Source organism: Caballeronia temeraria (assembly GCF_001544795.2).
Lineage (GTDB): Bacteria > Pseudomonadota > Gammaproteobacteria > Burkholderiales > Burkholderiaceae > Caballeronia > Caballeronia temeraria.
Window position 1 is genome coordinate 1 of the sequence record NZ_FCOI02000010.1, and the last position, 55,608, is coordinate 55,608.

At 64.1% G+C, this 55,608-nt stretch carries 54 protein-coding genes and 1 pseudogene (1 of these 55 only partly in view); 24 read left to right on the forward strand and 31 right to left on the reverse strand.

Features of this window, described 5'->3' with window-relative positions:
- Nucleotides 1–243: 243 nt before the first annotated feature.
- The 6 genes from pcaF to AWB76_RS16130 all read left to right on the forward strand — a co-directional run bounded on the left by pcaF (nt 244) and on the right by AWB76_RS16130 (nt 10,522).
- Nucleotides 244–1,446 carry a 3-oxoadipyl-CoA thiolase gene (pcaF, locus tag AWB76_RS16105; RefSeq protein WP_061161144.1) on the forward strand — a complete coding sequence of 401 codons (1,203 nt, stop codon included), beginning with the start codon at nt 244–246 and terminating at the stop codon, nt 1,444–1,446.
- Between the two features lie 12 nt (nt 1,447–1,458).
- Nucleotides 1,459–2,973, forward strand: coding sequence for a 3-hydroxyacyl-CoA dehydrogenase (locus AWB76_RS16110; RefSeq protein ID WP_061161145.1), 1,515 nt, complete (start codon nt 1,459–1,461; stop codon nt 2,971–2,973).
- A gap of 33 nt (nt 2,974–3,006) precedes the next feature.
- Nucleotides 3,007–4,347: a phenylacetate--CoA ligase PaaK gene (paaK, locus tag AWB76_RS16115; RefSeq protein ID WP_061161146.1), complete on the forward strand. Its 1,341-nt coding sequence runs from the start codon at nt 3,007–3,009 to the stop codon at nt 4,345–4,347.
- Between the two features lie 254 nt (nt 4,348–4,601).
- Nucleotides 4,602–7,790 carry an efflux RND transporter permease subunit gene (locus tag AWB76_RS16120; RefSeq protein WP_061161147.1) on the forward strand — a complete coding sequence of 1,063 codons (3,189 nt, stop codon included), beginning with the start codon at nt 4,602–4,604 and terminating at the stop codon, nt 7,788–7,790.
- Between the two features lie 27 nt (nt 7,791–7,817).
- Complete coding sequence (locus AWB76_RS16125; RefSeq protein WP_061161148.1) at nt 7,818–9,026, forward strand: efflux RND transporter periplasmic adaptor subunit; 1,209 nt, start codon at nt 7,818–7,820, stop codon at nt 9,024–9,026.
- Complete coding sequence (locus AWB76_RS16130) at nt 9,026–10,522, forward strand: efflux transporter outer membrane subunit (RefSeq protein WP_061161149.1); 1,497 nt, start codon at nt 9,026–9,028, stop codon at nt 10,520–10,522. The genes AWB76_RS16125 and AWB76_RS16130 overlap by 1 nt, the downstream gene beginning before the upstream one ends.
- Before the next feature lie 75 nt (nt 10,523–10,597).
- Here the strand turns inward: AWB76_RS16130 and AWB76_RS16135 are convergent, their stop codons facing one another.
- Together AWB76_RS16135 and AWB76_RS16140 are read right to left on the reverse strand one after the other, a co-directional pair.
- Nucleotides 10,598–11,221, reverse strand: a complete 624-nt coding sequence (locus AWB76_RS16135) for a hypothetical protein (RefSeq protein WP_061161150.1) — start codon at nt 11,219–11,221, stop codon at nt 10,598–10,600.
- Between the two features lie 20 nt (nt 11,222–11,241).
- Entirely contained in the window at nt 11,242–12,636 is a 1,395-nt protein-coding gene (locus AWB76_RS16140; protein ID WP_061161311.1) for a selenium-binding family protein, read from the reverse strand.
- A gap of 198 nt (nt 12,637–12,834) precedes the next feature.
- Between AWB76_RS16140 and AWB76_RS41625 the strand changes: the two genes are divergently transcribed.
- Nucleotides 12,835–12,990 carry a hypothetical protein gene (locus AWB76_RS41625; RefSeq protein WP_167357765.1) on the forward strand — a complete coding sequence of 52 codons (156 nt, stop codon included), beginning with the start codon at nt 12,835–12,837 and terminating at the stop codon, nt 12,988–12,990.
- 100 nt (nt 12,991–13,090) lie between these two features.
- Here the strand turns inward: AWB76_RS41625 and AWB76_RS16145 are convergent.
- Both AWB76_RS16145 and AWB76_RS16150 read right to left on the reverse strand, forming a co-directional pair.
- Nucleotides 13,091–13,410: pseudogene (locus tag AWB76_RS16145) on the reverse strand (hypothetical protein).
- A gap of 86 nt (nt 13,411–13,496) precedes the next feature.
- Nucleotides 13,497–13,967, reverse strand: a complete 471-nt coding sequence (locus AWB76_RS16150; RefSeq protein ID WP_061161151.1) for an Lrp/AsnC family transcriptional regulator — start codon at nt 13,965–13,967, stop codon at nt 13,497–13,499.
- 112 nt (nt 13,968–14,079) lie between these two features.
- On the opposite strand from AWB76_RS16150, the gene AWB76_RS16155 reads away from it, so the two are divergent.
- Entirely contained in the window at nt 14,080–15,012 is a 933-nt protein-coding gene (locus tag AWB76_RS16155; protein ID WP_061161152.1) for a DMT family transporter, read from the forward strand.
- A 13-nt stretch (nt 15,013–15,025) separates the two neighbouring features.
- On the opposite strand, the gene AWB76_RS16160 is transcribed toward AWB76_RS16155, so the two are convergent.
- A complete protein-coding gene (locus AWB76_RS16160) occupies nt 15,026–15,313 on the reverse strand; it encodes a helix-turn-helix domain-containing protein (protein WP_061161153.1) in 288 nt (95 codons plus the stop codon).
- A gap of 320 nt (nt 15,314–15,633) precedes the next feature.
- Between AWB76_RS16160 and AWB76_RS16165 the strand changes: the two genes are divergently transcribed.
- Entirely contained in the window at nt 15,634–16,545 is a 912-nt protein-coding gene (locus tag AWB76_RS16165) for a recombination-associated protein RdgC (protein ID WP_061161154.1), read from the forward strand.
- A 9-nt stretch (nt 16,546–16,554) separates the two neighbouring features.
- On the opposite strand, the gene AWB76_RS16170 is transcribed toward AWB76_RS16165, so the two are convergent.
- From AWB76_RS16170 to AWB76_RS40960, 5 genes are all read right to left on the reverse strand, one after another.
- The gene (locus AWB76_RS16170) at nt 16,555–17,619 is read right to left on the reverse strand and encodes a GGDEF domain-containing protein (protein WP_061161312.1); all 1,065 of its coding nucleotides are present in this window, start codon (nt 17,617–17,619) and stop codon (nt 16,555–16,557) included.
- Between the two features lie 40 nt (nt 17,620–17,659).
- A complete protein-coding gene (locus AWB76_RS16175) occupies nt 17,660–18,406 on the reverse strand; it encodes a hypothetical protein (protein ID WP_061161155.1) in 747 nt (248 codons plus the stop codon).
- Between the two features lie 483 nt (nt 18,407–18,889).
- Nucleotides 18,890–19,759 carry a DMT family transporter gene (locus tag AWB76_RS16180; protein ID WP_061161156.1) on the reverse strand — a complete coding sequence of 290 codons (870 nt, stop codon included), beginning with the start codon at nt 19,757–19,759 and terminating at the stop codon, nt 18,890–18,892.
- Between the two features lie 40 nt (nt 19,760–19,799).
- Nucleotides 19,800–20,717, reverse strand: a complete 918-nt coding sequence (locus AWB76_RS16185; RefSeq protein WP_061161157.1) for a YihY/virulence factor BrkB family protein — start codon at nt 20,715–20,717, stop codon at nt 19,800–19,802.
- An 87-nt stretch (nt 20,718–20,804) separates the two neighbouring features.
- Nucleotides 20,805–20,975 carry a hypothetical protein gene (locus AWB76_RS40960; protein ID WP_157696154.1) on the reverse strand — a complete coding sequence of 57 codons (171 nt, stop codon included), beginning with the start codon at nt 20,973–20,975 and terminating at the stop codon, nt 20,805–20,807.
- Nucleotides 20,976–21,138: 163 nt separating this feature from the next.
- Here AWB76_RS40960 and AWB76_RS16190 point away from each other — a divergent pair, with 163 nt between their 5' ends.
- Nucleotides 21,139–22,620, forward strand: coding sequence for an NCS1 family nucleobase:cation symporter-1 (locus tag AWB76_RS16190; RefSeq protein ID WP_061161313.1), 1,482 nt, complete (start codon nt 21,139–21,141; stop codon nt 22,618–22,620).
- Between the two features lie 4 nt (nt 22,621–22,624).
- Here AWB76_RS16190 and AWB76_RS16195 read toward each other — a convergent pair whose 3' ends face one another.
- The gene (locus tag AWB76_RS16195) at nt 22,625–22,945 is read right to left on the reverse strand and encodes a hypothetical protein (protein ID WP_061161158.1); all 321 of its coding nucleotides are present in this window, start codon (nt 22,943–22,945) and stop codon (nt 22,625–22,627) included.
- A gap of 113 nt (nt 22,946–23,058) precedes the next feature.
- On the opposite strand from AWB76_RS16195, the gene AWB76_RS16200 reads away from it, so the two are divergent.
- From AWB76_RS16200 to tehA, 3 genes are all read left to right on the forward strand, one after another.
- Complete coding sequence (locus tag AWB76_RS16200) at nt 23,059–24,030, forward strand: alpha/beta fold hydrolase (protein WP_061161159.1); 972 nt, start codon at nt 23,059–23,061, stop codon at nt 24,028–24,030.
- A gap of 158 nt (nt 24,031–24,188) precedes the next feature.
- Nucleotides 24,189–24,458: a hypothetical protein gene (locus AWB76_RS16205; protein ID WP_061161160.1), complete on the forward strand. Its 270-nt coding sequence runs from the start codon at nt 24,189–24,191 to the stop codon at nt 24,456–24,458.
- Between the two features lie 108 nt (nt 24,459–24,566).
- Nucleotides 24,567–25,601, forward strand: coding sequence for a dicarboxylate transporter/tellurite-resistance protein TehA (gene tehA, locus AWB76_RS16210; RefSeq protein ID WP_061161161.1), 1,035 nt, complete (start codon nt 24,567–24,569; stop codon nt 25,599–25,601).
- Nucleotides 25,602–25,605: 4 nt separating this feature from the next.
- Here tehA and AWB76_RS16215 read toward each other — a convergent pair whose 3' ends face one another.
- From AWB76_RS16215 to AWB76_RS16245, 7 genes are all read right to left on the reverse strand, one after another.
- Nucleotides 25,606–26,391, reverse strand: coding sequence for a 3',5'-cyclic-nucleotide phosphodiesterase (locus AWB76_RS16215; RefSeq protein ID WP_061161162.1), 786 nt, complete (start codon nt 26,389–26,391; stop codon nt 25,606–25,608).
- Nucleotides 26,392–26,395: 4 nt separating this feature from the next.
- Nucleotides 26,396–28,615, reverse strand: coding sequence for a CHASE2 domain-containing protein (locus AWB76_RS16220; RefSeq protein WP_061161163.1), 2,220 nt, complete (start codon nt 28,613–28,615; stop codon nt 26,396–26,398).
- Nucleotides 28,612–28,944: a cyclic nucleotide-binding domain-containing protein gene (locus AWB76_RS16225; RefSeq protein ID WP_157696155.1), complete on the reverse strand. Its 333-nt coding sequence runs from the start codon at nt 28,942–28,944 to the stop codon at nt 28,612–28,614. Before AWB76_RS16225 ends, AWB76_RS16220 begins: the two co-directional genes overlap by 4 nt.
- An 11-nt stretch (nt 28,945–28,955) precedes the next feature.
- Complete coding sequence (locus AWB76_RS16230) at nt 28,956–29,603, reverse strand: FecR family protein (RefSeq protein ID WP_061161165.1); 648 nt, start codon at nt 29,601–29,603, stop codon at nt 28,956–28,958.
- Nucleotides 29,604–29,611: 8 nt separating this feature from the next.
- Nucleotides 29,612–31,384, reverse strand: a complete 1,773-nt coding sequence (locus AWB76_RS16235; protein ID WP_244173382.1) for a ShlB/FhaC/HecB family hemolysin secretion/activation protein — start codon at nt 31,382–31,384, stop codon at nt 29,612–29,614.
- Complete coding sequence (locus AWB76_RS16240; RefSeq protein ID WP_244173383.1) at nt 31,357–33,657, reverse strand: two-partner secretion domain-containing protein; 2,301 nt, start codon at nt 33,655–33,657, stop codon at nt 31,357–31,359. Before AWB76_RS16240 ends, AWB76_RS16235 begins: the two co-directional genes overlap by 28 nt.
- A gap of 154 nt (nt 33,658–33,811) precedes the next feature.
- Nucleotides 33,812–34,729, reverse strand: coding sequence for a LysR family transcriptional regulator (locus AWB76_RS16245; protein ID WP_061161167.1), 918 nt, complete (start codon nt 34,727–34,729; stop codon nt 33,812–33,814).
- Nucleotides 34,730–34,984: 255 nt separating this feature from the next.
- On the opposite strand from AWB76_RS16245, the gene AWB76_RS16250 reads away from it, so the two are divergent.
- From AWB76_RS16250 to AWB76_RS16260, 3 genes are all read left to right on the forward strand, one after another.
- Nucleotides 34,985–35,323, forward strand: a complete 339-nt coding sequence (locus AWB76_RS16250) for a hypothetical protein (RefSeq protein WP_061161168.1) — start codon at nt 34,985–34,987, stop codon at nt 35,321–35,323.
- A gap of 30 nt (nt 35,324–35,353) precedes the next feature.
- Entirely contained in the window at nt 35,354–35,608 is a 255-nt protein-coding gene (locus AWB76_RS16255) for a hypothetical protein (RefSeq protein ID WP_244173384.1), read from the forward strand.
- A 76-nt stretch (nt 35,609–35,684) separates the two neighbouring features.
- Entirely contained in the window at nt 35,685–36,218 is a 534-nt protein-coding gene (locus AWB76_RS16260; RefSeq protein WP_208606577.1) for a cupin, read from the forward strand.
- Nucleotides 36,219–36,223: 5 nt separating this feature from the next.
- Here AWB76_RS16260 and AWB76_RS16265 read toward each other — a convergent pair whose 3' ends face one another.
- Complete coding sequence (locus tag AWB76_RS16265; RefSeq protein ID WP_061161171.1) at nt 36,224–37,174, reverse strand: DMT family transporter; 951 nt, start codon at nt 37,172–37,174, stop codon at nt 36,224–36,226.
- A gap of 364 nt (nt 37,175–37,538) precedes the next feature.
- Here AWB76_RS16265 and AWB76_RS41830 point away from each other — a divergent pair, with 364 nt between their 5' ends.
- Complete coding sequence (locus AWB76_RS41830) at nt 37,539–38,003, forward strand: ElaB/YgaM/YqjD family protein (protein ID WP_061161172.1); 465 nt, start codon at nt 37,539–37,541, stop codon at nt 38,001–38,003.
- Between the two features lie 89 nt (nt 38,004–38,092).
- Complete coding sequence (locus AWB76_RS16275; RefSeq protein WP_061161173.1) at nt 38,093–38,548, forward strand: response regulator; 456 nt, start codon at nt 38,093–38,095, stop codon at nt 38,546–38,548.
- Between the two features lie 39 nt (nt 38,549–38,587).
- On the opposite strand, the gene AWB76_RS16280 is transcribed toward AWB76_RS16275, so the two are convergent.
- The 3 genes from AWB76_RS16280 to AWB76_RS16290 all read right to left on the reverse strand — a co-directional run bounded on the left by AWB76_RS16280 (nt 38,588) and on the right by AWB76_RS16290 (nt 40,150).
- The gene (locus AWB76_RS16280; RefSeq protein ID WP_061161174.1) at nt 38,588–38,863 is read right to left on the reverse strand and encodes a DUF1488 family protein; all 276 of its coding nucleotides are present in this window, start codon (nt 38,861–38,863) and stop codon (nt 38,588–38,590) included.
- Between the two features lie 215 nt (nt 38,864–39,078).
- Nucleotides 39,079–39,303, reverse strand: a complete 225-nt coding sequence (locus tag AWB76_RS16285) for an FmdB family zinc ribbon protein (RefSeq protein ID WP_061161175.1) — start codon at nt 39,301–39,303, stop codon at nt 39,079–39,081.
- Between the two features lie 148 nt (nt 39,304–39,451).
- Nucleotides 39,452–40,150: a carbonic anhydrase gene (locus AWB76_RS16290; protein WP_061161315.1), complete on the reverse strand. Its 699-nt coding sequence runs from the start codon at nt 40,148–40,150 to the stop codon at nt 39,452–39,454.
- A 267-nt stretch (nt 40,151–40,417) separates the two neighbouring features.
- On the opposite strand from AWB76_RS16290, the gene AWB76_RS16295 reads away from it, so the two are divergent.
- Both AWB76_RS16295 and AWB76_RS16300 read left to right on the forward strand, forming a co-directional pair.
- Entirely contained in the window at nt 40,418–40,735 is a 318-nt protein-coding gene (locus AWB76_RS16295; RefSeq protein WP_061161176.1) for a TFIIB-type zinc ribbon-containing protein, read from the forward strand.
- A 56-nt stretch (nt 40,736–40,791) separates the two neighbouring features.
- Nucleotides 40,792–41,298 (forward strand): CBS domain-containing protein, encoded by a 507-nt coding sequence (locus AWB76_RS16300; protein WP_061161177.1) that lies wholly within the window; start codon nt 40,792–40,794, stop codon nt 41,296–41,298.
- Nucleotides 41,299–41,316: 18 nt separating this feature from the next.
- On the opposite strand, the gene AWB76_RS16305 is transcribed toward AWB76_RS16300, so the two are convergent.
- The 4 genes from AWB76_RS16305 to AWB76_RS16320 form a co-directional block, all read right to left on the reverse strand.
- Nucleotides 41,317–42,702: a glycosyltransferase family 9 protein gene (locus AWB76_RS16305; RefSeq protein WP_061161178.1), complete on the reverse strand. Its 1,386-nt coding sequence runs from the start codon at nt 42,700–42,702 to the stop codon at nt 41,317–41,319.
- Between the two features lie 266 nt (nt 42,703–42,968).
- Nucleotides 42,969–44,270 (reverse strand): RNA polymerase sigma factor, encoded by a 1,302-nt coding sequence (locus AWB76_RS16310; protein ID WP_061161179.1) that lies wholly within the window; start codon nt 44,268–44,270, stop codon nt 42,969–42,971.
- A complete protein-coding gene (locus tag AWB76_RS16315) occupies nt 44,267–44,665 on the reverse strand; it encodes a VOC family protein (RefSeq protein ID WP_061161180.1) in 399 nt (132 codons plus the stop codon). Before AWB76_RS16315 ends, AWB76_RS16310 begins: the two co-directional genes overlap by 4 nt.
- A 73-nt stretch (nt 44,666–44,738) precedes the next feature.
- Nucleotides 44,739–45,092: a YciI family protein gene (locus tag AWB76_RS16320; protein ID WP_061161181.1), complete on the reverse strand. Its 354-nt coding sequence runs from the start codon at nt 45,090–45,092 to the stop codon at nt 44,739–44,741.
- Nucleotides 45,093–45,371: 279 nt separating this feature from the next.
- On the opposite strand from AWB76_RS16320, the gene AWB76_RS16325 reads away from it, so the two are divergent.
- Nucleotides 45,372–45,770, forward strand: a complete 399-nt coding sequence (locus AWB76_RS16325) for a DUF2917 domain-containing protein (protein WP_061161182.1) — start codon at nt 45,372–45,374, stop codon at nt 45,768–45,770.
- A 12-nt stretch (nt 45,771–45,782) separates the two neighbouring features.
- Here AWB76_RS16325 and AWB76_RS16330 read toward each other — a convergent pair whose 3' ends face one another.
- Together AWB76_RS16330 and AWB76_RS16335 are read right to left on the reverse strand one after the other, a co-directional pair.
- The gene (locus tag AWB76_RS16330) at nt 45,783–47,441 is read right to left on the reverse strand and encodes a tannase/feruloyl esterase family alpha/beta hydrolase (RefSeq protein WP_096031310.1); all 1,659 of its coding nucleotides are present in this window, start codon (nt 47,439–47,441) and stop codon (nt 45,783–45,785) included.
- Between the two features lie 114 nt (nt 47,442–47,555).
- The gene (locus tag AWB76_RS16335; RefSeq protein ID WP_061161184.1) at nt 47,556–48,416 is read right to left on the reverse strand and encodes a LysR family transcriptional regulator; all 861 of its coding nucleotides are present in this window, start codon (nt 48,414–48,416) and stop codon (nt 47,556–47,558) included.
- Nucleotides 48,417–48,570: 154 nt separating this feature from the next.
- Here AWB76_RS16335 and AWB76_RS16340 point away from each other — a divergent pair, with 154 nt between their 5' ends.
- A complete protein-coding gene (locus tag AWB76_RS16340; RefSeq protein WP_061161185.1) occupies nt 48,571–49,962 on the forward strand; it encodes a DHA2 family efflux MFS transporter permease subunit in 1,392 nt (463 codons plus the stop codon).
- A 40-nt stretch (nt 49,963–50,002) separates the two neighbouring features.
- Complete coding sequence (locus tag AWB76_RS16345) at nt 50,003–50,998, forward strand: aldo/keto reductase (protein ID WP_061161186.1); 996 nt, start codon at nt 50,003–50,005, stop codon at nt 50,996–50,998.
- A gap of 4 nt (nt 50,999–51,002) precedes the next feature.
- On the opposite strand, the gene rarD is transcribed toward AWB76_RS16345, so the two are convergent.
- Nucleotides 51,003–51,878, reverse strand: coding sequence for an EamA family transporter RarD (gene rarD, locus AWB76_RS16350; protein ID WP_061161316.1), 876 nt, complete (start codon nt 51,876–51,878; stop codon nt 51,003–51,005).
- Nucleotides 51,879–52,135: 257 nt separating this feature from the next.
- Between rarD and AWB76_RS16355 the strand changes: the two genes are divergently transcribed.
- On the forward strand, nt 52,136–53,191 hold the full coding sequence (locus tag AWB76_RS16355) for an AI-2E family transporter (protein WP_061161187.1): 1,056 nt from the start codon (nt 52,136–52,138) through the stop codon (nt 53,189–53,191).
- Between the two features lie 52 nt (nt 53,192–53,243).
- Here AWB76_RS16355 and AWB76_RS16360 read toward each other — a convergent pair whose 3' ends face one another.
- Both AWB76_RS16360 and AWB76_RS16365 read right to left on the reverse strand, forming a co-directional pair.
- Complete coding sequence (locus AWB76_RS16360) at nt 53,244–54,797, reverse strand: SpoVR family protein (RefSeq protein WP_374729931.1); 1,554 nt, start codon at nt 54,795–54,797, stop codon at nt 53,244–53,246.
- A 107-nt stretch (nt 54,798–54,904) separates the two neighbouring features.
- Nucleotides 54,905–55,608 carry the 3' portion of a YeaH/YhbH family protein gene (locus AWB76_RS16365; protein WP_061161189.1) on the reverse strand. It continues 562 nt past the right edge of the window, so the window shows 704 of its 1,266 coding nt (coding positions 563–1,266); the start codon falls outside the window, past its right edge; its stop codon occupies nt 54,905–54,907.

Consider the following 55,608-nt stretch of genomic DNA (forward strand, 5'->3'; position numbering starts at 1 on the left):
GAAGGTTTCGTGCTGACTTGCCAGTGTCATCCGGTGAGCGAGCGGGTGGTGGTGAGTTTCGACGAGCGTTAAAGCACGGCGCAGCGCCGTCCTCAAAATCACGAAAGACGCGCATCGCAATGATGTGCGTGAAGCCGAAGCAATTCCAAAACGATACCAACGCGATTCCATTGCGAAGTCGTTAGCAATCCAAACATTGCGCGTCTTCGTTGTGATCGATCATTATCCATATCGAGACTTGTCATGACTGAAGCCTTTATCTGCGATGCGATTCGTACGCCCATCGGCCGTTACGGCGGCGTTTTCAAGGACGTCCGTGCCGACGACCTCGGCGCCGTGCCGATCACTGCGCTCATGAAGCGCAATGCATCGGTGGACTGGGCGCAGGTCGACGACGTGATCTACGGCTGCGCGAATCAGGCAGGCGAGGACAATCGCAACGTGGCGCGCATGTCGAGCCTGCTGGCGGGCTTGCCCATCGACGTGCCCGGCTCGACGATCAACCGCCTGTGTGGATCGGGCATGGATGCGGTCGGCAGCGCCGCGCGCGCGATCAAAGCGGGCGATGGCTCGTTGTATCTCGCCGGTGGCGTCGAGAGCATGACGCGCGCGCCGTTCGTGATGGGCAAGGCATCGAGCGCGTTTTCTCGTTCCGCCGATATCTTCGATACGACCATCGGCTGGCGTTTCATCAATCGTGCGATGCGCGAGCGTTACGGTGTCGATTCGATGCCCGAGACCGCGGAGAACGTCGCCGTCGATTTCGGCATCTCGCGCGATGCACAAGACCGCTTCGCGCTGCGTAGCCAGCAGCGTGCGGCGCGTGCGCAGGCCGACGGCACGCTCGCACACGAAATCGTCGCGGTGAACGTGCCGCAAAAGAAGGGCGAATCGATCGCGATCGAGCATGACGAACATCCGCGCGAGACTTCGCTCGAAACGCTCGCGAAGCTGAAGGGCGTCGTGCGCCCGGACGGCAGTGTGACCGCAGGCAATGCATCGGGTGTGAACGATGGCGCATGCGCGCTCATCATCGCGAACGAGGACGCTGCGAAGCGCAACGGACTCACGCCTCGCGCGCGCATCATCGGCATGGCGACCGCGGGTGTCGAGCCGCGCATCATGGGCATCGGTCCCGCGCCCGCGACGAAGAAGCTCCTCGCACGCACGGGACTCACGCTGGAGCAGTTCGACGTCATCGAACTCAACGAAGCCTTCGCATCGCAAGGCATTGCGGTGCTTCGTCAACTCGGTCTCGCCGAAGACGATCCGCGCGTGAACCCGAATGGCGGCGCCATTGCGCTCGGTCATCCGCTCGGCGCATCCGGCGCGCGTCTCGTCACGACCGCCATTTACGAACTCGAGCGTCGCAATGGCCGCTATGCACTGTGCACGATGTGCATCGGTGTGGGACAAGGCATCGCGATTGCGATCGAACGCGTCTGAGAGGCTTGCGACATGACACAGGCCATTCAGACATCGGCGATCGTCGGCGTGATAGGCGCGGGCGCGATGGGCGCGGGCATTGCGCAAGTCGCCGCGCTCGCGGGACATACCGTTCTGCTTTACGACCTCGACGCGAAAGCGCTCGACAAGGCGCGCAGCGGGATTGCAGCGAACGTGCAGCGCCTGATCGAGAAAAAGAAACTCGATGAGTCCGCAGGGCAGCGAGCCATCGACCGCGTGCGCATTATCACGAGTCTCGCTGACATGCGCACGGCGTCGCTCGTTGTCGAAGCCATCGCCGAGCGCCTCGACGTCAAGCGCGCGCTTTTCAGCGAGCTCGAAGGTATCGTGAGTTCGGAGTGCATACTCGCGACCAACACGTCGTCCATTTCGATTACGGCAATCGCGGCACCGATGAAGTATCCGTCGCGCGTGGTCGGCATGCACTTCTTCAATCCGGCACCGCTGATGGTGCTTGTCGAAGTTGTGCGTGGACTCGCGACATCCGATGCCGTTGCGCGAGCGGTGTATGACACATCCGCTGCATGGGGCAAAAAGCCGGTCCATGCGAAGTCGACGCCGGGCTTTATCGTCAATCGCGTCGCGCGCCCTTTCTATGCCGAAGGCTTGCGCTTGCTGAACGAGCAGGGCGCCGATGCGGCTTCCATCGACATAGTCATGCGCGATTCTGGCGGTTTCAGAATGGGCCCGTTCGAGCTCATGGATCTGATCGGCCACGACGTGAATTTTGCGGTGACGCAATCGGTTTTCAACGCGTACTTCAACGATCCGCGCTTCACGCCTTCGCTGATTCAGCAGGAACTGGTCAACGCGGGCTTCCTCGGTCGCAAGACGGGTCGTGGCTTCTATGACTATGCAGCCGATGCCGAGAAGCCCGCTGCGCGCATCGAAACGAATATGCGCACGCCCTCGAAGATCGTCCTCGGTCAAAGGGTGCCGTTATATGAGGCTCTGCAGGCGCGTATCGCTGAAGTGGGCAACAGCCGCAACGAGATGCCCGGTCTCATCGCGCAGATCGACGATGCATATCTCTTTCTCACCGATGGCCGCACCGCAACCGAACGCGCGCATGCGCTCGGCATCGATAACATCGTGCTCGTCGATCTTGCACTCGACTACGCGAACGCGCGAAGCGTTGCACTCACGCGTGCGCGTCAATGCACCGTCGATGCTTACGCGGCCGCAGCGGGCGCACTGACGCAAGCCGCCTATGCAGTGGTGCCATTGAACGATATCGCCGGCATGGCCGTGATGCGCACTGTCGCGATGCTCGTCAACGAAGCGGCGGACGCTGTGAATCAAGGCGTTTGCACGAGCGCCGATCTCGACCTCGCAATGGAGAAGGGCGTGAACTATCCGCTCGGCCCGCTCGCGTGGGGCGAACGCCTCGGCATCGAGCGCATTCATGATGTTCTGATTCATCTCGCAGCGCACTACGGCGAAGACCGTTATCGCGCATCGCCGCTTATCCCGGCTCTTCGTTATTCGGGCCAGCGCTTTCACTGAAACGAATTCGCGTCATTCATTCATCGAGCAATCATGCAGGAGACAACCGTGGTCCGATCCATTGCACAGCAAAGCGAACTGGAACCGATCGAGCGCGCGAGCCGGGACGAGCTTCAGGCGCTGCAACTCGAACGCCTGAAGTGGACATTGCGCCACGCTTATGAAAACGTGGCGCACTATCGCGGCGCATTCGATGCAGCGGGCGTGCATCCCGACGACTTGCGCGAGCTGTCCGATCTCGCGCGTTTTCCGACCACCACCAAAACGGATCTACGCGACAACTATCCCTTCGGGCTATTTGCCGTGCCGCGCGATCAGGTCGTGCGTGTGCATGCATCGAGCGGCACGACGGGCAAGCCGACAGTAGTCGGCTACACCGCGAAGGACATCGATACATGGGCCAACGTCACCGCGCGTTCGATTCGTGCCGCGGGCGGCCGCAAGGGCGACACACTGCACAACGCATTCGGTTATGGCCTTTTCACAGGCGGTCTGGGCATTCACTACGGCGCGGAACGTCTGGGCTGTATGGTCGTGCCGATGTCGGGCGGTCAGACGGAGAAGCAAGTGCAACTGATCCGCGACTTCGAGCCGAAGATCATTCTCGTGACGCCGTCGTACATGCTGAATCTGCTCGATGAAATGACGCGCCAGGGCATGGACCCGGCAAACACATCGCTCAAGATCGGCATCTTCGGGGCCGAGCCCTGGAGCCAGGGATTGCGCAGCGAGATCGAAACGCGCGCGGGCATTCAGGCGCTCGATATCTACGGGCTTTCGGAAATCATGGGCCCGGGCGTGGCATGTGAATGCATCGAAACGAAAGACGGTCCGACGATCTGGGAAGATCATTTCTATCCGGAGATCATCGATCCGGTGACGGGCGAAGTCCTTCCTGAGGGCAGCACGGGTGAACTCGTGTTCACGTCGCTCACGAAGGAAGCGATGCCGATGATCCGCTATCGCACGCGCGATCTCACGTCGCTGCTGCCGCCGAGCGCGCGCTCGATGCGCCGTCTCGCGAAGATCACCGGCCGCTCGGACGACATGCTCATCATTCGCGGCGTGAACGTCTTCCCGAGCCAGATCGAGGAATTGATTCTCGCGATTCCGCGTCTGAGCGGCCAGTATCAGTTGTGCGTGTCGCGCGAAGGTCACATGGATTCGCTGTCGGTTTCCGTCGAAGCGCGCGCCGAAGTGTGCTCGACGTTGAACGAAGGCGACCGCGCCGGGCTCTCGCGCGAGCTTCAGCATCGCGTGAAGACGATGGTCGGTGTATCGACGCAAGTGCGCGTGCTCGACTCCGGTGAACTGCCGACGACCGCCACCGGCAAGGCAAAGCGCGTGCTCGACTTGCGTCCCGCAACGGTATAACTTTCCGCTTCGTCAAGCGCCCCGTGTTCTGCGGGGCGCAATTCACTTCCCACCAATTGGGGTGCGCGTTCCATTCCCGGTGCGGTCGTTAAATTCTTCTGTAGAAATCCTTCCGCATAAACCCTCGCAAGCGTTTGCGCAAATTGTTTTGTAAGCTTTAGTTGTGTCATCGTATCGAACGCATTTGTGCAGCAGTCGGTGAGTATTGGCAAAGCATTCGATAACGAACAACGAACGGGGCAGGCGGAACTTAGATGTGGATTGTCAGACTCGCGCTCAAGCGCCCGTACACATTCATCGTCCTGTCGCTGCTCTTGCTGATCATCGGTCCGCTCGTCATTCTGCGCACGCCGACCGATATCTTTCCCAACATCGATATTCCGGTTGTCAGCGTCATCTGGTCATACACGGGTTTGCCACCCGATCAAATGGAGCGACGCATCACGCTCAACTATGAGCGCGGCTTATCGGTGGCGGTGAATGATATCGAGCATATCGAGTCAGAATCGCTGCCGGGCATAGCAGTGATCCGCATCTACTTTCAGCCGGGCGCGAATGTCGACGAAGCCATCGCCGAGATCACCGCGCTCTCGCAAACGCAATTGCGTTCATTGCCGCCAGGCATCACGCCGCCGAACATCTTGCGCTTCAATGCATCAACAGTGCCGATTCTGCGGCTCGCGTTGTCATCGGCGGAACTTACTGAGCAGCAGCTGTACGACTTCGGCAATAGCTTTTTGAAGACGCAGCTCGCGACCGTGCAGGGCGCTTCCGTGCCATTGCCTTATGGCGGCAAGCAACGTCAGATCATGGTCGATATCGACTCGCGCAAATTGCAGGCGAAGAACCTCGCGCCCACCGATGTCGTCAATGCAATCAGCGCACAGAATCTTATTCTGCCGACTGGCACGACCAAGATCGGCTCGACGGAATATTCGGTCGGGCTGAACGCAAGCCCGTCTTCGATCGAAGGCCTCAACGACATACCGATACGCACCGGTCCCGCCGGCACCATCTATATCAAGGATGTCGCGCATGTGCGCGATGGCTTTCAGCCGCAGACGAATATCGTGCGCGTGGACGGCACGCGCGCTTCCTTACTTACGATCAACAAGAGCGGCAATGCATCGACGCTCGATATCGTCGCGCGCGTGAAGAACCTCTTGCCGACGTTGCGCGGCATGGTGCCCGAGTCGCTGAAGATCGAGCCCGTGGCGGATCAATCGTTGTTCGTGCGTGCATCGGTATCAGGCGTGTTGCGCGAAGCGGTGATCGCAGCGGGCCTGACTGCGCTGATGGTCCTGCTGTTTCTGGGAAGCTGGCGTGCGACGCTCATCATCGCGATCTCGATACCGCTCTCGATGTTGACGTCGATCGTCGCGCTCTCCGCGATCGGACAGACGATCAATATCATGACGCTCGGCGGTCTTGCGCTCGCGGTCGGTATTCTCGTCGACGACGCGACAGTCGCGATCGAAAACATCAGCCAGAATCTGGAGCAGGGGAAGCAACTGGAGCAGGCCATTCTGGATGGCGCACAGCAGATTGCGGTGCCGACGCTCGTGTCGACGCTCTCGATCTGTATCGTGTTTATCCCGATGTTCCTGCTCAAAGGCGTCGCGCATTACCTCTTCGTGCCGATGGCCGAAGCCGTCGTGTTCGCCATGCTCGCGTCGTACTTCTTCTCGCGCACGCTGATCCCCACGCTTGCGAAGTATCTGTTGCGTCATCACGAACACATGGGCGGCGATGTCGAATCGATGCAAGGCTCGCGCAATCCGTTCGTGCGTATTCACCTCGCGTTCGAGCGTCATTTCGAATCCGTGCGTCATCGCTATCGACGCTTTCTCGAAGCGCAGCTCGAGCATCCGGGACGCTTCGCTGCACTGTTTCTGCTGTGCTGTTTGTTGTCGCTCGGTCTTGCACCGTTTCTCGGACGCGACTTCTTTCCGTCGATCGATTCGGGCGTGATCGCGCTGCATATGCGCGCGAAAACCGGCACACGTATCGAGGAAACAGCGGCGCTCACGGATCGCGTCGATGCACGCATCAGGCAATTGATTCCGCGCAGCGAGATTCGCTCGATCATCGACAACATGGGGCTGCCTGTATCGGGCATCAATCTCTCGTATAGCAACACGGGCACGGTGAGTTCCGCCGATGCCGATGTGCTCATCAGCCTGAACGAAGATCACGCGCCGACCGAAGGTTATATCCACGAATTGCGAAGGCGCTTGCCGCAGGAGTTTCCCGGTGTGACGTTCTCGTTTCTGCCCGCGGATATCGTGAGTCAGATCCTCAATTTCGGCGTGCCCGCGCCAATCGATATCGCCATTACCGGACGCGATGTGCGCGGCAATCGTGCGCTCGCGAATCGCATGCTGGAGAAGATCCGCCGCGTGCCGGGTCTCGTCGATGCGCGCATTCAGCAGCCCTCCGACCTGCCTTCGATCAACGTCGAAGTCGATCGCACGAAAGCGCTGCAAGCAGGTTTCACGCAGCGCGATGTCGCGAACAACCTGCTCATCACGCTATCGGGCAGTCAGCAGACGACGCCCACGTTCTGGCTCAATCCCGTGAACGGTGTGAGCTACAACGTCATCACGACCGCACCGCAGTACGACATGAACTCGCTGCAATCCGTGGCGAACATTCCGGTGACATCGGCGAGCGGCAAGACGAACATTCTCGGCGCGCTCGCGTCGTTGTCGCGCAGCGCGCGCGATGCAGTCGTCTATCACTACAACGCGCAGACCACCATCAATCTCTATGCGGCCACGGAACGCCGCGATCTCGGTGCGGTGTCGGACGACGTGCAGCGCATCATCGACGAAGCGCGTGGCGAACTGCCCAAAGGCTCGTCGATCGATATGCGCGGCCAGGTCGAAACGATGAACGGATCGTTCTCCGGTCTCGCGTTCGACCTCATTCTCGCGGTCGTGCTCGTGTACCTGTTGATCGTCGTGAATTTTCAGTCGTGGATCGATCCGTTCATCATCATCACTGCATTGCCGGGCGCGCTCGCGGGCATCGTGTGGATGTTGTTCCTGACGCATACCACTCTGTCGATTCCCGCATTGACAGGCGCGATCATGTGTATCGGCATCGCGACGGCGAACAGCATTCTCGTAGTGAGCTTCGCGCGGACGGCGCTCGCCGAGCATGGCGATGCGGTACGCTCCGCGCTCGAAGCGGGCTATACGCGTTTCAGGCCAGTGTTGATGACCGCGCTCGCGATGATGATCGGCATGGTGCCGATGGCGATCGGTCTCGGCGAAGGCGGCGAGCAGAACGCGCCGCTCGGACGCGCGGTAATCGGCGGCTTGATGGTCGGCACCATCGCGACGTTGTTCTTCGTGCCGGTCGTGTTCTCGATCATCTATCGACGTATGGAAGCACGCGGCAAAGGTCCGAGCGCGGCCGCCACGGAAGCGGCGCAATAAAACAATCGAACAGCAGGCGGAGCAAGAATGGAAGAGCAGTTGTCGCAACGATCGGGCAACAAGCGGCGAGGGCGCTTATGGCTCGTGATCGCGCTCGTGGTCGTGATCGCGCTCATCGCGCAAGGGATAGGGTCGCGACATGCGGCGCACGCGGAACTCGAGCGGGATGCGAACGAGCATGGCCTACAGACCGTCGAGGTCATCAAGCCGGCGCGCATGAAGGCCTCGCAGGACCTCGTGCTCGCGGGCGATATCCGCGCGTTCTCCGATGCGCAGATCTTCGCGCGTACCAATGGCTATCTGAAGCGCTGGACCGTGGATATCGGCACGAAGGTGAAGAAAGGCCAGTTGCTCGCGGAGATCGATGCACCCGAGATCAACGATCAGCTTCGTCAGGCGCGCGCGGATGCGCAAACGGCGCGCGCGAACTATCTGCTTGCAAAGACGACGTCGGATCGATGGGCGCAGATGCTGAAGAACAATTCGGTGTCGCGTCAGGAAACCGATGAAAAGAACGGCGACATGCTCGCGAAGGAAGCGGCGCTCAATGCAGCGCAGGCGAACGTATCGCGGCTCGAACAACTCGTGTCGTTCCAGAAGATCTATGCACCGTTCGATGGCGTCGTCACCGCGCGCAACACCGATGTCGGCCAGCTGATCGATGCGGGCAGCGGCGCGGCGGGCCGTGAGCTTTTTCATATCCAGGATGCGTCGACATTGCGCGTGTTCGTCGATGTGCCGCAAGCGTATGCGCGGATGATCACGGTCGGCTTGCCCGCGGAGTTGCTGCTCAACGAGGAGCGTAATCGCGCGTTCGAAGGCGTCACGGTGCGCACGGCGGGCGCGGTCGATCCCGTTGCACGCACGATGCGCGTCGAAGTCGATGTGCAGAATCCAGCGGGAGAATTGCTTGCGGGCGCGTATGCGCAAGTGCGCTTTCGTCTCACGAGCGCGAATCCTTCGTACACGCTGCCGGGCAACGCACTGCTGTTCCGTCCCGACGGCGTGCATGCCGCGAGCGTCGATGCGAACAATCGCGTGAAGCTCTTGCCTATCACGATCGGGACGGACTATGGCACGCGTGTGTCCATCGTGTCCGGATTGAAGGGCGACGAACGCGTGATCGTCAATCCGCCCGATTCGATCATCGATGGCGCGGCGGTGCGTATCGGCCGTGCAGGCGCGAGCGAAGGGGCGAGCGGCGGGGCGGCGAAGTCCGAAGGAAGCGAGTCGTGATGCGCGCCTCGGTTATATCGGCCGGACTACTAACGATATCCGCATTGGGCGGTTGCACCGTCGGACCCGATTACGTCCGGCCCGAAATCCCGGTGCCCGTGGCGTATAAATCGCAGATGCCGCCCGATGCGCCCGCGTCGGCATCGCAAGACTGGAAGCCCGCGCAGCCTGCCGACGCGAAGCCGCGCGCGCCGTGGTGGGAAGTCTATGGCGATCCGCAACTGAACGCGCTCGAAGAACGCGTCGCCACCGCGAATCAGACGGTGGCCGCTGCCGCCGCGCGTTTTCGTGGCGCGCGTGCGGCGGCCGCGCAGGCGCGTTCCGCGTACTTCCCGACCGTCACCGCGAACGCGGCGTTCAATCAGTCGCGCGTGTCGTCGAACGTGCTGTACAAATCGAGCGCGGGCGTGACCGTGCCCGACTATCTGATCGATGCGCAAATCTCGTGGGAGCCTGATCTGTGGGGCCGCATCTCGCGCGCCGTGGAAGGCGGTCGCGCGGAAGCGCAGGCGAGCGCAGCGGATTTGCAAAGCGCAATCCTTTCGATGCAGACCGAACTCGCGACGAACTACTTCGATCTGCGCGGCACCGTGGAGGAAGAACGGCTGTTGCAGGCGACGCTGCAAGCCTATGAAAAAGCGCTCGCGCTTACGCGCGATCGTTTTGCGGGCGGCGTCGCGGCGGAATCGGACGTCGCGCAGGCGGAAGAGCAGTTGCGCGCGACGCAGGCGCAATTGATCGATCTCGAGACCACGCGCGCGAGCCTCGTCAATGCGATCGCGATTCTCGTCGGCGAGAATCCGTCGAGTTTCACGCTCGATGTCGCGCCGCTCAACGAAGCGCACTCGCCGCAGCCGTCCGCGGCGCTCGCGGCGTTGCCGCTCAACGTACCGTCCGCGTTGCTCGAACGTCGGCCGGATATCGCGGCGGCCGAGCGGCGCGTCGCCGAGGCGAATGCGCGAGTCGGTGTGGCGACGGCGGCGTTTTTCCCGAACCTGTTGCTCGCCGCGACGGGTGGTCTCGAAGCAACGCACTTCTCGTCGTGGCTCGAAGCGCCGAGCCGTTTCTGGTCGCTCGGGCCGCAGCTCGCATTGACGGTGCTGGATTTCGGCGGTCGCGCGGCGGCTCGCGATGCCGCGCGCGCTGCCTACGATGAAAACGTCGCCGACTATCGGCAGACGGTGCTGACCGCGTTCGGGCAAGTGGAAGACAACCTCAACGCGCTGGACGTGCTGCGCCGCGAAAGCGAAGCACAGCGCGATGCCGTCGATGCCGCCCAGCGCGCGCTCGGCAAGGTGAGCAATCGCTACGAGAACGGGGCGATCACATATCTGAGCGTCGTGGTGACGCAGGCGATCGTGCTGTCTGATCAGCGCACGGCGGTACGCATCGAGCGGCGGCGCATGGCGGCGAGCGTCGCGCTCGTGAAAGCGCTGGGCGGAGGTTGGACCACGGCCCAGTTGCCGAGCACGGAGGAAGTCTCGCGGCGAGATTGAATTTTGCGCGATGCATGCAAAATGCCATCGGGTATCACGCATGCAAAATGCAATGTCCACCGAGCCGCATCGACATCAGACGAACAGATACACGCCGCAGGCGATCAGCGCCGCGCTCCAGAGCCAGTCGACGTTGATCCAGCCGCTGCGCAGAAAGCCGAGGCCGCCGCGCTCCTGCAGCGACATCGCGAACATGGAAATTGCCGCGATCACGGCGAGCATCGCCCCGGTGTGGACGATCAGCGCGAGCGCGCTGGCTTCGAACGCCTGGTTTGCGACCGCGCCCGTGCACAACGGCAACAGCGCCGGCACGAGCATCAATCCCGCGCCGTGCGCGCTCGACATCACGAAAGACCACAGCGCGAGACCCGCAAGGCCGGTGCGCATGCCGACGGTCGGGCGTCCCCGATGCCCGCGCCACACGCTCCACACGCCCCAGCCGATCAGCAGCGCCCCGCAAGCCCGCGCGAGCATGTCATGGCCGATCGCCGCGCCGAGCGTCAGCGCGCCCGCGAGCACGAGCGCGACCGATGCCGCGTGCCCCAGCGCGATCGGCACGAGCGACACGAGCGCGACGCGGCGGCTTCGCGCATAAAGGCCGAGCGCGACCGCGAAGAGCCATCCCATCGCGGGATTGAGGCCGTGAAACGCGCCGAGGCCCGCGGCGGTGAAGAGGAGCGCGGGCGATGCGGCGTCCATGCGAAGCGGCTCGCGGCGATTCAGGGATAGCAGTACGAATCCGACGAGCAATCGCCGCCTTGCAGCCGGATCTGATGTGGCCGATGCCCCTTGGGCCAGTCGATAAAAAACTTGTCGTCGACGGTGAGGCCGCCGTTCGGATCGGCGTCGAGCTTCACCATCCAGCCGTCGATGCCTTCGGGATAGAACTGCGCATCGACCGCGCCGTACAGCGAATTCGTGAAGTAGACGCGGCGTCCGTCGCGGCTCACTTCGACCATCTGCGGGCCGCCGTTCAGCGCGCCGTTCGAGGATCCCGGATGCGTCGCGCGCGCGACCACGCCGCCGATGCGCACCTTGCCCGTCAGCTTCGGCGCGAAGGGATCGGAGACGTCGTATTGCAGCATGTCGCCGGTGCCCCAGCACGACACGTAGAGAAAGCGGTCGTCCATCGACAGATCGATATCCGAGACGAGCGGCGGCACCGCATTGAAGCCCTTCAATAACGGCGGCAGCGCGTCGGCATCGGCGGGTTCGGCGGGAATGTCGATGATCTTTTTCACCGCCCATTTGTCCTTGTCGCGATACCAGGTCCAGATCGACGACGACAGATCCTTCAGACTGATCACGCAATTCACGAAGCCATACGCCTTGGTCGGATCGTGCGCGGGACGCAGTTCGAAGACGAGCTGATATTCGTCGCCGAAATCGATCTCCTGAATGTGCTTGCGCTTCGTGAAGTCCCAGAAATGCAGCTTGCGCCCGTACTTCGCGCCGAGCAGCAGATCGGGCACGAGGCCGCTCTCGAAGGTATCGGGCGTGCCCCATTCGCTCGTGACCATCGTGTCGTAACCGAGATGCCACCAGCCGTCATACGCGAGTTGTTGCGGTCCGCGATCCACTTCCCATCGGCCGAGCGGATCGAAGCTCTGCTGATCGAGCAGCAGCACGCCGCCGGGCGCTTTGCCTTCGGCGTTGCCGAGCGCGGTGATATAGATGCCGCCCGGTCCGCAGTGCACCGTGTGCGGACGCGTATAGCCGGTTTTTTCCGCGAGTTCTTCCGGCTCGATCGTCTTTACGATGACAGGCTTCTTCGGATCGGGCTTCGTGTCGATGATATGAATGCGCGACGAGCGCAGCCCCGGCACGACGAGATAACGCCGCTCCATATGCGGATGCGGCGCGTTCGGGCACAGGCACGACGAGCAGGCGTTCCAGCCGAAGTGATGCAGCTCGTCGCCGGTGTCGGGCATCGCGATTTCGCCGACGATCTCCGTATAGTCCGGCGAATCCGGATCGACATCGACTACGGCGATCTTGTCGGGCGACTTGCGCTCGGGATCGAAGGTCGCGACATACGCCAGCGTTTCGCGCGGCGCTTTCGCGGCAAGCCGCGGGGAAGGATAGAAGCTCGGATCGGGTTTCCATGTCGCCATCTGCATCTCCCAGTTGTCTCGGTCATGCAAAGCACGCGTGCTCAAGCACTATAGGACATGGGGACACGTCACGCTTTCGATGCCGGCGATTTCCTTAGATGCTTTCGTGCGAAGCATGTAAGCACGGCGCATGATTCGCCGCAGTCAAACTGCGCCTAAAATACAGGCATCGCCCCTTGACCGAAACAGGAGGTAGCGATGGCCGAGCCGATGATCAGCCTGATGGCGGGACTCGTCCTGGTGCTATGCGTCGCGGTGGTTCTCGTGATGCATCACCGGCATCCGCATATCCATACTCCGAAAGCGCGCTGGCTGGATACGCATCCACCGCGCGACTGGCGGCACAGGCATTGAACGTGCAGTGGACTTGACGTGAAATGAAGTGAACGGATAGCGCGCCGGCATCGACCGGCGCTTTTCTTTGCGCAGGCCGCGCGCGAAGGGCATAAGGGCGCTAGCGTCTTGGCCCTTTCATCGCTTCGGCTTCCATTGCGGCGTGCCATTCCTCGCTGTTCTCGATCGGGTCCATGCCTTCGTCGATGACGCCGACGCGCGCTCCGCCGCCGAGCGCGTTTCCTCGTCGGTTTCGTCGTCGACGGGGCTGTCCTCGTCGGCGGGCGGCTCCAGCATGTCCTGCAGCATCGCCTCGAGTTCCGGCGTGTCCCACGGTTCGTCGCGCTGCTTTTTCCTCTTGATGTAATGCCGCACTTCGGCATCTTGCTCGGGTGTCAGCGGAAGGCCGCGGAAGGTGCGGTTGGCGTCGAAGTCACTCATGTTCGCTCCTCGCGCGCATAGCGATAATGCGTTTTCAGGCGACTCAAGTGTAACGCCGTTCGTCTGCGGGTTGAAACGCGCAATGTTCAGCCGAGCGGCGGAAGACGTCGTTCTATCGGCGTGGCCTTGATGATGGCCGTGCTCGTCGCGGCGCGTTCCGTGACGCGCGAGAGAATGTCGTCGAGATGCTCGATCGAGCGCAGGTACAGACGGCACACGAAGCAATCGTCGCCTGTCACCTTGTCGCATTCGACGAACTCGGGGATGCGCCGGATCGCGTCCTCGACGAGATGCAATTGCCCCGGCAGCGGCTGCACGCGCACGATCGCCTGCAGCGTATAACCGAGCGCACGCGGATCGATATCGACGGTAAAGCCGCGAATCACGCCTTGCGTTTCGAGCCGCCGCATGCGCTCGGCCGTGCTAGGCGCGGATAACCCGACGCGCTTCGCCAACTCGCTCACCGCGATGCGTCCATCGCTTGCGAGCACGGCGATGAGTTCGCGATCGATCGCGTCGATGACCGGCTGCGTCGGGCTGCCAAGGTTCTTTCCCATGTTGGCCTTCGATTCAAAGGTCGAAAATTGCGTGTGCCTAATTTTAGGCATGGTTTCGAGCGAAGCGCATCGATAAACTCGAAGTCATCGAAACTTGCATGACAGGCACGACATGAATACGGAAAGAATCGATGCGGGACCTGGCGGTGCATCGCATGCGAACGAACTGCGGCGCGGCGCAATCGAGATGTCGCTCGCCATGTTGATGTCGGGCACGATCGGCTGGCTCGTCGTGTCGTCGGGGCAGACGCCCTGGAACGTGGTGTTTTTTCGCTGCGTGTTCGGAGGCGCGACGCTCGTCGCCGTGTGCGTCGCCCTCGGCTTTCTGAAGAAGCGCTATTTTTCATGGCGCATGATCGGGCTTGTGGCGCTCGGCAGTATCGCGATCGTCGGCAACTGGCTGTTGCTCTTCGCCGCATATTCGCGCGCGTCCATCTCGATGGCGACGACCGTCTACAACACGCAGCCGTTCATGCTCGTCGCGTTGGGCGCGCTGGTGTTGCGCGAGCGCGTGTCGGCATCGTCGATCGCGTGGCTCGCCGTCGCGTTCATCGGTCTCGTGATGGTCGTGCGCGTCGAACCGGCCGTGCTCGCGATGCCGGGGCAGTATCTCGAAGGCATCGCGTATGCGCTCGGCGCGGCCTTTCTGTACGCGATATCGTCGATCATCACGAAGCGTCTGAAGGGCACGCCGCCGCATCTGATCGCGATGCTGCACGTGCTGTTCGGCATCGCGATGCTGGCGCCGTTCGCGCGCTTCGCGGACGCGCCTGCTGAGATCGGAGGCTGGGCCGATCTCATCGTGCTGGGCATCGTCAATACGGGGCTGATGTACGTGCTGCTCTACGGCGCGATCCAGAAGCTGCCGACGGCAACGACGGGCGCGCTGTCGTTCATCTATCCGGTCGTGGCGATCGTCGTCGACTGGCTTGCGTTCGGGCAACGGCTCGCGTGGCTGCAAGTGGCCGGCGCGGCGCTGATTCTGCTCGCGGCGGCAGGGGTGAATTTGCGGTGGCGGATCGTGCCGGAAAGAGCGGTCCGTTAGAACCGCCCGACGTTCAAGCCGCGCGCGGCAGATCGCGCAGTGCTTCGGGATGCGCGACAGCCACGCGCAAGAGCGTTTGCGCCGCACCCGTGGGATTGCGGCGGCCTTGTTCCCAGTCCTGGAATGTGCGGATGGAGACGCCGAGCAATGCCGCGAATTCCGACTGAGACACGCCGACCTTCGCACGCGCCAATGCGGCGACGGTCGGTTCGACGCGGGTTGTTCGCGCCGCGCGTCCCTTCTTCAGGTCGCGCACCGATTGAAGCAGGTCAGCCTGAAATTTTTCGAGTTCCCTATCCATGTTGAATCGCCTCACGAAGCTGATTGAGGAAAGCCGTTGGCAGATTGTCGAATTTGGCTTTCGAGTACGCGATCAGCAGCCGAATCACGTCGCCCGCGAGCGGGTTGTTTGCTAGCCATACGGTGAACGCCTCACGTTCGGCGTCTTGCCAGATTTCAGCGGCATAGCGCTGAAAACGGCGGCTTCGATGATCGAGTACATGGCGTGATTATACGGCATTGCCGTATAGCGACACACGAATGTATTGCGGGGCGATGCGGCGCGCCGAGCCATGTCGTATAGAATGGCGCCCCTTTCCGACTACATCGAAATCCCGCGCCATGTGGTTCAAGAATCTTCAGCTTCACCGTCTCCCCGCACACTGGTCCGTCACGCCGCAGCAGATGCAGCAATGGCTTGCGCCCCTCGCGTTCAGCGCGGCGTCGAGCATCGAGAATGAGCGGCGCGGCTGGGTCTCGCCGCGCGGCGACGATCAGCTCGTCTACACGGCGAACCGTCAGATGCTCATCGTCTATCGCGCGGAGAAAAAGCTGCTGCCCGCGTCGGTCGTCACGCAGTTCGTGAAGGAACGCGCCGCCGAGCTCGAAGAGCAGCAGGGCTTCAAACCCGGCCGCAAGCAGATGAAAGAGCTCAAGGAACAAGTCACCGACGAACTCCTGCCGCGCGCCTTCAGCATCCGCCGCGATACGCGCGTGTGGATCGATCCGGTGAACGGCTGGCTCGCGATCGATTCGTCGTCGGCGACGCTGTGCGACGACATCATCGGCTTGCTGGTGAAGTCCGTCACCGATCTGCCGCTCGCGAGCGTGCGCACCGCGAGTTCGCCCGTGTCCGCGATGACCGAATGGCTGCTTTCAGGCGATGCGCCCGCCGGCTTCACGCTCGATCGCGACACCGAACTGCGCTCGACGGGCGAAGGCAACGCGACCGTGCACTACGTCGGCCACGCGCTCGAAACGGAAGACATGCGCCGCCATATCGAGGCGGGCAAGCAGTGCATGCGTCTCGCGATGACCTGGGACGACCGCGTGTCGTACGTGCTGACGCCGTCGCTCACGCTCAAGCGCGTGAGCGCGCTCGACGTCATCAAGGAAGCCGCCGATCCCACCGCCGCGAACGACGACGAGCGCTTCGAATCCGACTTCATCCTGATGACGGGCGAACTCGCGCGCATGCTGTCGGCGCTGACGGAAGCCCTGGGCGGCGAAGAAGACCTGCGCGCCGCAGCGTAAGCAGGAGCGTCAGGCGCCCGGCGCCGACGCGAACGCATAGCCGTTCTTGCCGTTGCGCTTGACGGTGTACATCGTTTCGTCGGCGGCGGCGACGAGACGCCAGTAATCGTCGACACGATCCGGAAAGCTCGCGATGCCGATGCTCGCGCGCACGATCGAAAGCCCCATCTGCGCATCGGTTTCGGCGACGCACGCGATGATTCGTTGCGCGATCACGGCGAGTTCGCCATCGCTCGAAAACTCGCGCACGAGCAGCGCGAACTCGTCGCCGCCGATACGCGCGACCAGATCGCCGCCACGCACCGCCTGCCGAAAACGCCGCGATACCGCGATCAGAAATTCATCGCCGATACGGTGGCCGTGCGTGTCGTTCACGCGCTTAAAGCCATCCAGATCGATATACAGCACCGCGATGCGCGCCGACCCGCGCGCGCCGCTCGCGAGCGCGTTCGCCGCTTCCTCCAGCGCCGCAAAGAGCTTGCGGCGGTTGGGGAGACCTGTCATCGGATCGTGCAGCGATGCCTGCTCGAATTCGTTCGAAATGCCGAGCAGTTGCCGGTTGCGCTTTGCGTACATGCCGAGCGCCGTGATGAGCACGCCGAACACGATCGCCGACAGCGCAATCAGCGTATGCGACACGCTCAGAATGCGCGCGCGCACATCCGCGCTCGTGCGATCCCGCTCGGCACGCCACCAGGCATAGGTCGAATCGAGCGCGGAGCTGGCCTCGCCGAGCGCGGCGGTGGGCGAAAGCACGGCGGAGGGCAGGGACGGCGCGGACATCGGACTCGACGACACCAGCGCATGCAGCGCCGCCAGCCGCCCGGCCAGTTCGATGCGCGCCTCGCGATAGGCTGATTGATGCTGCGTATCGCCGGCCGGCGTGTTCTGCAGCGAGAGCGCGCCCGCGCGGGCCGTATCGGCGCGCTCGACCGCTTCGAGCACGAGCCCGACGTATTCCTGCTGCAGTTGCGCGGAAAAGATCGCGCGGACCTGCAACGCGAGGAACAGCAGCCCGATCAGCAGGCACAGCAACGCGGCGCCCGCGAGCGGCGCGGGACCGGGAACGGGCAAACGCCGCAGCGCACGCCACACGCGGTCCGCCGGCGCCTCCTCAGGGACGGGAATACTCCTCTCGCTGACGGGTCGGAACATTGTGTCGGTAGCTCACTCGATGAAAGAACGCACCCACGCGCGCAAAAAGCCCGCCCTCGGGCTTTGGACGCGCTGCCGTCTGTGCCGGATGCCTGCGCGCCTGCGCGTATTGATCGGCGCGATAGCCTCGGTCGCCGGCGGCTCGCTGCGTCGCCGGCGGATTGCCGCGGCGCTGCATCTGTGGTTGCGCAGCCGCTGTCGTGAGCGCGGCGGCGGCCGCTGCATCGGAGCCGTCCGTGTTGGTAACGGCGAGCGTGGGTTGATCGGTGGCATCGGCGACGGGCGTATTGTCCGCGAGCGACGTCGTGTCGATGGCCGCGGGCGCATCGTTCGATGCGTAGGGCATCGCGTTGCCGGGCGCCGCGGTCAGCGCCGTTTCGACGGCACCCGCCGATTGCGTCTGCGCGGCGATCGCGGGCTGATCGATGCCGAGCGTGCGGCGCGCGCTCGCCATCGCTTCGGCATAGACGCGCTGGTCGTGGTTGAACCACATGCCGTATGCGACGGTGCCAAGCACGCCGATGCCGAGCGCGCTCGCCGACGCCATCCACAGCGCGAGACGCCCGAAGCGTAGCGGGGCGCGCATGGGGCGGTGCTCGTCGTCGAAATCGATGGGAGGCTCGGGCAAGTAAGTGACGGTGGGATCATTCGCGGGACTCGGGTGTTCCGCGATGCTCTCTTCGGGTAGCTTTGCGTGCTGCGGCATGACAGCGCTCTCCAGAACGTATTCGTCAGACAGCGGACCGGCGCGTACGCCCGGCCCGTGCTACACCGCGCGCGTCCCATCATATGAACGAAATCAACGCGATGCGGCTTCGTCGGACGTAACAGCCGGGTGCCGGTTCAGCATGCGCTGCCGGCCCATTTTTGCCAAACAATGTAACTCGCACCACATTCCGCCACAATCAGGGGCGGCGATGAGGCGCTGAAACGATGCTGCGGATCGTTGCGTCCGGTGCGCGCTGCCGCAGGCTTCGGCCTCGCCCGGCGTGCCGTCGTATGGCGATCCCGCCACGTCGCACGTCGCGAAGGCAAGCAAGTTCGGCCCTTACACCAGCATTTATCGTTCCAACCCCGATTTGAGGTGCCGCGCATACATCATTCTTCAGAGGAAGTTCCCGCGCGTATGTGAGATGGCGCACATACGAAGACGGCGGGACTTTGCGTGTGGTCCGCCAGCCACACTGCGTCATCGGCGCTTCGACAGGACGACGAGCGCGATGCCGCCAAGTATCGCGACCGAACTGGCTGCGAGCCGCGCCGTGAGCGTCTCGCCGAGCAGCAGCACGCCGCCCGCCGCCGTGATGACGGGCACGCTCAGTTGCACGGTGGCGGCCGTCGCGGGCTTCAGCCCTTTCAGCGCCGCGTACCAGATGACATAGCCGAGCCCCGAAGTCAGCGCGCCCGACGCACCCGCGTAAGCGACGCCCTGCACGTCGAAGTTCGCGCCCGTGAACGCGAGCACGGACACCGCGACCGCGAAAGGCAGCGCACGCAGAAAATTGCCCGCGGTCGCGGCGACGGCATCGGACTGGCCGCGCCCGCGCAGCGAGTAGATGCCCCAGCCGACGCCCGCGCCGATCATCAGCACCGACGACGCCGGATCGGGCGCGGCGAGCCCCGGCAGCACGAGCCACACGAGCCCGGCGAGCGCGAGCAGCAGACCGAGCCATTGCCGCGCGGCGAGGCGTTCGCCGGTCGCGATGCCGTAGCCGATCATCGTCGCCTGCACCGCGCCGAAGAGCAGCAGCGCGCCGGTGCCGGCCGCGAGCCGCACATAGGCATAGGAGAACGCCGCCGCGTACACGATCAACGCGAGCGCCGACGCCCAGCTGCCGGCCTGACGCCCGTCATCGCGATTCAGGCCGCCGCGCGCGAGCAGGATGATCCACAGCACGAGCGCCGCCGACGCGATGCGCACGAGCGTGAAGCTCGCCGCGTCGATGCGCGTGCCTTTGAGCGCGAGCCGGCACAGGAGCGAATTGCCGGCGAAGGCGAGCATCGCGATAACGGTGAGCATGGCGATGCGCGCGCCGTGCGAGAGCGTGGGTGCGGACATCGGATGGGGGCGGGATCAGGGCGCCTCACTGTAGCGCACTTCACTCCGTGGTGAAGGGCTGCGGCTCTGCATCGGCATCGGCATCGGTGCCGAAGCGCTCGAACTCGGAGATGACCTGCGCGCCGAAGAGCAGCAGCGTCGCGAGCGCTTCGAGGCTGAACAGCACGATGATCGATGTCGTCAGCGATCCGTAGACGACGCTCACCTGCGAAAGCGTCGCGAAGTACCACACCAATACGTGCCGCGTGATCTCCCAGAGCACGGCGGCCGTCACGCTGCCGAGCAGCGCGAGCCGCAGCGAAGGCCGGCCGACGGGCATCACGAGATAAATCGACGTGAGCACGAAGATCTCGCCCGCGACGCCGAGCAGATAGAGCAGAAGCCGCGACACGCCTCTGAGCGACACTTCGACGCCGAGCAGATCGATGCTGTTGCTGCCCATCGCCTGCAGGCCGTTCGACACGAGCGTGACGATCAGCATGCCGACGCCGAGAAAGAGGATGTAGCAGTACGGCAGCAGCGCCGAGAGCAGAAAGTGGCGCCGCCTGACCGCGACGCGATGCACAAAGATCACCGACATCGCGTTCTCCAGCACGGTGAAGGCGAGCGAGCTGAAGAAGATCATCGTGACGAGCAGAAGCCAGCCGAGCACCGCGCGATGCGCGAGAAAATTCGCGAGCTCGCCGACGACCGCGCGCGCCTGGCCCGGCACGAGCCATTCGAGCAAATGCGTGAGCGTGTCGAGCAATGCCTGCTGTCCGACGAATTTCGACAGCACGATCACGATCAGAATCAACAGCGGAACGATCGACAGCAACGCGTAATACGCGACCGCGCCCGCGAGCAGCAGGCCCTGGTTCGCGCGAAAGGCCTTGATCGTGCGCATCGCGAAGCCGAGCGGATGGCGCGCGACGCTTCTTACCTGCGGGCCCAGCACGGGGCCCAGAATCTTCGACATGGGACCTCCGCGGCTCGAGCGCTGCCCATCCGTTACGGACTCAAGCGCATGAGCAAGTTCCGCACCCGTGTCGAAAGCGGGAACGCGTCAGCCCGGCCGGCGTGCCTCGACGCGGGCGGCGGCCTGCTGCGCGGCTTCCTCGAAAGCGAGATCGAGAAAGACATCGACTTCGCACGCGGGCAGCTCGGACGCGTCGACATTGCGTAGCCGGCAGAAGAGTGCGAGCGCCTCCGCTGCAGCGGCGAAGGCGTGGTTCATATCGCGGGAGTGAAGGCGTTTTTTTCTCATGCCTTGCATAACGGCAAGCGCACGATTGGACTTTAATAAGCGGTAACGCATCGCGTATGCGGTTTCACCTTCGCTTTTTGATGGATTAATCTAGGTTCATAACACGGGCCCGCCGAAGGCACTGGAGGACATGATGGCCGCATCCCACGCAACCTCCGCCGCCGACGCTGCCGCGCTCGGCGCCGATGCCGAAATCGTCAACGCCGACGAACGTCTCTACAACCACGATCTCGCGCCCGTGCCGCGCGCAAAGCGCACCTGGACCGGTTACAGCATCTTCGCGATGTGGATGTCGGACGTGCACAGCGTCGGCGGCTATACCTTCGCGGCGAGCCTCTTTCTGCTCGGCATCTCGGGCTGGCAGGTGCTGCTCGCGCTGACCATCGGCATTCTGATCGTGTATGTGCTGATGAACTGGGTCGGCAAGCCGAGCCTGAGACACGGCATTCCGTTTCCGGTAATGGCGCGCGTCTCGATGGGCGTGATGGGCGCCAATCTCGCCGCGCTGATTCGCGGCGTGGTCGGCATCGTGTGGTACGGCGTGCAGACGTATTTCGCGTCGAAGGCCGTCGCGACGCTGCTTCTGCTGTTCGTGCCCGCCATCGCCGCGTGGCGCGACACGAGCTTTCTCCGGCTCGACATGCTTGGCTGGGTCAGCTTCCTCTTCATGTGGCTGTTGCAGCTCATCATCTTTCAGCGCGGCATGGAGATCATCCGCAAGTTCATCGATTTTTGCGGGCCGGCCGTGTATGTCGTGATGTTCGTGCTGATGGGCTGGATTCTGTATCGCGCGGGCCTCGGCAGCCTGAATCTCACGATTTCGGGCAAGGTGCTCAACGGCGACGAGCAACTCCACGCGATGGTCAACGCGGTCCTGCTCGTCGTGAGCTACTTCGCCGCGCTGCTGCTGAACTTCGGCGACTTCTCGCGCTTCGCGAAGAGCGAGCGGCAGATGAAGATCGGCAATTTCCTCGGGCTGCCGTTCAATTTCGTGGCCTTCGCGATCATCACGGTGATCGTCACGGCCGGCAGCGAGAAAGTCTTCGGCACGATGATCATGGACCCGGTCGAGATCGTCTCGCGCATCGAGAATAAGGTGTGGGTGGCGATCGGCAGCATCACGTTCATCGTCGCGACGATGGGCATCAATATCGTCGCGAACTTCGTGTCGCCGGCGTACGACATCGCCAATCTCTTTCCGAAGCACGTGGACTTCAAGAAGGGCGGCCTGATCGCGTCGATACTCGCGGTGGCCGTGTGCCCGTGGATTTTCGTCGACAGCCCGAAGGCGATCACGATCTTCGTGTCGGTGTTCGGGGCCGTGCTCGCGCCGATGTACGGCGTGATGATGTCCGACTACTACCTCGTGAAGCGCCAGCAGGTGAGAACCGCCGAACTGTATTCGATGCAGCCCGGCGGGCGCTTCTACTACGACGGCGGCTGGAACAAGGTCGGGCTCGCGGCGCTGATCGTGTCGGGCGTGATCTCGGTCGGCTGGGAACTGTCGACGCAATTCTTCAAGCTGCTGCCTCCGAATAATCTCGGCTGGCTGATCGGTGCGGCGGTGGGCGCGCTGCTCTACGTTTTGTTCATGCGCATGGCGAACCGCAAATGACGCTTTATTTGAGCCACTTGCGCACGTCCTGCTCCCATTCGGGCTGGCCGCAGTTCGGCGGATTTTCCGGGCCGAGCACGGTGATGTAGCCCTTGTCCTTCATGCACGCCTCGTAGGCGCGCACCTGCGTGCAACGGCCCGGGCCGGCTTTTTTCGCGGCGGCCTTGCACGCGGACATCGAGTTGTCCATGCCGCTGAAATCGGCGTCGCCGTCGTTGTTCCAGGAGGGCGGGTTCGCGCTCGCCGAAAACTCGACGGGCGTGCTGCATGCGACCAGCGCAAAGGCAGCAGCGGGAAGAAGGCACGAGCGGAAGATTCGATTCATCTGCTTTGACTCCTTATTCTTAAGCTCTTGTTGAACGCGCATGATCCGCCGCCTATTATTCCTCCGCTATCGATGACGCGTCGCGCTTTTTCTTCTCACAGCCCGGAGTCTCGATGATCGCGTCTCTTGTCCGCGCCGTCTCGTCGTGCGTTGCGTTGGCCGCGTTGTCGATTGCATCGATCGCATTCGCCGGCGATGTGTCCTTCGGCCAGAGCCAGCTCTGCGGCTTGCAGACCGCGCGGCCGGACAGCAATGCCGCTGTGCAAGTGAAAACCCTGCAAGGAAGGAACGGGCCGATCGGCTACGCGCGCTTCGGGCATGGCCCGCCGCTTCTGCTCATCACGGGTTATCGCGCGACGCTCGGCGAATGGAACGCGTACTTTCTCGGCGAGCTCGCGAAGCATCATGAGGTCATCGTGTTCGACAATCGCGGCATCGGGCGTTCGACGCCTGTCGCCGGGCATTACGGTCCCGATTACGGCATGCGCGACATGGCCGCCGACGCCGCCGATGTCCTCGCGGGCCTCAAGCTCGCGCGCGCGGACGTTATCGGCTGGTCGATGGGCGGCATGATCGCGCAGCAACTCGCGCTCGATGCACCCGGTCACGTCGAATCGCTGACGCTGATCGCGACCGCGCCGCCGGGACCGGAAGCGGTGCCGCTCACGCCGGCAGTGCAGCAAGTGTTGTCGAGCTCGGGCGCGGATGCGTTCCCGAAAATCATGAGCGCGCTCTTTCCCGCCGATGCCGTCGCGGATGCGTCGAAGTGCTTCATCGGCGACATGTTCGCGCCGCGGGGCTACAAGGGCCGGCCCGTTCCCGATGCCGTCGCGCAGCAGCAGAACAACGCGATGACGCAATGGTTCGCGAATACTCCGGCCGCCGATGCAATGCGCCGCTCGCCGGTGCGCACGCTGATCATCGCGGGCGCGAACGACGACATCCTCGCCGACACCAACGCGCGCCATCTCGAACAGATGATCCCGCGCGCGACACTCGACGTGGTCGCACACGCCGGACACGCGCTGATGTTCCAGTATCCGATCGAACTCGCACGGCATATCGATGCGTTCGTCGCGAAGTGAACGACGCCTCACGCCTCGCGGAAACGTTTGCCGATCCGTAGCGCACGAAGCGCGGGCATTTCGACTTGTCAGGGTATTCGCACGGCCTTCATACTGTCGCGCAAGCCTGAGGCGCAATCACTCGCGTCGATAAAAAAATGAGAGCCGGGGAAATCATCATGAAGTCACGCTTCACTGCTGTTCATCTGCGTCCCGTCGAACTCGCCGATCCGCATCTCGCGCATCTGTACATGGAATGCGTCGATGCCGAGGCGCGTCTGTCGGGCGCCAGCAAACTCGCGGCGGTCGCCGTGTACGAAGCCCGCGAAAAAACACTCGACGATCTGTGGTCGCGTCTCGACGCGCTCGATCCGCGACTGTGCCGCGACCTGAAACACGCGGTGCGCGACTGGCACGACATCGCGGTGAAACTGCGCGGCGGCGACTGATTCATCGATGTTGAGACGCGCGAGCAGCGTAACGAGACGCTGCGACATTCGCGCGGAAGGCCTTCGTCGCTAAGCTTTCTCCAACGACGTCATACATGGAGAAGGGCAATGAACAACACGAATGGTACGAACAATCGCTCGCCGATGCCGGTCGCGTTCTTCGGCATCGCCGTCGGTTCGATGGCGCTTGCGGGCGCGTGGCGCGCGGCGGCTCGCGCATGGCCGATTCCCGAAGCCGTGCCCGCGTTCCTGACGGCGGCGGCGCTCGTCGTCTGGTTCGTGCTTCTCGTCGCGTACGGGCGCAAGTGGCTCGTCGAACGCGATGCGGCCATCGCGGAGATGCGTCATCCGGTGCAGTCATCGTTCGCGGCGCTCGTGCCGGTATCGTCGATGCTCGCCGCGCAAGCCGTGCAAGCCTGGTCGCGGCCTTTTGCGATCGCGCTGTTCGCGATCGGCGTCGCGAGTTCGCTCGCGCTCGGCGCATATCTGCAAGGGCGTTTCTGGCAAGGCGGCCGCAAGCCCGAAATGACCACGCCCGCCATCTATCTGCCGACGGTCGCGCCGAGCTTCGTCGCGGCAACGGCGGCGGCCGGTCTCGGCTTGACGCAAGTCGGCATCTTGCTGTTCGGCGCGGGCGTGTTCTCGTGGCTCGCGCTCGAATCGATCGTGCTGCATCGGGCCGCCGTGCACGAACCGCTGCCCGAAGCATTGCGCCCGACGCTCGGCATTCAGCTTGCGCCGCCGGTCGTCGGAGGCGTGTCGTATCTCGCGCTGACGCACGGCGTGCCGGACACGTTCGCTTACATGATGCTCGGTTACGGCCTCTATCAGGCGCTGATGCTGGCGCGTCTCGTGCCGTGGATTCGTCAACGCGCGTTCACGCCTTCGTACTGGGCGTTCAGCTTCGGCGCAGCCGCCTTGCCGACGATGGCGATCCGCATGGTCGAACGCGGCGCGGCAGGACCGATGACGTGGATCGCGCCGGTCGCGTTCATCGTCGCGAACGTGGTGATCGGGCTCATGATCGCGGGAACGGTGCGGGCGATCGTGCGCGGCAACCTGCTGCCGGCCGCGGTTGCATCGACGGCATCGAACGTGACGCCGATCAGCGTCGATCGGCGTGCGGCGGCGGGCGCGCGCTGAAGCCTCACAACGTCAACACTTCTCCGGCCCGCAACGCACGCAGCGCAACATCCGGCAACGCGGCGCGCAGTTCCTCCAGGATCTGCGCGCCGTGCGGCGGTTTGAGATGCGAAATCAGCAGTTCCGCGTTCATCGGCAAACCTTTTAGATCATCCGCGATGAGCTTCGGGCAATAGTGATGCGCCGCACGCGCCAAGGCGATCTGCGCATCCGGATACGCCGTCTCGACGATCACATGGCGCAGTCCGGGCAGCACGCACAGCGCGGCCCAGAACTCGGGGTTGGTCGTCGTATCGCCGCTGAATGCGAGGCACGCTGCATCGCTCGATACGACGAATCCCGTCGATGGCACCGTATGCCGCGCGGGCAATGCCGTCACGCTGCGCCCGTTCAGCACGCAACGCTCGCCGACTTCCAGCGCTTCGAAGCGCACGCCCGGTGCGTCGACGGAAGGAATGCGCGTGAAGTCCGGCCAGATCAGATTGTTGAAGATATGCGCCTGGAGAATGTCGAGCGTGGCGCGGCTCGCGTGGACGGTCAGCGGCGCGTCGCGCGCATCGCTCGTGGCGTCGATCATGAGCGGCAGATACGCGATGTGATCCAGATGCGAATGCGTGAGAAACACATGATCGACGCGCGCGAGTTCATCGTCGGAGAGCACGGCTGTGCCCGTGCCCGCATCGATCATGATGTCGTCATCGACGAGCAGCGCCGTCGTGCCGCCGGGATCGCCCGCATCGTCGCCGGCGCTGCTGATCGCCCCGCTACAGCCGAGTACCCGAACTTTCATGAATTTATTTCTCGTCGAATTCGCTTACGCAATCCCAGTCGGCGGGCAACGCGACGCCGCGCAGCGCATCGATACGTTTGCGATACATCGCGTACACCTGCCGTTCAGGATACTGCGCGGCGAGCGTCGCGAGTAGCGTTTCCGCTTCGTCCCACTCGCGCGCGCGATAGTGCGCGAGCGCCGCGTGCCAGCGCGCGAGCGCATCGCCGTGTTCGTGCGCCGGCTGCGGCTCGAAGACCGCGATCGGCGCGACGCGTCCTTTCACGCGCACGCGATCGATCTCGCGGAACACGATATCCGTCACCTGCTCGCGCGTCGCCTCGCCGACGATGATGTCGATATCGAAGCGCCGCGTCAGTCCTTCGAGCCGCGCCGCGACGTTCACCGCATCGCCCATCACGGTGTAGGCCTTGCGCACGTGCGAACCCATGTCGCCGACGGTCATCGGCCCCGTATTGATGCCGATGCCGATCCACAAGGTCGGCCAGCCGCGCGCCGTGAGCGTGCGATTCAGCTCGATGAGCGCCGCGCGCATGCCGAGCGCCGCCGCGACCGCATTGCGCGCGTGGTCCGCATCGTCGACGGGCGCGCCCCAGAAGCCCATGATCGCGTCGCCGATGTACTTGTCGAGCGTGCCGCGATGCGCGCGGATCACTTCGGTCATCGTGCCGAGATATTCGTTCATCAGGCGCGCGAGCGCTTCCGGCTCCAGCGTCTCCGCGATGGCGGTGAAGCCAAGCACATCGCAGAACAGCACGGTCAGCTCCGCGCGCCGGCCCGCCATGCTGTAGTCCTCGGGATGGCGGCTCATTTCCTCGACGAGTTCGGGCGGCACGTATTGCCCGAAGAGCGCGGCGAAATGGCGTTTCGCGCGCGCCTCGACGAAATAGCCGTACGACATGTTGAGCACGTAGAGCGCGAGCACGGCGAGCAGCAGCGTCGCGACCGGAAACGACCAGCGAAGCCGCGCGAACGCGAAGAGATCGGCCGCGACGATGAGCGCGAACAGCATCGCGCTCAAGAGCGTCGCGCGCGCGGGAAGGCGCCACGGCCACAGAAAGATCATCGCGAGGCCGGCGAGCGCGAGCATCGACGTCTGCCATGCCGAGGCGAACGGCGGCTCGAAGCGGATCGTGCCGTCAAGCATGCCGGCGATCAGATTCGCGTTCACTTCGACGCCCGGATAGACTTCGCCGACAGGCGTCGTGCGCTGATCCATCAAACCCGGCGCCGTGGTGCCGATGAGCGCGATCTTGCCCGCGAGCGCGTTTTGCGGAATGCGCTTCGCGAGCACATCGGCGACGGAGTAGTACGGGAAGCTGCCGGTGCCGCCGCGATAGGGCACGAGCGCCGCGCCGTTCGCATCGACGGGAATCGTGCGCGTGCCGCGCGGCGTCGTCAGCGCGAGTCCCGTGAGCGGGCCGGCGGCATCGTCGAAAAGCGGCGTCACCGATGCATCGCCGAACAGCGCGCGGACCACTTCGAGCGAGAGCGCGCCGTACACGCCGTCGCGATACGCGGTGATGAGCGGCACGCGGCGCACGGAGCCGTCGAAATCGATCACCGGATTGAAGTAGCCCGCGCGCCTGGCGGCTTGTTGCAGCGCGGGCAGATTGCCGCCGTAGCTCGTCCAGTCGAAAAGCGTGAGCGGATGCGTGCCGAACGCGCGCTCGCTCATCAAGGGCGATGGAATCGCGCCGCTCGACGCATCCTGATTCGAGAAGTAAAAGCCGAGCACGACAGGATGGCCCGCGAGCGCATCGGCGAAACGCTGGTCGTAGTCGAGGCGCGGCGCGAGCGCGTCGAGCGCTTGCCGGTAAGCGGCATCGTTCGCGAGCGCGCCGCGCGCGAGTTCGTCGAGAACCGGCAAGCCGGAGCTGGCATCGGGTTCCGCGAACACCATGTCGAAACCCAGCACGGCAATGTGCTCGCGCGAGAACAGCGTATCGACGAGCGCCGCCATGCGCGCGCGATCCCACGGCCAGCGGCCCAGCTCGGCGAGGCTTTTCTCGTCGATGTCGAGAATCGCGATGCGCGCGTCCGTCGTGCGCGGCATGAAGAGCCGCACTTTCGCGTCGTGGATCATCGCGTCGAGGGAATCGATGAAGCGGATGTCGTAGCGCGACAGCGCGTGCCCCGCGAGCGCGACGACGATCGCCAGTCCGAGCGCCCAGCGCGCGCCCGAGCGTCTGAGCGTGAACGCGAGCGGCGCGCGCGTGCTCATAGCGCGGCCCGGATCTGCTCGTTCGCGACGACGAGCCCCGCCGCCAGCACGCGCGCGACGAACTTGTGCAGGCGCGCGGCGAGCGCGGGATCGTCGTTTTCCAGACGCTGCAATGGGGCGAGCGCGAGGCGCAGCACGATGGCGGGTTGATCGGCGACGACGTCCGCGCTGCGCCGCGCGCCGGTGTACACGGCCATCTCGCCGACGATCGTGCAGCTCATCAGCGCGGTCAGCAGGCCCGCGAGCATATCGACGCCGAAGCCCGCAAGCGCCGCGTGGAGGGGCGATGCGCGCATGATCTGCGCGTCCCGGCTCGTGTTCTCGCTCATCGCGGCGCTCGCTAGCGGCACGCCGCCGACGGCAGCACCGGCGTCACGCGTGAAGCCGGCAGCACGCCGAACGGCAGCCGCGGACTCACGACGATCGCGCCTTCGCCCGCGCGCACGATCTGCCTGTCGACCTGATTGATGACGACGATCTGCCCGTCATAGACGACGATCTGATCGCCCTTGCAATCCGCGTTCGCGCCGGGTTCGAGATTCGCGCAATCGGTGACGGAATATTCGGTGCCGCGTATGCCGATGGTCGATGTCGGCGTCTTCACGCGATAGTTCTCCGCCTTGCCTTCCTTCGCGACGAGCCCGTCGACCGCGCGCAAGCCTCCCTTCACGAGCGACAGAAAGCTGCGGTCTTCCTGCGGCGCGCTCGCCGCGTAATGAAAATCGTCGACACGAAACACCGAGCCGGGCTTCAGATACACGCGCTGCTTGTCGGTGAAGATCATCACGATCTCGGAACCGACGCCGGTCTGCACCGTGTCGCCATTGTCGATGCCGCCGCCCACCGCCGCGACGCGCTGCGCGCCGCCCGCCGATTGAATCGCGACATTGCCGACGAGCGCGGTGATCGTCGCGACGGGTTCGGCGCAGGCCGCGCGCGCGATCATCGTCAGAAGGAGAAGCAGGAGCAGTCGCGAAGCGCGCGTCATGGTCGGTCTCAGAAGGACTTCGTGAGCGCGACCCAGAAGCGGTTCGCGTGGCCGGTGCCGAGCGTCGAAGGCACATAGCCGAGGGTGTGCGCATAGGACATCGACAGCAGAAAGTCGTGCGGCGCGGCGAAGGTCGCGCCGACGCCCAGTCCCGAGAGCCGCACGTGATCGCTGCCCGGCGCGACCGGATGCGCGACGATCTTGCCATCGGCGGTATCGATGAAGCCCGCCAGCGTGACGAGGACCGGCACGAGCGATTGCCGGATCGTCTGCCGCACTTCGAAGGTCGCGATATACGCTTCGTCGACGGGCGCATCGCCGGTTGCATAGGCGCGCACGGCGTACGGTCCGCCGAGCGAGATCTGCTCCGACGAATCGAGATTGCGCGAGCTCGTCTGGCCGTTGATCGAAAAATAAAGCTGCGTGCCGTTGGCCTGATCGCCGATCACCTGCGTATGCGTCACGGCGAACACGAACTTCGTGAACGCGCCGGCGATCTGCGATGCGATCTGTTCCTGCTGCGGCGACTTGTAGCGCAAATTGCCTTGCTGAACGCCGATGTCGAACGTCGTGATGCTCTTTTCGAGCGTGAGGTTGCCCGAGAGCCCGAGACGGCCGACATCGCTCGTCTTGTCGCTCACCGAATCGAACGCGCCCAGATGATCCGACAGCAGCTTGTGATCGAAGCCGAGCGTCGTGTACACGTTCGCCGCCGGCGAGCGCAGGATCGGGTAGCTGAAAAACGTCGAAAAAACGTTGGCGCTGCCGTAGGCGTCGAGACCGTCGAACTGGCCGCCGACGGAATACGTCGAGCGCGTGTAGCCGATGCCCCACGCGAGCCCGCTGCCGCCGACCGGCACCGTATAGCCGATGTTGCCGTAGAACTGCCCGGTGATCGAGCCGAGCAGCCGCGCGCCCAGCTGATCGCCGATGCCGAGCGGATTGTTCCATTGCAGCGCGCCGATCAGACGCGCGGTGCCGGTCGTCGTCTGGCCATAGTTGTCGGCCTGCACGCTGCCGGATACGGGCCGCGCCGCCGGCACGAGCAAGGTCATGTTCGACGTGCCGGGAAGCAGGCCCGGCGAGATCGTCGCGTTCGCGCCCGTCGTGCCGGCCGCGTCCTGCGCGAGCAGCGTGGCGCGGGTGAGGGCGTGCTCGTCGATCACCTCGCCCGATTTGAGCGGGCTGAAAAAACGCGCGATGACCGCATCGCGCGTGCGCGACCGGTTGTCGATATCGATACGTCCGTAACGTCCCTCGCTCACCGCGATGCGCACGACGCCGCCCTCGATCTGCTGCGGCGGCACATACGCCCGCGCGACGAGGTAACCGTGCCGTCGATAGAACGCGCTCACGCGATCCGCAGCGCTTTCGAGATCGTCGAGGGAACGCGCCGGACCGATCAGCGGACGCACGACATCGAGCAATTCCGCCGCGGAAAAAAGCGTGTTGCCGGTGAACTCGAAGCCTTTCACCTCGAAGCGGATGCCGCCCGATTCAGCCGCAACCGGCGCAGGCGCAGGCGCAGGCGCGGGCGTCACGTTCAGGCGCAGGTCCGAAGGCGGCACGGGCGCGGGCGCCTGCTGCTGCTGTTCGCGCAGAATGCTGCCCGCGTTCGGCAGCGCTTGCGCGTGCGCATCGCGCATGTCGCGGGCCGTCGCGGCGACGAGCGTCGCGAACAGCACGGCGAGCCGGCGCGACGCGGCGCTGCGTCGTCGTTCGCGGGGCCCGAAGCGTCGCACGCGCCTGGGCCTCACATGCGGCATACGTGACCGGGCCATGCGTCGTCCGGCAGGCGGCTGCCGTCGCTCGTCGAATCGGTGCGCTGCTGCACGAGCGGCGCGGATTCGGGTTGCAATCCGGGCGTCGCGTTGTAGAGCGGCGCGGGATTGGCCGCGTCGGTGCGCACGGAATCGAGAATGCCGGGCAGCGCCGCGACGGTCGTCACGGGCGTCTGCGGTGTTTCCGGCGTGACGGGCGTCACGGGTGTCACAGGTTGCACAGGCGGCGGCGTGCCCGCGATGCGCAACGTGCCGCCTTGCGTCGTGATCTTGTAGCCGAAGGGACCGCCCGTTGCCGTGATCGTGATCGCGTAGGTGCCGATCGCCGCGCCCGGCGTCGCGCCCGTGCTCGTCACCGTGAAGATGAAAGGCTCGTGATTCGTGGGACTGTCGGCGAACGCGTGGCCGTAGTTCGCGCCGTTGTAGCGCAGCGCGATCGTGACGTCGTTCGGTCCGAGCGTGCGCGGCGTATCGAACGGCACGTCGATGTTGATCGCCGTCAACGTGACCTGCTGCAGCGCATGGAACGCGAAACGGTTGCCCGATGCCGACGTCGCGCGCGCGTCGGCGCCGCCGGTGTACGCATCGCCCCAGAGCGCGAGGTTGCCGCTTTGCAGGCCGCCGAACGCGTCGGTGTCGGGTGCGTCGGAGTAGACGAGCCAGCGGCCGTTGGGCGTGGCAAGCGCCTGTGCGCCCGCGCGATTTACAAACGTCGTCGCGGCGAGCGTGATGGCCGTGCCGTTCGCGCGGCTCGCGACGGGCGCGGCGAGCGTGAGTGCCGGCGCCGTGAGCGTCACCGCGCCGCTCGCCGATACGCCCGACAAGCCCGCGATGCTGCCGATGATGAGCGGCGCGCTGTCGTCGACGGTGACCGAGCCGGCGTTGGCCGCGAGCGTGCCGATGCGATTGCCCGCGTTCGTCAGCCGGTACGCGCCCGCGCCGCCTTGCAGCGCGACATTGGCCGCTATGATCGGCGCTTGCTGCGTGGCGGTGCCGGCGGTCGTCATCGAGAGCGTGCCGCGCGGCGCGCTGATGGGCGCATCGAGCCGGATGCCGCTTTGCGCCGCGAGCGCAAGCGTGTTGACGCCGCTCCACGCCACGGGGCCATCGATCAGCACGAAACCGAAGGGCGCGAATCCCGAGGGCGACGCGGCGCTGATCGACACATTGGTCGATTCGAGCACGCGCGCGAGCGTCGAACTCTGAATCGTGCCGAAGCGCTGTCCGAAGGCATCGTCACCGCCGACGAGCGCCGCGAAATCGCTCGCGATGCGCCACGTTCCCGTTTGCCCCGATGCCGCCGCCGTCGTGACCTGCACATCGGGCGCAACGCGCACCTGCGTGCCCGACGTCTCGATGACGCCGCCGTTGCCGCCATTGGGCGCGGACGCGTCGAGCGTGCCGCCGGCCTGCGCGATGCCCGTGTCCGCGACGAGCCGGATCACGCCGTTCTGATTGACGGCGCTGCGCGCGCGGATGATGCCCGTGTTGTTCACGACCGTGTTGAAGAGCGCGTCCTCGGCGCTCGCGACGAGCCACGCCTGGCCGCCATCGGCCTGAATGAGTCCGTGATTGGCGGCGAGCGCATCGAGTGCGCCGCGCTCCACCGACAAGCCGATCATGCTGTGATCGCCGAGCGTCACCGCAATGCGTTCGCCCGCTGCGAGCGCCGCGAACCCGCCGGGCGTGTCGATCGTGCCGGCGTTGATCGCGCGCGCGCCGATCAGCGCGACATAGCCGCCGGGCGCGCTCTGTATCGTGCCGAGATTGACGACCGCCGCGCCGTCATCGTGATGATGATGCCGATGCCAGCCGCCATCGCCCGCGAAGGTGTAATGGCCGCTCATGAAATCGCTCGTCGACAGATTGAGCGTCGACGCCAGCAGTCCGCCGGCATTGACCTGCGCGCCCGGTCCGAAAATCACGCCATTCGGATTGACGATGAACACTTGTCCGTTCGCATCGAGCCTGCCGAAAAAGGCCGTTGGACGCGGCCCGACGACGCGGTTGAGCGCGATCGCGTTCGCGCCCGGCTGATTGAACGTGACGGATTCGCCGGGGCGCGTGCTGAACGAATTCCAGTCGATGGCGAGTCGGCTGCTCGTCTGCTGAATCGTCGTGCTGGCGCCCGCGCTCGTGACCGAGCCCGAACCGGCGACGACACGCGCGCCGCTCGGCTCTGCGTATGCCGACGCACACGCCGTGGCGATGATCGTAGCGATGAAAAGCCGCAACGCGGGGGACGCGGTGCTTGCGCGCAGAGTCTTGTTCATGTCGGCCGACTCCTTTCTGTTGCGGTGCATCGTCGTGACGAGATGCAGGCGCACCATCAAGCAGTTTAGTGTTCCGAACCATGCTTGCAACTACGCGTTTAGAGAGCGCATGACACGCGGTATTTGTATTAGTAATGCGATGTTAAAACGGCGCTCAGACCGCCTCGTTCGCGAGCGTGCCTTCGACAAATTCGCGCAGGAATGCGACCCAGGTCCGGATCTTCGCGTCGAGGTATTGGCGGGACGCGTACATCGCGTAAATGGTCATGGTCTGGAGTTCCCACTCGGGCAGCACGCGCACGAGCGCGCCGCTTTGCAGCCACGGCAGCGCGGCGAGCATGGGCAGCGGCGCGATGCCCAGACCGTTCGACAGCGCGACGGCGAGCGCGTCGGCGGAATTGACGCGCAGACGCCCGGGGTCCAGTTCCACTTCGACCTGTCCGCGCGGGCCTTCGAAGATCCATCGGTCGACGGGGAAGAAGGTCGTGACGAGTTGCAGGCACGCGTGCTTCTTCAGATCGTCGATGCGCTGCGGCGTGCCCGCGCGTGTCAGATAACCGGGCGATGCGCACAGCACGCTCGGCATCGAGCAAATTTTCGTGGAGACGAGCGCGGAGTCGGGCAGGGTGGACGTGGTGACTTGCAGGAAGACGTCGAAGCCTTCGTCGAGCATGTCGGGAATGTGCTGCGACAGCGTGAGTTCGACGCGAACCTGCGGGTGTTCCTCCAGATAACGCGTGAGAGCGGGCACCACGTAATGCTGGCCGAAGGTGATCGGCGCGTGCATGCGCAGTACGCCCGTCGGCGAAACCTGCGCGTTGCTCGCTTCGGCTTCGGACAGATCGACGAGTTCGAGCACTTCCTTGCAGCGGGTGAGGTAGCGATTGCCGGCGTCGGTGAGGGCGACGCGGCGCGTCGTGCGATTCAGAAGACGCGTGCGCAGATGCGTTTCGAGCTCGGTGACGGCGCGCGACGCCTGCGCCGTCGTGATGTCCATTTGCTGCGCCGCGACCGTGAAGCTCGCCGCTTCGGCCACGCGCGCAAAGATTCTCATGCTCCGCAACAAGTCCATCGTGACGCCGTCCGTTTGACGAAGCCGGAACTATCCCACGGCGGCGCGAAAGCGCGCAACCCGCGACGGACGATGCGGCGCGAAACGGCGGTTCCGCACAATCGTTTCAGTATTCACATCTGTTACAGGGCTTGTAACTCAGCGCGCAAACGGCGCGGCTAACATGGATCCATGGCTGCATATGAATCCAGGATCGCATCGCGGTCCTCATGCCGGCCTTCTCGGTTCTCAGCTCAGTTCTCAGAAGAGGAAGAAATGAACGTCAAGGGTTTGGTCGGGATCGGTATCGCGCTGTCGGCGGGGCTCGCCTGCGAAGCCGCGATGGCACGCGTGAGCGTCGGCATCAATCTCGGGGTTCCCGTGGCGCCCGTCTATGCGGCGCCGGTGTATGCAGCGCCTGCGCCCGTGTATCTAGCACCGCCGCCTCCGCCGCCTCCGCCCGTCGTGTATCAGCCGGCGCCGGTCGTCGTCGCGCCTGCGCCCGTCGTCGTCGTGGGCTGGCATGGCGACCGGTATTGGGATGGATATCGTTACTGGGGCCGCCGCGACTGGTACGCGCATCACGGCGGCTATTACGGCTATCGCCACTGGTAAGCGCGAAACACGCGAGAGCGGGGCATCATCATGACAAATTCAACTCGAACTCGAATCAGGGCGCGCCTCGCGCGGTCGCTGATCGTGCCTGTCGCGCTGGTGGCGGCGGCGGGACTCGGTGGCTGCGTCTATGCGCCGCCTTACGGCTATGCACCCGCGCCCGCGCCGGTGTATGGCTACGCGCCGGCCTATGGTTACGCATATGGGCCGGGATATTACGCGGCGCCATCGGTGTCGCTCGGTATCGGCTTTTCGGGCGGCGGCGGTCACTGGCACGGCCATTGATACATTGATGCGCGCGTCGAGCGCACTGGAACGCCCGTTGCTGCGCTTTCTCTGACTCATTCGGAGAACGCGCAACATGGCTGATCAAACCGTAAGCTTGATGTCGCAAAAGGCCCGCTGCGAGCATTTCATGCTGCCGGAGAACGGCTGGGTGCCGAACAATACGCGCCTGCCGGTGCTCGTCTGGCGCGGCGCGATCGATTCGAAAGCCGGCGATTGCGCCAACCGTTTCGAAGCGCTGTTCGCGCAGAACGGCTGGCCGCCGCAATGGCGCGACAGCGTCTTCGACTATCACCACTTCCATTCGACCGCGCACGAGGCGCTCGGCATCGCTTCAGGCGACGCCGAAGTGATACTCGGCGGCCCGCATGGCCGCGTGATCGCGGTCAGCGCGGGCGATGTGCTCGTCCTGCCCGCCGGCACCGGCCATTGTCTGCTGACGGCAGGGCGGCGCTTTCAGGTGGTCGGCGCGTATCCGCCCGGGCAACAATGGGATATCCGCCGTGACGCGATCAGCGAGCAGGAGCGCATCGCGATGGAAGCGCTGCCGTTTCCGCGCAGCGATCCCGTTGCCGGCGAGGACGGAGCGCTCGCGCGTCACTGGCACTAGCCTGATCAGGCTTTACTTTCCTTCGCACATTGCGCACGGCGCGCGCCGAACAGCGGTACGCGCTTGACGACGCCCGTCGCGAGCGCCGTGCCGATCAGCACGATCGCGCATGCCGCCGCCATGCCCGCCGATACCCGTTCGGCGAGAAAGAGCGCGCCCCACAGAATCCCGAAGATCGGGATCAAAAACGTGACCGTGATCGCGCGCGCGGGTCCGGCCACCGAGATGAGATGGAAGAACATCATGTACGCGAGACCCGTGCATGCGACGCCGAGGCCGAGCACCGCGCCCCACGCGTGAAGCGAGACCGCGCCTGACGGCCAGAAGACGAGCGCGAAGGGCAGGAGCACGAGTGTCGCGGCGCTCATCGTGCCGGCCGCGACCGTCAGCGAATCGACGCCCATCAGATGCCTCTTCGTGTAGCTCGCCGCGACGCCGTAAGACGCCGATGCGGCCAGCGCGGCGAGCGCGGCCAATGCGGTTGCCATCGGCGAGAAGGAAACGGCGCTCGCATCGTGCGCGAACATCTGGTCCCACACGAGCGCGAGCACGCCCGCGAAGCCGATCGCAAGGCCCGCCACCCGCATGCGCGTCAGACGATCGTTGAGCCACAGATAGGCGACGATCGCGCCCCAGAGCGGCGTCGTCGCGTTGATGACGGACGTCACGCCCGCCGAGAGCGTCAGCTCCGCATAGGCGAAGAGACAAAACGGCGCCGCCGAATTGAGCACGCCCACGACGAGAAGCGGCCAGGCGCGCTCGCGCATCGTCGCGAAGGCGGGGCGCGCCTTGCCGCGCAGCGCGAGCATCAAAAGCAGAAAAGTCGCGCCGATGCCCACGCGCAACGCCATCAGCGGCGCGACGCCGAGATCGGCCACGCCGACGCGGATGAACAGGAACGAGCCGCCCCATAGCGCGGCGAGAATGAACAGTTGAGCGAGATTGACGGGATTCATGGCGGCTTCGCATTAGAAGTGAGAGAGCGAAACCATCGTATCGGCGTGCGCCAGGCCGACGTTTCGGGCTGGCGTGAAACGAAAGATGCGGCGCTGCGGGCGCGGCTTCCTTCCGCTTGTTTCCGCTTTTTCTGGACAACACTCGATTGCGCTCTATGCCGGGCATCGTAGCGGCGCGCTCCATGCAACGGCAAACGAGCAATTCTCACCGGTATGTGAGAAAAATTGCCAAGCGCCGCACGGCTCGGATAAGCGCCTGCGCGCGGCTTGCCGGCGGGACCGTTCGGTGCGACGCTTGCATCATCCTTGGAAGATGAGCGGTGTTTATTGCAGTGCGGCGGACGCAGTCAACCGGAGAACAAGCATGGACAAGGTAAATGGCAGCGCATCGACGATGCAGTCGTTGCCGAACGGCGACCCGCCGCTCGCGCGCCGATCCGTGACAAGCGCGATGGATGCGGCGCTCGCGCCCGGCATGGCGCACGCGCAGGGCGCAAGCGTGACGCCGCTCACGCCGGGTGGCGCGCATCGCCCCGCGCACTATGCGCCGTACCACGTGCATGGCAGCGTGCTCGAAGGCGGCGACAGTCCCACGGTCCTCGCGCAGCCCGCCGCCACGAGGGCGTTGGGACAAGGCAGCCAGTACCATCCGTCGCGGCCCGCCCCGCGGCGCGCGCGCGACGTGCTGGCGGGCGCGCAGGATGCGATTGCGGCGCAGTATCGGCAAGCAAAGGAGGGCACCGACGACTATGTGCACGACAACCCCTGGAAAGCGATCACCTTTGCGGCGCTCGGCGGACTGATCGTCGGGTTGCTGGCTGCGCGTTGAAAGCCACCGGGTCCGCATGTGGCGCAAGCGGGCCTCAACCTTGCTGGATTTGCGGTGTCGGCATGAGCTTATCGCCGTGCCGGACCGATATGGAAGAACGATCGTACGATCTCTGCACCGACCGGTGCGAAATATGGAATCCGCTGACCCTGGCGCTCGCCGGTCCGCGGCGCGTGATGATCGTGCACTCGGAATCGAACGTCGGCGATTCGTTCGCGCTGCTGCTCGCGATGCGCGGTTTCGAGGCGGTACAGATCGGCGATGCGGCCGCCGCCTTGCAGTTCGTGCACAAGTGGCGGCCGCAGGTGCTGTTCGTCGATACGCTCATCGGCGATGCGCACGACCACGCGCTCGCACGCACGCTGCGCGAGGTGCTGACTGTCGATCGGCCGGCTAACGTGGTGGAGTTGCTGATCGCGCTGGCCGCCGATGCCGGGCGCGACCCGCGCGATGCGCTGCATGCGGCCGGCTACGACGGCTTTTGCCGAACGCCTTGCCCGGTCTGGTGGATGTTCGACGTCTTGAAGTGCTTCTATGCTCACTGATGCGGGCGGCGCATTGCGCCGCCGCCCGTTGCTTGAGGCTTACACCGCCCGGGAAGCCTTGAAATCGTTGGTTTCCAGTTCGACCGACTGGCCGCCGTTGCGCTCGAGCGTGCGCCGCGCCGCGTCTTCGATTTGCATGCGTCCGCCTTCGAACGCGGAGAGGAGATCGTGCGACGACGTCCCGCTATTGCCGAAATGATCGTTGAGCGCATCGAGGGAAATGCTGCACCACACCTCGCGGCCGTCCACGTTCGCCTCGAAAGCGACACGCGCTGCCGCCACGACATGACGGCGCCCGCTGAACTCTATCGTCATCCTTATCACCTCCTGTTATTCGTTCGGAACACGTTAAGCGCGATCATCGCGAAACCTGCAACAGCAAGCAGCCCGCGATGGCGATGCCCTCGACCGCGTGCGGCCTTGCACGCGCCGCGCGCCGTCGTCTTGCATGATACGCCCGCGATTCGCGAGACGTGCGTGGGGGTGTCCTTCGCAATGGCCGTGCCCGAGCGCGTGACGCCGCGGTGCGTTCAACGGCAGCAGAGACAGCCGCCGCGATGGGACATGCCGTAGCTGCCGGCTTCATCGCCGCCGCCCGCGGATGAATTCGCGCCGCCCACGGTCGGCGCGCCGATCGTCACGCGTCCGGCCGTCGCGCCGCATTGCGGACAGACGGCGGGATCGTCGCGCTCGGCGATGCGGCGGACGGCTTCGAATGCGCCGCAATCCGCACATTCGTAATCGTAGACAGGCATGACGTTCTCGCTCGAAGAAAGAAGGCTCGTCCGGTCAGTGTAACAAGCGTGGCGCGCGCCCGTTTCGTTCCGGTCAGCGCGATGAACGAGGCGTTTCGTCCGCGCGGCGGCGCGGATTGAATCCTCATCAGGGAAGGGCGTCGCGAACTCAGCGCGCGTCCTTGCGCAGCATGCGCAGACGCGCTTCTTCGAGCGACTCGAACTTGCTGTCGGCGTCGTCGAAGACCGACACCTTGCCCCGCCCGATGTCGTACACCCAGCCCTGCACCTGCAGCTTGCCGAGCGCGAGCCGGCCCGCGACCGCCGGGTGCGTGCGCAGGTGCGTCAACTGCAGGCGGATGTTTTCCTCGACCATCGCCTGAACGATGCGCTCTTCTTCCAGCTTTCTCGCCATCACGACGCTGCGCGCGGCTTCGGCATTGCGCAGCCAGGCGTGCACGGTCGGCATTTCATCGGCGATGGTCGCGCCCGACGCGAGACCTTTCATCGCGCCGCAGTCCGAGTGTCCGCAGATCACGATCTGCCGGACGTTGAGCGCGAGCACCGCATATTCGACTACCGCCGACACGCCGCCGAGCATCTCGCCATAAGCCGGCACGATATTGCCGATGTTGCGGCACACGAAAAGCTCGCCGGGACGCGTCTGCGTGATCATCTCCGGCGACACGCGCGAGTCCGCGCACGTGATGAAGAGCGTGTGCGGCGTCTGCTGGCGCGCGAGGCTCTTGAAAAGCGCTTCGCTGTCGGGGAATACGAAGCGGCTGAAATCGTCGGCGCCTTGCAGCAGATACAGGAGATCGGGTGTGTCGGCGCCGTTGCGTTCTTCGCTCATCGATTTGTCGGACATGGTGTCGCCTTTGGTGTGCGGTTTCGACGCGCCCACGCGCCGCGTCAAGCCAAAAGCTTGCGGGGTTTTCAGATATATCGCAAGTGGGCGGCGGACGGCCGCGACGCGTGTTCCGGGAATGCCGCGTATCGGCGGACGCAACGCCGACCATCGACACGCGCGCTTTACTTCGGTTTTTTCGAACCCGAACCCTCAAAAACTCGCATTTTTCGATGTCGAGCCTTCCTTTACATTACTTTCATCGAAAGCAAACAGAAAGGAATCAACATGAAATGCCCGGTATGTCCCGCCACGGAACTGCTGATGACCGTGCGCGAAGGCATCGAGATCGACTATTGCCCGCAGTGCCGCGGCGTGTGGCTCGACCGCGGCGAGCTCGATCAGATCATCCGCCGCGCGGCGCAGGCATCGGCCGCCGAGGCGCAGGCGGACGAACGAGACGACTGGCACGAACGCGGCCACGACAAGGATCGCGAGCGCCGCATGCCGCGGCACGACGGTTATCACTATGGCGATTCGCGCGGCAAGCGCGAGCATCCACGTCGCAAGAATTCCTTTCTCGGCGATCTCTTCGATTTCGATTGAGCGCGAGCGCAGGAAGCATCGGCAGTTTTCCACGAAAACAGCAACGGAGAAGGCAAATGGCGACGGTGAAGCAGGTGCTGAAAGCGAAGATCGACACGACGGTTCACACCATCGACGCGGAGGCGAGCGTGTACGAAGCGGTCGCGCTGATGTCGCGGGCGGAAGGGGGCGCGCTCGTCGTGATGGTGGGCGATACGGTGTGCGGCATCGTCACCGAGCGCGACTATGCGCGCAAGGTGATCCTTCAGGACAAGGCTTCGCGCACGACCACGGTATGCGAAATCATGACCGCGCCCGTGATGTCCGTGAGTCTCAGGACGAACACCGACGAGTGCATGACGCTCATGACGCGGCAGCGCATCCGTCATCTGCCGGTGATCGAGGGCGGCAGGCTGCTCGGCCTGATTTCGATCGGCGACATGGTGCGGCATCTGATCGAGGAACAGCAGTTCGCCATCGATCAGCTGGAAAGCTACGTGCGCGGGCCGCAGCCCGACACGCCCACGTGCGCGCTGACGCGGCGCATGCCGATTCCGCAGACGCTCGAGGCGCGCTTCGTCTGACCGGCGGCGCCGTCCGGTTCAGTGCGCGCCGGCGGTGAGGGCGCGTTGCAGATTGCGCACGACATCGGCCCAGTCGCCGAGCCGGCGGGCGCGGACGAGACGCATCGACGGATACCACGGCGTGCGATGCGGGTCCTGCTCGTAACGCCATTCCGCCACCTGATTGAGGAACAGGAAGCACGGCTTGCCGAGCGCGCCCGCGATGTGAGTCAGGCCGCCGTCGTTGCCGACGAATGCGTCGAGGCGGTCGATGAGGCTCGAACTTTGTGCCAGCGTCATGTCGTCAGACAGCGTGCTGAAGCGCTCGTAGTCTTGCGCGCGCGCATCGTTCAGCCAGCGGTTGCGCTCGAATCCGCGTTGCATGATGACCCAATGGATGTCGGGCGTGTTGTCGAAGAGCGGGACGAGATCGGGCAGGGTGAGACTGCGGTTGGCGAAGTTGTTCGCCGATTCGCACGACGACCAGAAAATGCCGACGCAACGCCGTCCGGCCGCGCGCCGGCGGATCTCGCCGACGATCCCATCGACGGCGCCGGTGTCGATCGGCTCGATATAACGTGCCGACGGCGCGTAACCGATCGCCGGAAACAGCGACGTGAAGAGGGCGAACGGCTCGGTCCACAACGCGCCGTCCGGCGCCACGACGAAACCGGCCGCACGCAGGGCTTCGGCGTCCCGGGCCGTGTCGGCTTCGGGCATCGCGAAGCGATAGATGCGGTCGGAGGCGTCGTCGAATGCAATCTGCACGCCCAGCGCCTGCAGTGCGCCGGCGTAGCGCACCCAGTTGACGTGGTCGCCGTGGCCCGACGCGATCGACCTGAGCGTCAGATGCGCCGGCAAGACGCGTTGTCCGCACCAGTAATGCTCGACGTCGACATGGGGAAACAGCACGCGCCGCGCTTCCGGCGACGACCAATAGCGGTGAAACAGTTCGACGCCATTCGCGATGCCGTTGAGCCTCATCGCGCTGCGTCCCTGATGATGACCGAGGACGTACGCCGAATGCTCGGGGACGTTATCTGCCTGCAGGTCCAGAACGCGCTGATCCTCGCCGAGGTAATGGCAGCCGTAGATATTCCACAAAAAGGCGTGGAGCCGCGGATAGTCGGGCTTGTGATACACGTAGTCGAGAATACCCAGCGCGACTTCCTTCAACCCGAGATGCGCGCACGCGTCGCACAAGCTGTGCAGCTGGAAGCCGAATGTGTTCGACGTGCGCGTGATCTGCCAGCCGAGGTCCACCGTGCGCAGAAATTCGCCGCCGCGCAGATGCGCCAGCGCGCGCCAATGCAGGTAGTCGGGCGTGTTTCCATCGGTGGCGGCGCGCTCGTCCAGGAAGCGAAAGCATTCTTCGATTTCGCCTGCGTAGAGCTTCGGGAGAATCTGGTCGTAGTGGTCGATCATGGAATGGGCATCGATTTACGGAACGGCATTATTGCGTGGGGCTATTCAACGCGCGCGCGGCAAAATGGCGACATTTTCACGAATGTTGCCGTTTGTTGATTAATGTTTTAATAAAGCGACAGTTTTTGAAATAGTCGTGATGTGTCTCGTTCGAGTATAGATGTCAGGACGGATCGTCTCGAAACAAATCGAACGTTATCTGCCTAATTAAAATTCGATAATTTATCTTATGTTAAATCGTAAATTCATCTCGGAGCAATGAGGCCTCACTCCATCGCCCCGGCCCGCTGCAGCAGAAACTCGCGCTCCCGCGCATTCTTCGCAAGCGACGCCGCACGCTCGAACTCCGCGCGCGCCTCGTCCTTGCGCCCGAGCCTCGCCAGCAGATCCGCGCGCACGCTCGGCAGCCAGTGATAGCTCCTGAGCGCGGGCGTATCGGCGAGCGTGTCGACGATCGGCAGCGCCGCTTCCGGCCCGTACGCCATGCTCACCGCGACCGCGCGATTCAGCTCGACGACCGGCGTTGGCGCGGTTTGCATCAGCGCGTCGTAGAGCGCGACGATCATCCGCCAGTCGGTATCGGCGGCGCTCGGCGCGCGCGCATGACACGCCGCGAGCGCCGCCTGCAACGCGTACACGCCGCGTGCACCGTTGAGCGACTCCGAGCGCTTCAACGCCGCCAGCCCGCGCCGGATCAGAAGCGGATCCCAACGGCTGCGATCCTGATCCGGCAACAGCACCGGGCGGCCATCCCGATCGACGCGCGCCTTCATCCTCGACGCCTGAATCTCCATCAACGCGACGAGCCCGTGAACCTCGCTCTCGTCCGGCGTCAGTTCGGCGAGAATGCGCCCGAGCCGGAGCGCGTCCTCGCACAACGCGGGACGCATCCAGTCGTCGCCGGTGGTCGCCGAATAACCTTCGTTGAAAATCAGATAGATGACTTCGAGCACCGAACCGAGACGCGCGGCGCGCGCGTCGGCTTTCGGCACTTCGAACGGCACGCGGGCCGCCGACAACGTGCGCTTCGCCCGCACGATGCGCTGCGCGATCGTCGGCTCCGGCACGAGAAACGCGCGCGCGATCTCGTCGGTCGTGAGTCCGCCGATCAGCCGCAGCGTGAGCGCGGCGCGTGCATCGACGGACAGCACCGGATGGCACGCCGTAAAAATGAGCCGAAGCAGATCGTCGCCGATGTCGTCTTCGCGCGCGGCGTCGAGCGCATCGACGAAATCGGGCGTGATGTGCGCTTCCTGCGCGTCGAGATCGCGGCCGTATTCCTCGTGCTTGCGCGCGTGCAGCGCGTGCTGCCGCAGACGGTCGAGCGCCTTGTTCTTCGCTGTCGTCATGAGCCACGCTCCCGGCTTCTCGGGCACGCCCACGCCCGGTTGGCTCCAGTGTTCCAGCGCGGCCACGAACGCGTCCTGCGCCAGCTCCTCGGCGAGCGCGACGTCGCGCACGATGCGCGCCACGCTCGCGATCACCTTCGCCGACTCGATCCGCCACACCGCATCGATGGCGCGGCGCGCGGCATCGTCGGCAGTGTTCTCGTCGTTGCCCTCGCTCACGCCGCTTCCGGATTCATGTGCACGAGTTCCCAGATATGACCGTCGAGATCCTCGAAGCCGTGGCCGTACATGAAGCCGTGATCCTGCGGCTCGCGCGGCGCGCGTCCGCCCGCGGCGACGGCTTTCGCGACCAGATCGTCGACCTCCGCCCTGCTCTCGCACGACAGGCACACGAGCGCTTCGGTGCTCGTGTGCGCATCGGCGATCGGCTTTTCAGTGAACGTCTGAAAGAACGTTTCGACGAGCAGCATCGCGTAGATGTTGTCGCCGATGACGAGGCACGCGGCGTCATCGTTCGTGAATGCGGGATCGAAACCGAGGCCCAGCGCCTTGAAGAAGGTCATCGAGCGCTTGAGGTCTCGAACCGGCAGGTTCACGAAAATCTGCTTGTGCATGACGGTGGTCTCCGGAGTTGAGCGCTGTTTTCAGTATCACGACGAATGGCGCGCGCGAAAATCGACAACGATTTCAGGTATAGCAAGGTCCGACTTTGCGGACTTCGATCGTGCACCACTTCGCCGCCGGACATTGCGCCGCGATCGCGACGGCTTCCGCGTGCGTTTCGCAATCGATCAGGAAGAAGCCGCCGATCATTTCCTTCGCCTCGGCGAACGGTCCGTCGATGACGCGCGCATCGCCGTTCGATGCGCTGACGCGCGCCGCATCCTTCATCGACGTCAGCGATTCCACCGCGCGCAGCACGCCGCGCGCCTTCAGTCCTTCGGCGAATTCCCCCATCTGCCGATACGCCTCGCGCCCCTCTTCCTCCGTGCGCCGGCTGCGCTGTTCGACCGGTTCGACGACGAGTAACAGATAAGCCACGACAAGCCTCCGAGTGTTTTTTTGATGCGCTCCAGTCTATCTCGATATTGACAAACACGAACGCGCCCATCGATACTGCGACACATGCACGCAGCCATCCTTTTCTCCATCGCCGCGATTAAAAACCGTATGAACGCCATCTGTGGCGGGTCATCGGGACAGCGTGTGCGCTAGCGAAACAGGCAAGCAAACAAATTCCGAAGGCCCCGCCGCAAGACGGGGCCTTCTTGTTTTTGCGTGCAAGGTTTCCGTCTTCGGCTCACATCATGGAGAGCAGAGATGGAAGAGGTATCGCAGGTTCTAGCGCGTCATGGCGCCGGCCACGGCGTGGCATCGGGGCGCCTCGGCGTATCGGGCGCATCGGGCGCGCGCGTCGTGGTCTATCTGGATGTGCATCCGCATCAGATGGTGTCGTGGCGGCTTACGCGCGACGCCGATCTGCGCATCGGCGATGCGTCCGTATGGCTCACGCGTCATCGCGATCCGTACGATTACTGGCTGAAGCCCGGCGATGTCGTGCGTCTGTCGCGCGGCGAGCGCGTGTGGCTCACGTCGGAGAGCGATCAGACGATCGAGGTGTCGCTGACTTCATATCGCTGCACGCGGCGTGGTTTCGTGTCGCGCTGGCTCGCGCGGTGCTGGCCGCGCACGACGAACCAGCACGCGAGCGCGCTTTGACGGCGCCCATGCTCAAGGCTCGACGCAGCGGAAGTTCGCCGCGACGTTGATGTTGCCGTGGCCCAGATAGCGCGGATAGTTCGGATAACGGCATATCGGCCGCGTGCGTCCGTTGGTGGCGGGCGCGATGTCGCTGCCGATGAGCGTTTCCGGCGCGACGCCCTTGCTCACCCATTCGTCGAGCGCGCCGAGTTCGTCCCACGCGGGGACGAACACGCCGTTGCCGTGCTGGAATCCCGGCACCATGTAGAGCCGCATGAACGAATCGACGCTGTCCTGCCCGTATCGGTCGATCAATCCGTGATAGAACGCGATCGTCTGGTTCGGGCTGATGACTTCGTCGGCGAGGCCGTGCATCGCGATGAGCTTGCCGCCGTGCGCGATGAACGCGGAGAAGTCCGGGTTCATCGCGCCGACGGTGTACGCGAGCGTCGTAAGGCGCTGCCTGAAGCGGCCGGGATTGTCGAGGTCGAGCGTGAGCGAGTTGAACGCGAGATCGCGCGTGACGAAGTAGCGGACATACGCGTCGCCCTGCGCGAAGAGATAGCCATTGGCGGCGAAAGTCGGCGGGTTCAACAGCGTCGGCGAATCGCCGAGACCGAGCGTGCCGGAAAAGTCCACGCCCTGAAACACGTTGTAGCCGGGATACGTATCGACGTCATAGGCGAGCGGATACGGCAGGCTGACGCCGTCGCGCAGCGTTTCCAGCGTATCGATCTGCGCGTCCGACAGACAACTGTCGCGCAAGGACGGACGCTGCCCGTTCGCGCAACGCAGCGACGCGATGATCTGCGGCTCCAGCTTCCTGCACGCCTCGACATTGCTGACGATGCCGTCCGCCGCGCCGTCGAGCCGGTCGCACTCGCGCACGACGGTCTCGAACACGCGCCGCTGCTGCGCGAGCCCGACGAAGCCGCCCGGCTTCGCATACGACGCCTGCCCGACCAGCACGCCCATCAGCCGCACGCCGGAAAAGTTGATGGCCGGCGCGTTGGCGATGACGCCGTCGTAGTCGTTCGGAAAGCGCTCGATCACGGTGAAGCCTTCGCGGCCGCCCGTCGAGCCGCCCGCGAAGTAGGTTTTTTCGGGCGCGCGCCCGTAGCCCATCTGGATCAGCGCCAGCGCGACGTCGCGAGTCTTTTTGAGATGTCCGAAGCCGAAGTTGATGATCGCTTCGTCGTTCACCGCGAAGTCCGCGCGTCCCGAGTTGCCGACGTGGCCCGAATCGGAGCCGAAAGTGGCGTAGCCGCGCGCGAGCGGCGTCGAATCGGGCGCGAAGGACATCGGCTCGGTGCCGGACACGATGGTGCCGTTGTAGCCGCCTCCGCCCATCTGCAGCGCGCGGCCGTTCCAGCGGCTCGGCAGATTCACTTCGAAGCGGATATCGGGCGTCGTATCCAGCAGCGCCTTGATGAAGCCGGTGATGCGGCAATATTCGCCGTTGCGGTTGCCGGGCGCGGCCGCCTTCACGACCCACGCGGAAACGATCGTCGCGCCGCGCGTCGGCAAACCGATGATCGACGCGGGCACGGTCTTGCCTTCGAGGTCGTCGCAGTGCTTCGTCACGTAGGCGGCCGCGTGGGCGTGCGAAAAGGCCGCGAGCGCGATCACCGCGAGGAGCGCACGGATCAGGAACACATCGGAAGAAAGAAGGCGGAAGGCGCGAAACACGTCTTTAAAGTGGCTGCTTCAAACGCCGCACAATATATAAGAACAGTTTTGAGATAGCCATCCGGGTCTGCCGGCCGTTGCAGCGGCACAACCGGCTTCTTCGCGCCGCGTGGTTCATTCGCCGTCCCACTCGCCGCGCAGGTCGCTGTTCTCCAGAAGCTGTAGCAAGGTTTCGGCCGGACGGCTCAGATGTTTGGCGCCGAACGCGATGAACTCCACTTCGGGCAACGCCGGCAAGTCCGCGCGGTTCACGGGCGGCGCCAGTCCGCGCGCCGCGAGAAAATGCGAACGCACGGTCAGCCCGAGCCCGCCGCGCGCCGCCGCGATGCAGCCCGCGTGGCTGCTGCTCGTGCAGACCATCTGCCAGCTCGCACCCGACATGGCGAGCGAATCGAGCACGACGCCGCGCGTGACGCTCGGTTCCGACACGAGAATCAGCGGCAGCGGCTCGTTCGTATCGACGACGGTGCCCGGCTTCGCGAGCCATTCCAGCCGCCCGGAGAAAAGCCGCATGCCGCGCGCATCGCCGAGTCGGCGCTTGCCGACCGCGAGATCGAGTTCGCCGGCATCGACCATCTGATAAAGGCGGCCGGTCATGCCGATGGTGATTTCCAGCTCCACATCCGGATGCGTGTCCCGAAAAGCCGCGAGCACGCTCGGCAGCGGCCCGAGCGCGATATCGTCCGATGAGCCCAGCCGCACGCGCCCGCGCAGCCGCGGCGAGCTGAACTGCGACTGCGCGTGCGCCATCGCTTCGAGAATCACGCGGGCGTGGACGAGCATCGCTTCGCCGTCGGCGGTGAGCGCGAGTGAATGCGTGTCGCGCACGAAAAGCCGCCGGCCGACGCTCTCCTCCAGGCGGCGAATATGCTCGGACACGCTCGATTGCCGCAGGCCGAGCTGGCGCCCCGCGTCGGTAAAGCTGTGCGACGCGGCCACGGTCGCGAAGGTGGTCAGCCAGACTGGATTGAGCATGCGCTATTGTCATCGGTAACATCGATGACAGTCAATGTGGTTAGCGGTCTTCCCGATGACGCCGTAAGTCATTAACATTTCACATATCGCGCAACGGGCCTGTTTTCAAACAGCTTTCTTCGTCCCGCGGTCGTTCCGCTCTCCCGTTTCCCACATGACCAAAAGTTCTCCGCACACGGCATTGCTCTGGATCGTCGCCGTGGGCTTTTTCATGCAGGCGCTCGACACGACGATCGTCAACACGGCGCTGCCTTCCATCGCGCGAAGCCTGCACGCCGCGCCGCTCGCGATGCAGTCGATCGTCGTCGCCTACACGCTCACAATGGCCCTGCTGACGCCCGCCTCCGGCTGGCTCGCGGATCGCTTCGGCACGCGGCGCGTCTATCAGGTGTCGATTTCCCTCTTCGTGATCGGCTCGCTTGCCTGCGCGAGCGCGCATTCGGTGAATCAACTGGTGCTCGCGCGCGTGCTGCAAGGCGTCGGCGGCTCGATGCTGCTGCCGATCGGCCGTCTCGCCATATTGCGCGCCGTGTCCGGCGAGGCCTACGTTTCCGCGCTCGCGATGATTTCCGTCGCCGGCCAGGTCGGCCCCATTCTCGGCCCGACGCTCGGCGGATGGTTCGTCGAGTCGTTCACATGGCACTGGATCTTCCTCATCAACGTGCCGATCGGCGCGGTCGGCCTCTACGCGGTGCAGCGCTTTCTGCCGAACGACACGGTGCACAACGCCCCGCCCTTCGATTTCGTCGGCTGCGGATTGCTGTCGATGTGCATGGTGTCGTTCTCGCTCGCACTCGATTGTCCCGTGGAGACGCATCGCGGCGCGGCATCGGCGGCGCTCTTCGTGCTCGCGGCCGTGTCGGCGTTCGCCTATGTTCCATATGCGCGCCACAAGCGCAATCCGCTCTTTCATCTCGGGCTTTTTCGCGAGCCGAACTTCAGCGTCGGGCTGATCGGCAATTTGTTGTGCCGCATCGGATCGAGCGCCGTGCCGTTTCTGCTGCCGCTGCTGATGCAGCTCGAGCTCGGCTACAGCCCGCTGCATTCCGGCTTGATGATGCTGCCGATCGCCATCGCCGGCACGATCAGCAAGCGCTGGATCGCGCAGCTCGTGAAGCGTTACGGCTACGACATGTTCCTGCTCGTGAACACCGCGCTCGTGGGCGGGTCGATCGTCGCGTTCGCGCTCTTTTCGCCGACGTTGCCGCTCGCCGTCGAAATCGCGATTCTCGCCGTGTTCGGCGCGTGCAACTCGATGCAGTTCGCGGCGATGAACAGCGTCACGTTGAAAGGCCTGTCGAGCAAGGATGCGGGCAGCGGCAACAGCCTCTTCTCGATGGTGCAGATGCTCGCGATCGGCCTGGGCGTCTCGATCGGCGGATCGCTCGTGCAGTTGTTCCAGGGGCCGTTCTCCACGACGACCGGTTTCAAGTTGAGCTTCGTGTGCATGGGCGTCGTCACGTTGCTGTCGGGCGTCGTGTTCCGCCGCCTCGATGACGCGCCGGTCAGCGCCGCGCCGGCTGGAGCCGGCAAGCCCGCGGCATAGCCGGTATCCTGTCCGTCCAACCGATTTCTGGAGTGCAACCGTGCAATACCGCAAATTCGGCAATACCGGTTTCACCGTTTCGCGTCTGACGCTCGGCACGATGACCTTCGGCCTGCAAACCGAGGAAGACGTGTCGCGCAGCATCATGGACCGCGCGGCGGACGCGGGCGTCAATTTCATCGACACGGCGAACGTTTATCCGCTCGGCAGCGGGCACGATCTCGCGGGCCGCACCGAGGAAATCGTCGGCCGCTGGCTCAAGGGCCGGCGCGACAACTACATTCTCGCGACCAAGGCCGTGCATGAAATGGGGCCGCTCGCGTGGAACAAGGGCGCATCGAGGAAGCATCTGCTCGATGCGATCGATGCATCGCTCAAGCGGCTGGGCACGGATTACGTCGACCTGTATCAGCTTCACAACGACGATCACGACACGCCGCTCGACGAGATGGTCGAAGCGCTCGATACCATCGTGCGGCAAGGCAAGGCGCGTTATATCGGCGTATCGAATTATCTGGCGTACCGGCTTGCGCGCGCGCTCGGCCGTTCCGACGTGCTGCGCGCCGCGCGCTTCGTTTCGGTGCAGCCGCGCTACAACCTGCTCTTTCGCCAGATCGAGCGGGAGTTGCTGCCGCTCGCGACCGAGGAAGGCCTCGCGGTCATTCCGTACAACCCGCTCGCGGGCGGATTGCTGACGGGCAAGCATCGCTTCGACGCGGCGCCGAGCGAAGGACGCTTCACCGGCTCCGTCGGCAAGGCTGGCGCGATGTACACGCAGCGCTACTGGCACGAGCGCGAGTTTCACACCATCGAAGCGATCAATCAGATCGTCGCGCCGAGCGGACGCTCGCTCGCGAGCACGGCGCTCGCGTGGGTGCTGGCGAATCCGGCGGTGACGTCGGCGATCATCGGCGCGAGCAGGCCGGATCAGCTCAACGAGACGCTCGCGGCCGTCGATCAGCCGATCGATCCGGAAATCAAGGCGAAGCTCGACGAAGCGACGGTCGACTATCGCTTCGGCGACGCGTTGCGCTGATCCGTCAGACGCGGGCCGCGCGTGCGCGATACACGCTTTCGAGCGAGTAGATCGCGAGCGCGGCCCAGATCGCGCCATAGCCGATCAACTGATCGTGCCCGAAGAATTCCTGATAGATCACGACGCCGATCAGCAATTGCAGCGACGGCGTGATGTACTGGATGAGCCCGAGCATCGAAAGCGGAATGCGTCGCGCGCCCGCCGCGAACAAGAGCAGCGGCACGGCGGTCACGGGCCCCGCCGCCGCGAGCAGCAGCTTCACGCCGATCGACGCATGCTCGAAGCCGCTGCCGCCGTGCGAATTCAGGAAAAAGAGATAGAGCAGCGCGACGGGACAGAGCAACATGGTTTCGAGCGTCAGCCCTTCGAGCGCGCCGAGCGACGCGGTCTTGCGCAATAGCCCGTAGCCGCCGAACGTCAGCGCGAGCGCGAGACTGATCCACGGCGGCGCGCCGTTCACCCACGTCAACCACGCGACGCCCGCCGCGGCGATGGTCACCGCGAGCCATTGCACGGGCCGCAGCCGTTCGTGCAGAAACGCCATCCCGAACAGCACGTTGACGAGCGGATTGATGAAGTAGCCGAGACTCGCCTCGACGATGCGTCCGTCGTTCACCGCCCAGATATAGATGCCCCAGTTCGCCGACAGCAGCACAGCGCTCGCCGCGAAGCGTGCGAGCAGGCGCTTGTCGCGCAAGACGGGGCCGAGCCACGCCCACTGACGGCGCGCGGTCATGACGATGAGCAGAAAGACCATCGACCACGCCATGCGGTGCGCGAGCATCTCGACCGCGCCGATCGAATGCAAGGCCTTGAAGTAAATCGGAAAAAGGCCCCAGATGGCAAAGGCCGCGAATGCGTAGACGACGCCTGGATTCATGTTTCGATGCGTAGAGCGGACCGGCGCGCGCACGAACGATCGGCTCGTTCGCCCGCGCTGCTTTTCCGTCGGCCGGAAAGCGATCCGCAAGGATTGGAAGCCGGATTTTAGACGACGCGCGAGCTTCGGCTCCAGCGGCGATCGCACGATTGGCGGATTCGTGTCGAACCCTTGGACGGATTCTTGCTCGAACTCTGATCGCGAACGCCCTTCTGTTCGCTTCTGTGCTCGTTCTTTTGCCGCTTTCCTGGTCGCTAATGAATAACCAAACCGTCCACCAAAATTTTTTCCATATCTTGCTGTGCGCGGTGACGCTCGCGCTCGCGTGGGTGTTGTTGCCGTTTTTCGGCGCGATCTTCTGGGGCGCGATTCTCGCGATCCTGTTCCAGCCGATGCAGCGTTACCTCGCCGCGCGCTTCGGCAAGCGCCGCAATCTCGCCGCACTGACGACGCTGGCCGCCGCGATTCTCATCGTCATCATTCCGCTCGCGATCGTCGCGGTGACGCTCGTGCAGGAAATCGCCCTCGTCTATGCGCGGATCAAGAGCGGCGATCTGAACTTCGGGCTGTACTTTCAGCATGTGCTGCACGCGCTGCCGGCGTCGGTGCAGCAACTGCTCGGGCGATACGGGCTCGACGACATCGGCGGCGTGCAGCACAAACTGATGGAAGGCGCGTCGCAGATCAGCCAGTTCGCGGCGGCGCAGGCGCTGTCGATCGGGCAGAACACGTTCCAGTTCGTCGTGAGCTTCGGCGTGATGCTCTATCTGGTGTTCTTTCTCTTGCGCGATGGCGGCGAGATCGGCCGGCGCATCCGGCGCGCGATTCCGCTCGATCCCGAACCGAAGCAGCATCTGATCGCGAAGTTCACCACGGTGGTGCGCGCGACGGTTAAAGGGAATATCGCAGTGGCCGCGGTGCAGGGTCTGCTCGGCGGACTGATTTTCTGGATTCTCGGTATCAGCGGCTCGTTGCTGTGGGGCGTGCTGATGGCGTTTTTGTCGCTCTTGCCGGCGGTTGGCGCGGCGATCGTGTGGGCGCCAGCGGCGATTTATTTCTTCATGACGGGCGCAATCGTCAAGGGACTGATTCTGGTCGGGTTTTGCGTGGTGGTGATCGGACTCGTCGATAATGTGCTGCGGCCGATTCTCGTCGGCAAGGATACAAAAATGCCCGACTGGGTTGTGCTCATTTCGACGCTCGGCGGGATGGCGCTGTTCGGGATCAACGGGTTTGTTATCGGGCCGTTGGTCGCGGCGCTTTTTATGGCGAGCTGGGATTTGTTTTCGCAGGATGAGGCGGCCAAGCAGTAGCCGCAAAAAAACCGGCTCTGACTCAGAGCCGGTTTTTTGTTTGAAGCATCGTTCAGCGCGTAGTCGGCGCCGTATACCGGCACTCGAACCGCTTCCTCACCGTGCCATTCTCATCGACGCTTTCCAGATAAACATCGAATTGCCACAAGCGCGCCATGTGCTTGAGCACTTCGTCGCTGTCGTTGGCAAGATGGCGGTTGTCGGTCATGAAATGACGCAGCGTAAGACTCCGGTCGCCACGCGTATTCACCGAATACACCTGAATATTCGGCTCGCGATGATGAATATCGTACTGCCGCGACAACGCCTGCCGCACATACCGATACCCGCTGTCGTCGTGAATAGCCGACACTTCCAGCGCGTCGCGCATGTCGTCGTCGAGAATCGAGAAGAGACGCATCTCCCGAATCAGATGCGGCGACAGATATTGCGCGATAAAGCTCTCGTCCTTGAAATTGCGCATCGCGTAATGCAGGGACTCCAGCCAGTCGCTGCCCGCAAGTTCCGGGAACCACTCGCGATCTTCGTCCGTCGGGTTTTCGCAGATGCGGCGAATGTCGCTCATCATCGAAAAACCGAGCGCGTACGGATTGATGCCGCTGTAATACGGCTTCGTCACCGGCGGCTGATACACGACGTTCGAATGCGAGTGCAGAAACTCCATCATGAAGCTGTCTTCGAGACGGCCTTCGTTATAGAGCGTGTTCAGCAGCGTGTAATGCCAGAACGTGGCCCAGCCTTCGTTCATGACCTGTGTCTGCCGCTGCGGATAGAAATACTGTCCGACCTTGCGCACGATGCGAATGACTTCGCGCTCCCACGGCTCCAGCAACGGCGCATTCTTCTCCGCGAAATACAGCAGATTCTCCTGCGGCTCGGGCGGATACCGGCTTTCGGTTTCCTCCGGCGAAGGGTCCTTGCCCTTGGGCAGCGTGCGCCACAATTCGTTGACCTGCGACTGCAGATACGCTTCGCGCTCGCGCCGCATCGCCGCTTCCTTCGCGAGCGACAGTTTTTGCGGCCGCTTGTAGCGATCGACGCCGTAGTTCATCAACGCGTGGCACGAATCGAGCAGTTCCTCGACGTGATCCAGCCCGTAACGCTCCTCGCACTCCGCGATGTAATTCTTCGCATAGACGAGGTAATCGATGATCGCGTGCGCATCCGTCCAGAGCCGGAAGAGATAGTTGCCCTTGAAGAACGAGTTATGCCCGTACGCCGCGTGGGCGATCACGAGCGCCTGCATCGTCATCGTGTTCTCTTCCATGAGATACGCGATGCAGGGATTCGAATTGATGACGATTTCGTACGCGAGGCCCATTTGCCCGCGCCGATAGCCCTTCTCGGTGGCAAGAAAGTGCTTGCCGAACGACCAGTGCCGATAGTTCACCGGCATCCCGACGGACGCATACGCATCCATCATCTGCTCGGAGCTGATGATTTCGAGCTGGATCGGATAGGTGTCGAGACCGTAGCGATTCGCGACGCGTGAAATTTCGGCGTCGTACTCCTCGATCAACTCGACAGTCCAGTCCGACGGGCACGGCAGCGGCCGCCGTTTCTCCGATACATTCATTCTGCCTTCCTCGTGCGCCTCGTCTGCCATCTCGGACGCCTTGCTTTGCCTGGCTTCTGGTCCCAAGCGGGAACTGGCACGATCGTCCGTGCCTTCCAGCTGATACCCGCGCGTCTCGTTGTGCACATGCCGCGTCGTCATGCGGCCGCCTGCTGTTTCTCGAACAGCTCACGGAAAACCGGATAGATGTCCGCGGCCGAATCAACTTTCTTCATGGCGAGTTCGGGCGCGCCCATCGCAAGCTGAGCATACTCCAACCAGAGATTCTGCTCCTCCGGCGCAACTTGAATATAGGCAAAATACCGAACCTTCGGCAGGATGTCGTCCGCCAGCAGCTTGCGGCACTTGGGGGAATCGTCGGTCCAGTTGTCGCCGTCCGATGCCTGCGCGCCGTAAATGTTCCATTCAGTGGGCGAGTAACGCTCGTCCATGATCTTCTTCATCAGTTCGAGCGCGCTCGACACCACCGTGCCGCCGCTTTCAGTCGAATGGAAGAACGTGTCTTCGTCGACTTCCTCCGCGCGCGTATGGTGGCGGATGAACACGACTTCGATCTTCTCGTAGTTCCGCTGCAGGAACAGATACAACAGGATGAAGAAGCGCTTGGACAAGTCCTTGCGTTGCTCGTCCATCGAGCCGGAGACGTCCATCAGGCAGAACATCACGGCCTTGCTCGACGGCGTAGGCTGCTTCACGCGATTGATGTAGCGCAGATCGAACGGATCGATAAACGGAATCCGCGTGATCCGCCCCTGCATGATGACGATATCCGCTTCGAGCCGCGCGATGTCTTCCGCGTCGGCGTTCTCTTCCTTTAGCTGTTCGAGCTGACGCTCCATTT

What these genes read in the sequence shown, in the direction of transcription:
- AWB76_RS16295 (WP_061161176.1), top strand. Translation starts at nt 40,418, where the DNA reads ATGAAATGCCCGGTATGTCCCGCCACGGAACTGCTGATGACCGTGCGC.
- AWB76_RS16250 (WP_061161168.1), top strand. Translation starts at nt 34,985, where the DNA reads ATGAACGTCAAGGGTTTGGTCGGGATCGGTATCGCGCTGTCGGCGGGG.
- AWB76_RS16125 (WP_061161148.1), top strand. Translation starts at nt 7,818, where the DNA reads ATGGAAGAGCAGTTGTCGCAACGATCGGGCAACAAGCGGCGAGGGCGC.
- AWB76_RS16140 (WP_061161311.1), bottom strand. Translation starts at nt 12,636, where the DNA reads ATGGCGACATGGAAACCCGATCCGAGCTTCTATCCTTCCCCGCGGCTT.
- AWB76_RS16240 (WP_244173383.1), bottom strand. Translation starts at nt 33,657, where the DNA reads ATGAACAAGACTCTGCGCGCAAGCACCGCGTCCCCCGCGTTGCGGCTT.
- AWB76_RS40960 (WP_157696154.1), bottom strand. Translation starts at nt 20,975, where the DNA reads ATGAACCACGCCTTCGCCGCTGCAGCGGAGGCGCTCGCACTCTTCTGC.
- AWB76_RS16245 (WP_061161167.1), bottom strand. Translation starts at nt 34,729, where the DNA reads ATGGACTTGTTGCGGAGCATGAGAATCTTTGCGCGCGTGGCCGAAGCG.
- AWB76_RS16360 (WP_374729931.1), bottom strand. Translation starts at nt 54,797, where the DNA reads ATGGCAGACGAGGCGCACGAGGAAGGCAGAATGAATGTATCGGAGAAA.
- AWB76_RS16130 (WP_061161149.1), top strand. Translation starts at nt 9,026, where the DNA reads ATGCGCGCCTCGGTTATATCGGCCGGACTACTAACGATATCCGCATTG.
- AWB76_RS16325 (WP_061161182.1), top strand. Translation starts at nt 45,372, where the DNA reads ATGGAAGAGGTATCGCAGGTTCTAGCGCGTCATGGCGCCGGCCACGGC.
- AWB76_RS16175 (WP_061161155.1), bottom strand. Translation starts at nt 18,406, where the DNA reads ATGCCGCAGCACGCAAAGCTACCCGAAGAGAGCATCGCGGAACACCCG.
- rarD (WP_061161316.1), bottom strand. Translation starts at nt 51,878, where the DNA reads ATGAATCCAGGCGTCGTCTACGCATTCGCGGCCTTTGCCATCTGGGGC.
- AWB76_RS16120 (WP_061161147.1), top strand. Translation starts at nt 4,602, where the DNA reads ATGTGGATTGTCAGACTCGCGCTCAAGCGCCCGTACACATTCATCGTC.
- AWB76_RS16280 (WP_061161174.1), bottom strand. Translation starts at nt 38,863, where the DNA reads ATGACGATAGAGTTCAGCGGGCGCCGTCATGTCGTGGCGGCAGCGCGT.
- AWB76_RS16110 (WP_061161145.1), top strand. Translation starts at nt 1,459, where the DNA reads ATGACACAGGCCATTCAGACATCGGCGATCGTCGGCGTGATAGGCGCG.
- AWB76_RS16205 (WP_061161160.1), top strand. Translation starts at nt 24,189, where the DNA reads ATGAAGTCACGCTTCACTGCTGTTCATCTGCGTCCCGTCGAACTCGCC.
- AWB76_RS16190 (WP_061161313.1), top strand. Translation starts at nt 21,139, where the DNA reads ATGGCCGCATCCCACGCAACCTCCGCCGCCGACGCTGCCGCGCTCGGC.
- AWB76_RS16215 (WP_061161162.1), bottom strand. Translation starts at nt 26,391, where the DNA reads ATGAAAGTTCGGGTACTCGGCTGTAGCGGGGCGATCAGCAGCGCCGGC.
- AWB76_RS16260 (WP_208606577.1), top strand. Translation starts at nt 35,685, where the DNA reads ATGGCTGATCAAACCGTAAGCTTGATGTCGCAAAAGGCCCGCTGCGAG.
- AWB76_RS16195 (WP_061161158.1), bottom strand. Translation starts at nt 22,945, where the DNA reads ATGAATCGAATCTTCCGCTCGTGCCTTCTTCCCGCTGCTGCCTTTGCG.
- AWB76_RS16355 (WP_061161187.1), top strand. Translation starts at nt 52,136, where the DNA reads ATGAATAACCAAACCGTCCACCAAAATTTTTTCCATATCTTGCTGTGC.
- AWB76_RS16160 (WP_061161153.1), bottom strand. Translation starts at nt 15,313, where the DNA reads ATGGATAGGGAACTCGAAAAATTTCAGGCTGACCTGCTTCAATCGGTG.
- AWB76_RS16315 (WP_061161180.1), bottom strand. Translation starts at nt 44,665, where the DNA reads ATGCACAAGCAGATTTTCGTGAACCTGCCGGTTCGAGACCTCAAGCGC.
- AWB76_RS16275 (WP_061161173.1), top strand. Translation starts at nt 38,093, where the DNA reads ATGGAAGAACGATCGTACGATCTCTGCACCGACCGGTGCGAAATATGG.
- tehA (WP_061161161.1), top strand. Translation starts at nt 24,567, where the DNA reads ATGAACAACACGAATGGTACGAACAATCGCTCGCCGATGCCGGTCGCG.
- AWB76_RS41830 (WP_061161172.1), top strand. Translation starts at nt 37,539, where the DNA reads ATGGACAAGGTAAATGGCAGCGCATCGACGATGCAGTCGTTGCCGAAC.
- AWB76_RS16300 (WP_061161177.1), top strand. Translation starts at nt 40,792, where the DNA reads ATGGCGACGGTGAAGCAGGTGCTGAAAGCGAAGATCGACACGACGGTT.
- AWB76_RS16165 (WP_061161154.1), top strand. Translation starts at nt 15,634, where the DNA reads ATGTGGTTCAAGAATCTTCAGCTTCACCGTCTCCCCGCACACTGGTCC.
- pcaF (WP_061161144.1), top strand. Translation starts at nt 244, where the DNA reads ATGACTGAAGCCTTTATCTGCGATGCGATTCGTACGCCCATCGGCCGT.
- AWB76_RS16340 (WP_061161185.1), top strand. Translation starts at nt 48,571, where the DNA reads ATGACCAAAAGTTCTCCGCACACGGCATTGCTCTGGATCGTCGCCGTG.
- AWB76_RS16155 (WP_061161152.1), top strand. Translation starts at nt 14,080, where the DNA reads ATGAATACGGAAAGAATCGATGCGGGACCTGGCGGTGCATCGCATGCG.
- AWB76_RS16335 (WP_061161184.1), bottom strand. Translation starts at nt 48,416, where the DNA reads ATGCTCAATCCAGTCTGGCTGACCACCTTCGCGACCGTGGCCGCGTCG.
- AWB76_RS16235 (WP_244173382.1), bottom strand. Translation starts at nt 31,384, where the DNA reads ATGGCCCGGTCACGTATGCCGCATGTGAGGCCCAGGCGCGTGCGACGC.
- AWB76_RS16230 (WP_061161165.1), bottom strand. Translation starts at nt 29,603, where the DNA reads ATGACGCGCGCTTCGCGACTGCTCCTGCTTCTCCTTCTGACGATGATC.
- AWB76_RS16225 (WP_157696155.1), bottom strand. Translation starts at nt 28,944, where the DNA reads ATGAGCGAGAACACGAGCCGGGACGCGCAGATCATGCGCGCATCGCCC.
- AWB76_RS16185 (WP_061161157.1), bottom strand. Translation starts at nt 20,717, where the DNA reads ATGTCGAAGATTCTGGGCCCCGTGCTGGGCCCGCAGGTAAGAAGCGTC.
- AWB76_RS16285 (WP_061161175.1), bottom strand. Translation starts at nt 39,303, where the DNA reads ATGCCTGTCTACGATTACGAATGTGCGGATTGCGGCGCATTCGAAGCC.
- AWB76_RS16305 (WP_061161178.1), bottom strand. Translation starts at nt 42,702, where the DNA reads ATGATCGACCACTACGACCAGATTCTCCCGAAGCTCTACGCAGGCGAA.
- AWB76_RS16220 (WP_061161163.1), bottom strand. Translation starts at nt 28,615, where the DNA reads ATGAGCACGCGCGCGCCGCTCGCGTTCACGCTCAGACGCTCGGGCGCG.
- AWB76_RS16200 (WP_061161159.1), top strand. Translation starts at nt 23,059, where the DNA reads ATGATCGCGTCTCTTGTCCGCGCCGTCTCGTCGTGCGTTGCGTTGGCC.
- AWB76_RS16150 (WP_061161151.1), bottom strand. Translation starts at nt 13,967, where the DNA reads ATGGGAAAGAACCTTGGCAGCCCGACGCAGCCGGTCATCGACGCGATC.
- AWB76_RS16265 (WP_061161171.1), bottom strand. Translation starts at nt 37,174, where the DNA reads ATGAATCCCGTCAATCTCGCTCAACTGTTCATTCTCGCCGCGCTATGG.
- AWB76_RS16180 (WP_061161156.1), bottom strand. Translation starts at nt 19,759, where the DNA reads ATGTCCGCACCCACGCTCTCGCACGGCGCGCGCATCGCCATGCTCACC.
- paaK (WP_061161146.1), top strand. Translation starts at nt 3,007, where the DNA reads ATGCAGGAGACAACCGTGGTCCGATCCATTGCACAGCAAAGCGAACTG.
- AWB76_RS16255 (WP_244173384.1), top strand. Translation starts at nt 35,354, where the DNA reads ATGACAAATTCAACTCGAACTCGAATCAGGGCGCGCCTCGCGCGGTCG.
- AWB76_RS41625 (WP_167357765.1), top strand. Translation starts at nt 12,835, where the DNA reads ATGGCCGAGCCGATGATCAGCCTGATGGCGGGACTCGTCCTGGTGCTA.
- AWB76_RS16290 (WP_061161315.1), bottom strand. Translation starts at nt 40,150, where the DNA reads ATGTCCGACAAATCGATGAGCGAAGAACGCAACGGCGCCGACACACCC.
- AWB76_RS16135 (WP_061161150.1), bottom strand. Translation starts at nt 11,221, where the DNA reads ATGGACGCCGCATCGCCCGCGCTCCTCTTCACCGCCGCGGGCCTCGGC.